This is a genomic window from Variovorax sp. P1_G12, from assembly GCF_056405555.1.
Genome location: NZ_JBFUBW010000001.1, coordinates 163,540 through 219,520 on the forward strand (window position 1 = coordinate 163,540; position 55,981 = coordinate 219,520).

General features: G+C 67.1%; 57 protein-coding genes (2 of these 57 running past the window's edge). 19 read left to right on the forward strand and 38 right to left on the reverse strand.

Annotation, left to right across the window (positions count from 1 at the left end):
* The 6 genes from AC1D2O_RS00830 to icd all read right to left on the reverse strand — a co-directional run.
* A protein-coding gene (locus AC1D2O_RS00830; RefSeq protein WP_478089067.1) for an N-acetyltransferase family protein crosses the window boundary here: on the reverse strand, window positions 1-128 show its start. 391 nt of this gene lie to the left of the window's left edge; the window shows 128 of its 519 coding nt (coding positions 1-128); the start codon lies at window positions 126-128; its stop codon lies off the left edge, out of view.
* An 11-nt stretch (window positions 129-139) separates the two neighbouring features.
* The gene (gene sbcB / locus AC1D2O_RS00835) at window positions 140-1,582 is read right to left on the reverse strand and encodes an exodeoxyribonuclease I (RefSeq protein ID WP_478089066.1); all 1,443 of its coding nucleotides are present in this window, start codon (window positions 1,580-1,582) and stop codon (window positions 140-142) included.
* 3 nt (window positions 1,583-1,585) lie between these two features.
* Complete coding sequence (gene cls, locus AC1D2O_RS00840; RefSeq protein WP_478155969.1) at window positions 1,586-3,043, reverse strand: cardiolipin synthase; 1,458 nt, start codon at window positions 3,041-3,043, stop codon at window positions 1,586-1,588.
* Window positions 3,044-3,132: 89 nt separating this feature from the next.
* Window positions 3,133-5,454, reverse strand: coding sequence for an ATP-dependent Clp protease ATP-binding subunit ClpA (gene clpA, locus AC1D2O_RS00845; protein ID WP_478089064.1), 2,322 nt, complete (start codon window positions 5,452-5,454; stop codon window positions 3,133-3,135).
* A 67-nt stretch (window positions 5,455-5,521) separates the two neighbouring features.
* A complete protein-coding gene (clpS, locus tag AC1D2O_RS00850; protein WP_158724591.1) occupies window positions 5,522-5,881 on the reverse strand; it encodes an ATP-dependent Clp protease adapter ClpS in 360 nt (119 codons plus the stop codon).
* Between the two features lie 241 nt (window positions 5,882-6,122).
* The gene (icd, locus tag AC1D2O_RS00855) at window positions 6,123-7,382 is read right to left on the reverse strand and encodes an NADP-dependent isocitrate dehydrogenase (RefSeq protein ID WP_478089063.1); all 1,260 of its coding nucleotides are present in this window, start codon (window positions 7,380-7,382) and stop codon (window positions 6,123-6,125) included.
* A 163-nt stretch (window positions 7,383-7,545) separates the two neighbouring features.
* On the opposite strand from icd, the gene AC1D2O_RS00860 reads away from it, so the two are divergent.
* Together AC1D2O_RS00860 and AC1D2O_RS00865 are read left to right on the forward strand one after the other, a co-directional pair.
* The gene (locus tag AC1D2O_RS00860; protein ID WP_478089062.1) at window positions 7,546-7,893 is read left to right on the forward strand and encodes a cell envelope biogenesis protein TolA; all 348 of its coding nucleotides are present in this window, start codon (window positions 7,546-7,548) and stop codon (window positions 7,891-7,893) included.
* A gap of 177 nt (window positions 7,894-8,070) precedes the next feature.
* Entirely contained in the window at window positions 8,071-8,526 is a 456-nt protein-coding gene (locus AC1D2O_RS00865; protein WP_478089061.1) for a DUF192 domain-containing protein, read from the forward strand.
* 70 nt (window positions 8,527-8,596) lie between these two features.
* Here the strand turns inward: AC1D2O_RS00865 and AC1D2O_RS00870 are convergent, their stop codons facing one another.
* Both AC1D2O_RS00870 and xseA read right to left on the reverse strand, forming a co-directional pair.
* Window positions 8,597-9,178, reverse strand: a complete 582-nt coding sequence (locus tag AC1D2O_RS00870) for a superoxide dismutase (protein ID WP_478089060.1) — start codon at window positions 9,176-9,178, stop codon at window positions 8,597-8,599.
* Window positions 9,179-9,275: 97 nt separating this feature from the next.
* Complete coding sequence (xseA, locus tag AC1D2O_RS00875; RefSeq protein ID WP_478155970.1) at window positions 9,276-10,553, reverse strand: exodeoxyribonuclease VII large subunit; 1,278 nt, start codon at window positions 10,551-10,553, stop codon at window positions 9,276-9,278.
* Between the two features lie 312 nt (window positions 10,554-10,865).
* On the opposite strand from xseA, the gene AC1D2O_RS00880 reads away from it, so the two are divergent.
* The 6 genes from AC1D2O_RS00880 (at window position 10,866) to adk (ending at window position 14,609) form a co-directional block, all read left to right on the forward strand.
* A complete protein-coding gene (locus AC1D2O_RS00880; protein WP_478093544.1) occupies window positions 10,866-11,498 on the forward strand; it encodes a MotA/TolQ/ExbB proton channel family protein in 633 nt (210 codons plus the stop codon).
* A gap of 2 nt (window positions 11,499-11,500) precedes the next feature.
* Window positions 11,501-11,926 (forward strand): ExbD/TolR family protein, encoded by a 426-nt coding sequence (locus AC1D2O_RS00885; RefSeq protein WP_478156080.1) that lies wholly within the window; start codon window positions 11,501-11,503, stop codon window positions 11,924-11,926.
* Window positions 11,927-12,901 (forward strand): tetraacyldisaccharide 4'-kinase, encoded by a 975-nt coding sequence (lpxK, locus tag AC1D2O_RS00890; protein WP_478093543.1) that lies wholly within the window; start codon window positions 11,927-11,929, stop codon window positions 12,899-12,901. It abuts the gene before it with no gap.
* A complete protein-coding gene (locus tag AC1D2O_RS00895) occupies window positions 12,882-13,064 on the forward strand; it encodes a Trm112 family protein (protein ID WP_093107755.1) in 183 nt (60 codons plus the stop codon). The genes lpxK and AC1D2O_RS00895 overlap by 20 nt, the downstream gene beginning before the upstream one ends.
* Window positions 13,061-13,831 carry a 3-deoxy-manno-octulosonate cytidylyltransferase gene (gene kdsB / locus AC1D2O_RS00900; RefSeq protein WP_478093541.1) on the forward strand — a complete coding sequence of 257 codons (771 nt, stop codon included), beginning with the start codon at window positions 13,061-13,063 and terminating at the stop codon, window positions 13,829-13,831. Before AC1D2O_RS00895 ends, kdsB begins: the two co-directional genes overlap by 4 nt.
* A 121-nt stretch (window positions 13,832-13,952) precedes the next feature.
* Entirely contained in the window at window positions 13,953-14,609 is a 657-nt protein-coding gene (adk, locus tag AC1D2O_RS00905; RefSeq protein WP_478155971.1) for an adenylate kinase, read from the forward strand.
* Here the strand turns inward: adk and AC1D2O_RS00910 are convergent, their stop codons facing one another.
* The 3 genes from AC1D2O_RS00910 to AC1D2O_RS00920 are packed head-to-tail and all read right to left on the reverse strand — an operon-like array spanning window position 14,610 to window position 16,512.
* The gene (locus AC1D2O_RS00910; protein ID WP_478094582.1) at window positions 14,610-15,083 is read right to left on the reverse strand and encodes a DUF6152 family protein; all 474 of its coding nucleotides are present in this window, start codon (window positions 15,081-15,083) and stop codon (window positions 14,610-14,612) included.
* A gap of 18 nt (window positions 15,084-15,101) precedes the next feature.
* Window positions 15,102-15,518 carry a hypothetical protein gene (locus AC1D2O_RS00915; RefSeq protein WP_478094584.1) on the reverse strand — a complete coding sequence of 139 codons (417 nt, stop codon included), beginning with the start codon at window positions 15,516-15,518 and terminating at the stop codon, window positions 15,102-15,104.
* A gap of 4 nt (window positions 15,519-15,522) precedes the next feature.
* Entirely contained in the window at window positions 15,523-16,512 is a 990-nt protein-coding gene (locus tag AC1D2O_RS00920) for an asparaginase (protein WP_478155973.1), read from the reverse strand.
* A 74-nt stretch (window positions 16,513-16,586) separates the two neighbouring features.
* Between AC1D2O_RS00920 and lexA the strand changes: the two genes are divergently transcribed.
* The 4 genes from lexA (at window position 16,587) to AC1D2O_RS00940 (ending at window position 20,043) form a co-directional block, all read left to right on the forward strand.
* On the forward strand, window positions 16,587-17,261 hold the full coding sequence (gene lexA, locus AC1D2O_RS00925; RefSeq protein ID WP_478093332.1) for a transcriptional repressor LexA: 675 nt from the start codon (window positions 16,587-16,589) through the stop codon (window positions 17,259-17,261).
* Between the two features lie 148 nt (window positions 17,262-17,409).
* Window positions 17,410-17,748 carry a hypothetical protein gene (locus tag AC1D2O_RS00930; RefSeq protein ID WP_478093334.1) on the forward strand — a complete coding sequence of 113 codons (339 nt, stop codon included), beginning with the start codon at window positions 17,410-17,412 and terminating at the stop codon, window positions 17,746-17,748.
* Between the two features lie 118 nt (window positions 17,749-17,866).
* Window positions 17,867-18,874: a D-2-hydroxyacid dehydrogenase family protein gene (locus tag AC1D2O_RS00935; protein WP_478093336.1), complete on the forward strand. Its 1,008-nt coding sequence runs from the start codon at window positions 17,867-17,869 to the stop codon at window positions 18,872-18,874.
* Window positions 18,871-20,043, forward strand: coding sequence for an MFS transporter (locus AC1D2O_RS00940; protein ID WP_478155975.1), 1,173 nt, complete (start codon window positions 18,871-18,873; stop codon window positions 20,041-20,043). The genes AC1D2O_RS00935 and AC1D2O_RS00940 overlap by 4 nt, the downstream gene beginning before the upstream one ends.
* Here AC1D2O_RS00940 and AC1D2O_RS00945 read toward each other — a convergent pair.
* Window positions 20,033-22,186, reverse strand: a complete 2,154-nt coding sequence (locus tag AC1D2O_RS00945; protein WP_478155976.1) for a hypothetical protein — start codon at window positions 22,184-22,186, stop codon at window positions 20,033-20,035. The genes AC1D2O_RS00940 and AC1D2O_RS00945 overlap by 11 nt on opposite strands.
* Before the next feature lie 89 nt (window positions 22,187-22,275).
* On the opposite strand from AC1D2O_RS00945, the gene AC1D2O_RS00950 reads away from it, so the two are divergent.
* The 5 genes from AC1D2O_RS00950 to AC1D2O_RS00970 are packed head-to-tail and all read left to right on the forward strand — an operon-like array spanning window position 22,276 to window position 27,845.
* On the forward strand, window positions 22,276-23,856 hold the full coding sequence (locus AC1D2O_RS00950; RefSeq protein ID WP_478155978.1) for a 3-hydroxyacyl-CoA dehydrogenase: 1,581 nt from the start codon (window positions 22,276-22,278) through the stop codon (window positions 23,854-23,856).
* Between the two features lie 7 nt (window positions 23,857-23,863).
* Window positions 23,864-24,643 (forward strand): oxepin-CoA hydrolase, alternative type, encoded by a 780-nt coding sequence (locus AC1D2O_RS00955; RefSeq protein WP_478155980.1) that lies wholly within the window; start codon window positions 23,864-23,866, stop codon window positions 24,641-24,643.
* 56 nt (window positions 24,644-24,699) lie between these two features.
* Window positions 24,700-25,425, forward strand: a complete 726-nt coding sequence (locus AC1D2O_RS00960; protein ID WP_478155982.1) for a Crp/Fnr family transcriptional regulator — start codon at window positions 24,700-24,702, stop codon at window positions 25,423-25,425.
* A gap of 10 nt (window positions 25,426-25,435) precedes the next feature.
* The gene (locus AC1D2O_RS00965; protein WP_478093314.1) at window positions 25,436-26,524 is read left to right on the forward strand and encodes a phosphotransferase; all 1,089 of its coding nucleotides are present in this window, start codon (window positions 25,436-25,438) and stop codon (window positions 26,522-26,524) included.
* Between the two features lie 46 nt (window positions 26,525-26,570).
* Entirely contained in the window at window positions 26,571-27,845 is a 1,275-nt protein-coding gene (locus AC1D2O_RS00970; RefSeq protein WP_478093312.1) for an acyl-CoA dehydrogenase family protein, read from the forward strand.
* A 234-nt stretch (window positions 27,846-28,079) separates the two neighbouring features.
* Here AC1D2O_RS00970 and AC1D2O_RS00975 read toward each other — a convergent pair whose 3' ends face one another.
* The 5 genes from AC1D2O_RS00975 to AC1D2O_RS00995 form a co-directional block, all read right to left on the reverse strand.
* Complete coding sequence (locus tag AC1D2O_RS00975; protein ID WP_478093310.1) at window positions 28,080-28,586, reverse strand: GNAT family N-acetyltransferase; 507 nt, start codon at window positions 28,584-28,586, stop codon at window positions 28,080-28,082.
* A gap of 12 nt (window positions 28,587-28,598) precedes the next feature.
* Entirely contained in the window at window positions 28,599-29,933 is a 1,335-nt protein-coding gene (gene glmM / locus AC1D2O_RS00980) for a phosphoglucosamine mutase (protein WP_478155984.1), read from the reverse strand.
* Window positions 29,930-30,793: a dihydropteroate synthase gene (gene folP / locus AC1D2O_RS00985; RefSeq protein WP_478094711.1), complete on the reverse strand. Its 864-nt coding sequence runs from the start codon at window positions 30,791-30,793 to the stop codon at window positions 29,930-29,932. Before folP ends, glmM begins: the two co-directional genes overlap by 4 nt.
* A 127-nt stretch (window positions 30,794-30,920) precedes the next feature.
* Window positions 30,921-32,837: an ATP-dependent zinc metalloprotease FtsH gene (gene ftsH, locus AC1D2O_RS00990; protein WP_478155986.1), complete on the reverse strand. Its 1,917-nt coding sequence runs from the start codon at window positions 32,835-32,837 to the stop codon at window positions 30,921-30,923.
* A gap of 149 nt (window positions 32,838-32,986) precedes the next feature.
* Window positions 32,987-33,655 (reverse strand): RlmE family RNA methyltransferase, encoded by a 669-nt coding sequence (locus AC1D2O_RS00995; RefSeq protein WP_478091089.1) that lies wholly within the window; start codon window positions 33,653-33,655, stop codon window positions 32,987-32,989.
* 20 nt (window positions 33,656-33,675) lie between these two features.
* Here AC1D2O_RS00995 and AC1D2O_RS01000 point away from each other — a divergent pair, with 20 nt between their 5' ends.
* Together AC1D2O_RS01000 and AC1D2O_RS01005 are read left to right on the forward strand one after the other, a co-directional pair.
* The gene (locus AC1D2O_RS01000) at window positions 33,676-34,155 is read left to right on the forward strand and encodes a YhbY family RNA-binding protein (protein ID WP_478091088.1); all 480 of its coding nucleotides are present in this window, start codon (window positions 33,676-33,678) and stop codon (window positions 34,153-34,155) included.
* A gap of 2 nt (window positions 34,156-34,157) precedes the next feature.
* Window positions 34,158-34,922 carry a glycosyltransferase gene (locus AC1D2O_RS01005; protein ID WP_478091087.1) on the forward strand — a complete coding sequence of 255 codons (765 nt, stop codon included), beginning with the start codon at window positions 34,158-34,160 and terminating at the stop codon, window positions 34,920-34,922.
* Here the strand turns inward: AC1D2O_RS01005 and AC1D2O_RS01010 are convergent, their stop codons facing one another.
* From AC1D2O_RS01010 to rpsB, 21 genes are all read right to left on the reverse strand, one after another.
* A complete protein-coding gene (locus AC1D2O_RS01010) occupies window positions 34,923-35,336 on the reverse strand; it encodes a DUF4149 domain-containing protein (protein ID WP_478091086.1) in 414 nt (137 codons plus the stop codon).
* A 17-nt stretch (window positions 35,337-35,353) separates the two neighbouring features.
* Window positions 35,354-35,830, reverse strand: coding sequence for a transcription elongation factor GreA (greA, locus tag AC1D2O_RS01015; protein WP_478091084.1), 477 nt, complete (start codon window positions 35,828-35,830; stop codon window positions 35,354-35,356).
* Window positions 35,831-35,895: 65 nt separating this feature from the next.
* The gene (locus AC1D2O_RS01020; protein ID WP_478091082.1) at window positions 35,896-36,765 is read right to left on the reverse strand and encodes a Kdo hydroxylase family protein; all 870 of its coding nucleotides are present in this window, start codon (window positions 36,763-36,765) and stop codon (window positions 35,896-35,898) included.
* 9 nt (window positions 36,766-36,774) lie between these two features.
* On the reverse strand, window positions 36,775-40,002 hold the full coding sequence (carB, locus tag AC1D2O_RS01025; protein WP_478155988.1) for a carbamoyl-phosphate synthase large subunit: 3,228 nt from the start codon (window positions 40,000-40,002) through the stop codon (window positions 36,775-36,777).
* Window positions 39,995-41,179, reverse strand: a complete 1,185-nt coding sequence (gene carA / locus AC1D2O_RS01030; RefSeq protein WP_478091079.1) for a glutamine-hydrolyzing carbamoyl-phosphate synthase small subunit — start codon at window positions 41,177-41,179, stop codon at window positions 39,995-39,997. Before carA ends, carB begins: the two co-directional genes overlap by 8 nt.
* Window positions 41,180-41,324: 145 nt before the next feature.
* Complete coding sequence (locus AC1D2O_RS01035; RefSeq protein ID WP_478155990.1) at window positions 41,325-42,104, reverse strand: TrmH family RNA methyltransferase; 780 nt, start codon at window positions 42,102-42,104, stop codon at window positions 41,325-41,327.
* Between the two features lie 61 nt (window positions 42,105-42,165).
* Window positions 42,166-42,825: a ribonuclease HII gene (rnhB, locus tag AC1D2O_RS01040; protein WP_478155992.1), complete on the reverse strand. Its 660-nt coding sequence runs from the start codon at window positions 42,823-42,825 to the stop codon at window positions 42,166-42,168.
* A complete protein-coding gene (lpxB, locus tag AC1D2O_RS01045; RefSeq protein WP_478089668.1) occupies window positions 42,797-43,918 on the reverse strand; it encodes a lipid-A-disaccharide synthase in 1,122 nt (373 codons plus the stop codon). Before lpxB ends, rnhB begins: the two co-directional genes overlap by 29 nt.
* Window positions 43,919-44,107: 189 nt before the next feature.
* Window positions 44,108-44,896: an acyl-ACP--UDP-N-acetylglucosamine O-acyltransferase gene (gene lpxA, locus AC1D2O_RS01050; protein ID WP_478089669.1), complete on the reverse strand. Its 789-nt coding sequence runs from the start codon at window positions 44,894-44,896 to the stop codon at window positions 44,108-44,110.
* Between the two features lie 13 nt (window positions 44,897-44,909).
* A complete protein-coding gene (gene fabZ, locus AC1D2O_RS01055; RefSeq protein WP_478089670.1) occupies window positions 44,910-45,359 on the reverse strand; it encodes a 3-hydroxyacyl-ACP dehydratase FabZ in 450 nt (149 codons plus the stop codon).
* The gene (gene lpxD / locus AC1D2O_RS01060) at window positions 45,356-46,342 is read right to left on the reverse strand and encodes a UDP-3-O-(3-hydroxymyristoyl)glucosamine N-acyltransferase (RefSeq protein WP_478089671.1); all 987 of its coding nucleotides are present in this window, start codon (window positions 46,340-46,342) and stop codon (window positions 45,356-45,358) included. The genes fabZ and lpxD overlap by 4 nt, the downstream gene beginning before the upstream one ends.
* A 14-nt stretch (window positions 46,343-46,356) precedes the next feature.
* Window positions 46,357-46,887, reverse strand: a complete 531-nt coding sequence (locus AC1D2O_RS01065; protein ID WP_478089672.1) for an OmpH/Skp family outer membrane protein — start codon at window positions 46,885-46,887, stop codon at window positions 46,357-46,359.
* Window positions 46,887-49,295, reverse strand: coding sequence for an outer membrane protein assembly factor BamA (gene bamA, locus AC1D2O_RS01070; RefSeq protein ID WP_478155993.1), 2,409 nt, complete (start codon window positions 49,293-49,295; stop codon window positions 46,887-46,889). Before bamA ends, AC1D2O_RS01065 begins: the two co-directional genes overlap by 1 nt.
* Before the next feature lie 40 nt (window positions 49,296-49,335).
* Entirely contained in the window at window positions 49,336-50,706 is a 1,371-nt protein-coding gene (rseP, locus tag AC1D2O_RS01075; RefSeq protein WP_478155995.1) for an RIP metalloprotease RseP, read from the reverse strand.
* A gap of 24 nt (window positions 50,707-50,730) precedes the next feature.
* Window positions 50,731-51,918: a 1-deoxy-D-xylulose-5-phosphate reductoisomerase gene (gene ispC, locus AC1D2O_RS01080; RefSeq protein WP_478089675.1), complete on the reverse strand. Its 1,188-nt coding sequence runs from the start codon at window positions 51,916-51,918 to the stop codon at window positions 50,731-50,733.
* Window positions 51,915-52,760, reverse strand: coding sequence for a phosphatidate cytidylyltransferase (locus tag AC1D2O_RS01085; RefSeq protein WP_478155997.1), 846 nt, complete (start codon window positions 52,758-52,760; stop codon window positions 51,915-51,917). Before AC1D2O_RS01085 ends, ispC begins: the two co-directional genes overlap by 4 nt.
* A gap of 4 nt (window positions 52,761-52,764) precedes the next feature.
* A complete protein-coding gene (gene uppS / locus AC1D2O_RS01090) occupies window positions 52,765-53,496 on the reverse strand; it encodes a polyprenyl diphosphate synthase (protein ID WP_478089677.1) in 732 nt (243 codons plus the stop codon).
* 1 nt (window position 53,497) lies between these two features.
* Window positions 53,498-54,064, reverse strand: coding sequence for a ribosome recycling factor (gene frr / locus AC1D2O_RS01095; protein WP_442282574.1), 567 nt, complete (start codon window positions 54,062-54,064; stop codon window positions 53,498-53,500).
* Window positions 54,065-54,077: 13 nt separating this feature from the next.
* Complete coding sequence (pyrH, locus tag AC1D2O_RS01100) at window positions 54,078-54,800, reverse strand: UMP kinase (RefSeq protein WP_478089678.1); 723 nt, start codon at window positions 54,798-54,800, stop codon at window positions 54,078-54,080.
* Window positions 54,801-54,892: 92 nt separating this feature from the next.
* A complete protein-coding gene (gene tsf / locus AC1D2O_RS01105) occupies window positions 54,893-55,816 on the reverse strand; it encodes a translation elongation factor Ts (RefSeq protein WP_478089679.1) in 924 nt (307 codons plus the stop codon).
* Between the two features lie 112 nt (window positions 55,817-55,928).
* Window positions 55,929-55,981, reverse strand: the 3' end of a protein-coding gene (gene rpsB / locus AC1D2O_RS01110; RefSeq protein ID WP_478093968.1) for a 30S ribosomal protein S2. 703 nt of this gene lie beyond the right edge of the window; 53 of the gene's 756 nt are visible here — the last part of the coding sequence; its start codon lies beyond the right edge, outside the window; it ends in the stop codon at window positions 55,929-55,931.

A 55,981-nucleotide genomic window follows, 5' to 3' on the forward strand; every position in this document is an offset into this window, starting at 1 on the left:
CACGACAAGGGCAGCGCGGCGCGCTCGGTCGCGCTCGAGGTGAAGGCGTCCGGGTGCTGCGCATAGGCGGCCAGCATCAGCGCCCGGTACGGCACGGCATCGGCGGGCTCGAGTCGGCGGACGGTCACCGTTGAATGCCTCACACCGTCGGCGCGATGGCCTCGGCGTACTCGTACAGCGCGCCGAGAATCTCTTCTGCGCGTTCGTCGGCCGTCTCGGCCAGCGTGTCGATCTCGGCGAACAGTTCGTCGACGTTGCGCGCACCGCCCTCGCCCTCGAGCAGCCGCGCGACGCGGTGCGCCTCCCAGCGCCCGGCCTCCTCCTCGCTCAGCGTGTCGGCGAAGTTGCGCGCGCGGTAGCGGAACAGCAGCTCCTCGAGCCGAGGATCGTCGAAGCCGGTGCGCGCCCGCGCGAGCTCGGCCGGCGACAGGCCGCGCAGCTGATTCAGGCGCCGACGGTCGCCGTTGCCGACGAAGCCGCCGTACAGGTCCTCGTCGACGTCCGGCGTGCCTTCCCGAGGCCGCTCGTACACCTGCGGCCAGATCGCGCTCATGTCGGGCAATGCCGCGGCGATCGCGGCATGGCGCAGCGCCGCCTCGACGTCGATGCCCCAGCGCGCCGCCATCGCCGGCGCCAGCGTCTTCAGGTTGCCGACCACCATCGGTGACTTGTTCAGATGGATGCCCTTGAGCGGCAGCCTCAGCACGCCCTCGGGCAGGTCGGCGCTGCGCGTGAACAGCCGCAGCCGCAGCGTCTCGACATCGAGGTCGCGCAGCTCGCTGGGGTCATGGGCCAGATCCCAGGCCAGCAGCTCGTTCTTGTTGGTCGGATGGCTCGCCAGCGGCCACATGACGGCCAGGCAGCCGCGTTCGGCCGGGAACATGCCCGACACATGCAGGAAGGGCCGCGCGGTCTCGCGCGTCGTCGGCAAGCCGAGTTCGCTGGCCACGCGGTCCTTGCGGTGCAGGCCGAAGGCGAAGTCGAACAGCTTGGGCTGCTTCTCGCGGATCAGCCGGGCCAGCGCGATCGTGGCGCGCACGTCCGACAGCGCATCGTGCGCCGCCTCGTGCAGCAGTCCGTTGGCTCGCGCCAGATCCTCGAGCTTGAAGCTCTGGCTGCCGTCGGCCTTCTTCGGCCATTCGATGCCGTCAGGGCGCAGCGCGTAGGTGAGGCGCACGACGTCGAGCAGGTCCCAGCGGCCGCAGTCGTTCTGCCACTCGCGCGCATAGGGATCGATCAGGTTGCGCCAGAACATGAAGCGCGTCACCTCGTCGTCGAAGCGGATCGTGTTGTAGCCCACGCCGATGGTGCCGGGCTGCGAGAACGCCTGTTCGATCTGCGCCGCGAACGCATGCTCGGGCATGCCGCGCTCGAGGCACTGCTGCGGCGTGATGCCGGTGATCAGGCAGGCCTCCGGGCTTGGCAGGTAGTCCGGGGCCGGCTGGCAATAGATCATCAGCGGCTCGCCGATCTCGTTGAGTTCGGCGTCGGTGCGGACGGCGGCGAACTGCGACGGCCGGTCGCGGCGCGGCACGACGCCGAAGGTTTCGTAGTCGTGCCAGAGGAAGGTATGAGGGGCCATGGGTCAAAGCAAGGGGGAAAAGAGGCGAGCGATCGAGTCGCCCAGGCGGCGCGGGAAAGGCTGGCGCCGGTTGGCCCGCACCGGCGAGGCACTGCGCAGATCGGTTTCGAACTGGGCGATCAGGGGCTTCGCGAGCGTTGTGCCATAGATCACGGCGCAGACCTCGAAGTTGAGCCGGAAGCTGCGGTTGTCGAAATTCGCGGTGCCGATCATCGCGCAGTTGTCGTCGACCACCAGCGTCTTGGAGTGCAGCATTCGCGCCTTGTATTCCCAGACCTTGACGCCGGCCGCGATCAGTTCGTCGTAGTACGAGCGCGCCGCCGCGCTCACGATCAGCGAATCGCTGCGCCGCGGCACCAGCAGCCGCACGTCGACGCCGCGCAGGGCCGCGCTGGTGAGCGCCATCATGGCCGGCTCGCCCGGCACGAAATACGGCGTCGTGAGCCAGGCGCGGTACGACGACGACTGGATCGCCGCGAGGTGCATCCGATGGATGGCCTCGAGCGCGCTGTCGGGCCCGCTGGTGATGATCTGCACCGGGATCTCGCCGGCGGCCTCGTGCGGCGGCAGGCGCGGCAGCAGATGGAGCAGGTCCGAATTCGTCAGGCGGGGGTCCTCGCCGGTCGCGTAGGTCCAGTCCTCGAGGAAGGTGGTCTGCAGCCAGCGCACCGCGCTGCCTTCGAGGCGCAGGTGCACGTCATGGTAGGCATCGGCACGGGTGCGCGAATCTTCCGCGTCGGTGATGTTCACGCCGCCCGTGAAGCCCACGCGGCCATCGCAGACGACGATCTTGCGGTGGGTGCGGTAGTTGGTCACCGGGCGCAGGCGCCGGCCGATGCGGGTCTCATGGAACAGCGCGACATGGATGCCGGCCGCATGCATCGGCGCCATGAACGTGCGGCCGATCCGCTTGGAACCGAGCGCGTCGAGCAGCAGCCGCACCGTGACGCCCTGCTGCGCACGCTCGATCAGCAGGTCGCGCAGTGCGGTGCCGATCTGGTCGGGCTCGAAGATGTAGTACTCGAGGTGGACGTGGTCGCGCGCCTGGCGGATCGCTTCGAAGATCGCGTCGAAGGTGCGCGCGCCCCCCGAGAGCAGCTCGGCCGAGGTCGCGCTCGACACCGGCAGGCCGCAGGCCGCCAGCCCCAGCGCGGCCATCTGCCGCAGGGCGGGCGGCGCCTCTTTTCTCGCGTCGCGCAGCATCGCCACGTCGGCGGGAGCGAGCGCACCGGCCCGGCCGCGCAACCGCTTCAGGCGCTGCTTCTTGAGCCGCTGCGGACCGAGGAAGTAATAGATGAGGAAGCCCGCGAACGGCAGCAGCGCGAGCGACAGGATCCAGCTCATCGTCGACACCGGAGCGCGCTTCTGCATCACGATCCAGACGGAAAGCACTGCGATATAGCCGCTCCATGCAAGGGAGAGGCCGGTCTTCCATTCCTGGCTGAGCTCGGGGAGGATCAAGGCGAAAGGTGATGAGTAAAACGACAAAGGCCGGTAGCAATGCTACCGGCCTTCTGATCGGACGATTCCGCCAAGACGGCGGAAGATGCTCAACCTGTCGCCGCCTCTTCGGCTTCGGGCTTGGCCCGGCCTTCCTTCTTGGCCAGCGGCTGGATGTCGAGCTGCACTTCTTCCTTGTCGTCGAGGTCGACGGTCAGGCGGCCACCCTCCTGCAGGCGTCCGAACAGCAGCTCGTCGGCCAAGGCACGACGGATGGTGTCCTGGATCAGGCGCTGCATCGGGCGGGCCCCCATCAGCGGATCGAAGCCCTTCTTCGCCAGATGCTTGCGCAAGGTGTCGGTGAAGGTGACGTCGACCTTCTTCTCGGCCAGCTGGGTCTCGAGCTGCAGCAGGAACTTGTCCACCACGCGCAGGATGATCTGCTCGTCGAGCGCCTTGAAGCTCACGGTCGCGTCCAGGCGGTTGCGGAACTCCGGCGTGAACAGGCGCTTGATGTCGGCCATCTCGTCGCCCGCCTGGCGCGCGTTGGTGAAGCCGATGGTCGCCTTGTTCATGGTCTCGGCGCCCGCATTGGTGGTCATCACGATGATCACGTTGCGGAAGTCGGCCTTGCGTCCGTTGTTGTCCGTCAGGGTGCCGTGGTCCATGACCTGCAGCAGCACGTTGAAGATGTCCGGGTGCGCCTTCTCGATCTCGTCGAGCAGGAGCACCGCGTGCGGCTTCTTCGTGATGGCCTCGGTCAGGAGACCGCCCTGGTCGAAACCGACGTAGCCCGGAGGCGCGCCGATCAGCCGGCTCACCGCATGGCGCTCCATGTACTCCGACATGTCGAAGCGGATCAGCTCGATGCCCATGATGTAGGCGAGCTGCTTGGCCGCTTCGGTCTTGCCGACGCCCGTGGGGCCGCTGAACAGGAACGAGCCGATCGGCTTGTCTTCCCGGCCCAGGCCCGAACGCGCCATCTTGACGGCCGAAGCCAGCACCTCGAGCGCCTTGTCCTGGCCGAACACCACGCTCTTGAGGTCGCGCTCGATGGTCTGCAGCTTGCCGCGGTCGTCGTTCGAGACGTTGGCCGGGGGAATGCGCGCGATCTTGGCGACGATTTCCTCGACCTCGGTCTTGCTGATGGTCTTCTTGCGCTTGTTCGCGGGCAGGATGCGCTGGGCGGCACCGGCTTCATCGATCACGTCGATCGCCTTGTCGGGCAGATGACGGTCGTTGATGTACTTGGCGCTGAGCTCGGCGGCGGCCTGCAGCGCGGCCACGCCGTACTTCACGCCATGGTGTTCCTCGAAGCGCGACTTCAGGCCCTTGAGAATGTCGACCGTTTCCTGCACGGTCGGCTCGACCACGTCGACCTTCTGGAAGCGACGCGACAGGGCCGCATCCTTCTCGAAGATGCCGCGGTACTCGGTGAAGGTGGTCGCGCCGATGCACTTGAGCTGGCCGCTCGAGAGCGCCGGCTTGAGCAGGTTGGACGCGTCCAGCGTGCCGCCCGAGGCGGCGCCGGCACCGATCAGCGTGTGGATCTCGTCGATGAACAGGATCGCGTTCGGCTTGTCCTTGAGCGACTTCAGGACGCCCTTGAGCCGCTGTTCGAAGTCACCGCGGTACTTGGTGCCGGCCAGCAGCGCGCCCATGTCGAGCGAGTACACGTTCGATTCGGCCAGGATCTCCGGCACGTCGTTCTGCGTGATGCGCCAGGCCAGGCCCTCGGCGATCGCGGTCTTGCCGACGCCGGCCTCGCCCACTAGCAGCGGGTTGTTCTTGCGCCGGCGGCACAGGATCTGGATCACGCGCTCGACCTCGTACTCGCGGCCGATCAGCGGATCGATCTTGCCTTCCTTGGCGAGCTGGTTCAGGTTCTGCGTGAACTGCTCGAGCGGGGACGACTTCTCGTTCTTCTCGCCGCCACCGTCCTCACCTTCACCCGAGGAGGCGTCGCTGCTGCCCTTGGCGGCTTCCGGCGGATCGCTCTTCTTGATGCCGTGGGCGATGAAGTTCACGACGTCGAGGCGCGTCACGCCCTGCTGGTGCAGGTAGTAGACCGCGTGCGAGTCCTTCTCGCCGAAGATCGCCACCAGCACGTTGGCGCCGGTGACTTCCTTCTTGCCGTTGCCGGTGGACTGCACGTGCATGATGGCGCGCTGGATCACGCGCTGGAAACCCAGCGTCGGCTGGGTGTCGACATCGTCGGTACCCGCCACCTGGGGCGTGTTGTCCTTGATGAAGTTGGTGAGCGACGCCCGCAGGTCGTCGACGTTGGCCGAGCAGGCGCGCAGAACCTCTGCTGCGCTCGGGTTGTCCAGCAAAGCGAGCAGCAGGTGCTCCACCGTGATGAACTCGTGGCGCTGCTGCCTGGCTTCTACAAAAGCCATGTGCAGGCTGACTTCCAGTTCCTGGGCAATCATGTGATTTCCTTTTGCCTTGCTGTAAATAATTTGTCAGATGGGTTGGAGCGCGCCTAAATCAACAGGTTCACTCGACCGGTTCGCTGACGCATTGCAGTGGATGCCCGGCCTGGTGGGCCGCTTCCATCACCTGATTGACCTTGGTGGCCGCCATGTCGCGGGAATACACCCCGCAGACACCCCGGCCATCGAGGTGGATCTTGAGCATGATCTGGGTCGCGGTTTCCCGGTCCTTGTTGAAGAACTCCTGGATCACGACGATCACGAACTCCATCGGCGTGTAGTCGTCGTTGAGCATGACGACCTGGAACATCTGGGGCGGCGCGGTCTTCTGCGGTCGCCGCTCGAGCACGACCGCATCGCCATCGTCCCGCCTCGGCTTCACGGCCGGCGGCGTCTTGGGGGTCGAAGGGATTCTGGTAGCCATGAAATTCATTTTATAGAGCCGCCGCGGGTTGCACTCGCCGTTGTGGCACAACTGGTGGCGGGTTTGTGACATTCAAGTCGAATGCGGTCGGATCTGCGCCTCGGCCTCATGCAAGCAGCATGCCCCGGCGGCAAAACAACCGCTGGCCCAGGGCTTTTCCTGCCCAAGAAAAAGCCCCGGCACCTGTCGGCCCGGGGCTTGGGGGGTCGGGGCGTCCGTCACGGACGCGCCAGCGCCCTTTTTACATGTTGTCGATCATGACCTGGCCAAAGCCCGAGCAGCTGACCTGGGTGGCGCCCTCCATCAGCCGCGCGAAGTCGTAGGTGACCTTCTTGCTGGCGATCGACTTTTCCATCGAGCTGATGATCAGGTCGGCCGCTTCGGTCCAGCCCATATGGCGCAGCATCATTTCGGCCGAGAGGATCTCGGAACCCGGGTTCACGTAGTCCTTGCCGGCGTACTTGGGCGCGGTGCCGTGGGTGGCCTCGAACATCGCGACCGTGTCGCTGAGGTTGGCGCCGGGGGCGATGCCGATGCCGCCGACCTGGGCCGCCAGCGCGTCCGAAACGTAGTCGCCGTTCAGGTTGAGGGTCGCGATCACGCTGTATTCGGCCGGGCGCAGAAGAATCTGTTGCAGGAATGCATCAGCAATCGAATCCTTGACGGTGATTTCCTTGCCCGATTTCGGGCTCTTGAACTTCATCCAGGGCCCGCCGTCGACCAGTTCGGCGCCGAATTCCTTGGCCGCCAGGCCATAGGCCCAGTCGCGGAAACCGCCTTCGGTGAACTTCATGATGTTGCCCTTGTGCACGATCGTGACACTGGGCTTGTCGTTGTCGATCGCGTACTGGATCGCCTTGCGCACCAGGCGCTCGGTGCCTTCGCGCGACACCGGCTTGATGCCGATGCCGGAGGTGTTCGGGAAGCGGATCTTCTTGACGCCGAATTCGTCCTGCAGGATCTTGATGAGCTTCTTCGCCTTGTCGCTCTCGGCCTCGAATTCGATGCCGGCGTAGATGTCTTCCGAGTTCTCGCGGAAGATCACCATGTTGGTCTTGTGCGGCTCCTTGACCGGGCTGGGCACGCCGTCGAAATACTGGATCGGGCGCAGGCAGACGTAGAGGTCGAGTTCCTGACGCAGCGCGACGTTGAGCGAACGGATGCCGCCGCCCACCGGGGTGGTCAGCGGGCCCTTGATCGACACCACGTAGTCACGCACCGCGTGCAGCGTTTCCTCGGGCAGCCAGACATCCGGGCCATAGACCTTGGTCGACTTCTCGCCCGCGTAGACCTCCATCCAGTGGATCTTCTTCTTGCCGGCGTAGGCCTTGGCCACGGCCGCATCGACCACCTTGAGCATCACGGGCGTGATGTCCAGTCCGGTGCCGTCGCCCTCGATGAACGGGATGATCGGCTGATCCGGCACATTGAGCGAATTGTCGGCATTGACCGTGATCTTCTGGCCTGCGGCCGGGACTTTGATGTGCTGATAGCTGGACATGAGGACGAGGACTCCGGATGGGATGAAGACTGGAAGACTTGGAGATTCCAGCCGCCTGATTAGCTTTAGAATTTTAGACGCAACCGGAGGAGCCCGAGGGAACTGTCAACCATGGCCGTGTTGGTTTCGTTGTTGACAGACCTTCTGCTGGCCGGGAGGCGTTTTGAAATCCATTTCCATTGAGGAATCCGTAATGAGCAAAGTTCTCGCAGTCATGATGGCCGGCCTGTTCGCAGCTGGTGCATACGCCCAAGGCACCTCGCAAGAAGCCGCCCCCCAGACTGACACCAAGTCTCAGCAGCGCGCCCAAGAGCGTCGCGCCGACAAGCCGCAAGGTCAAGTGCGTCCCCAAGGTGGCGACACCGCGAACACCGCGGAAGGCAGCGGCGGCCTGACTCAGAACAAGTCGACTGCAGCCGCGCAAAACCGCACCGCCACCCGCGACGATCGCCGCCGCAACAAGGACGGCAGCGTCCGCAAGATGAACCCGCAAGGCGGCACGCCCCAGTAATCGGAATAATCCGAATTCAAATAAGGCGCTCTTCGGAGCGCCTTTTTTTGTCCGGGCGAATAGTCTGCCCAACCTCATTGGGGAAAATCCCACCAAATTCGAGGTAAGCTTTGCTTTCAACGAATCTGCCCGCCTCTGCGGGCATTCTTGTTTGCGCTGCCGTCCCGAAAGTCGACCATGTTCCTGCGTTTTTTCAGTCTTCTCGCGCTATCAGTTTCTTTCACCGCATCTGCGGCGCATGCCCAGGAAGCGCAAAGCCAGCTGCAAAGGGTCCGGATCACCGCCGGGATGTACCAGATCGACGCCCAGGTTGCCCAGACGCCGCGGCAGCGCGAGATCGGGCTCATGTTCCGCAAGGAAATGCCACAGGCCGAAGGCATGGTTTTCGTGTTCGAGCAGCCGGCCACCCAGTGTTTCTGGATGAAGAACACGCTGCTGCCGCTGACCGCGGCCTTCGTCGCCGACGATGGCCGCATCGTGAACCTGGTCGACATGCAGCCGATGAGCGAGGAATCGCACTGCTCGAAGGAACCGGTGCGCTACGTGCTCGAGATGAACCAGGGTTGGTTCGCGAAGAAGAACATCAAGGCTGGCGCCAAGCTCGGCGGCGAGCTGTTCACCCGCCCGCGCTGAGCGATCGTCCGACCCATGAAAAAGCCGACCCTCGGGCCGGCTTTTCGTTGTCGGGGAACCGGGAGTCGGATCAGCCGAAGTTCTTGGCCACGAAGTCCCAGTTCACCAGCTTCGCGAGGAAGGTCTCGACGAACTTGGGGCGCAGGTTGCGGTAGTCGATGTAATAGGCGTGTTCCCAGACGTCCACGGTCAGCAGTGCCTTGTCGGCGGTCGTGAGCGGGGTGCCGGCGGCGCCGGTGTTGACGATGTCGACCGAACCGTCGGCCTTCTTCACCAGCCAGGTCCAGCCCGATCCGAAGTTGCCCACGGCCGACTTCACGAAGGCTTCCTTGAACGCCGCGTAGCTGCCCCACTTGGCGTCGATCGCCTTGGCCAGCGCGCCCGTGGGCTCGCCGCCGCCCGCGGGCTTCATGCAGTTCCAGAAGAAGGTGTGGTTCCAGATCTGGGCTGCGTTGTTGTAGATGCCGCCGCTGGACTTCTTGACGATGTCCTCGAGCGTCATGCTCTCGAACTCGGTGCCCTTCTGCAGGTTGTTCAGGTTCACGACGTAAGCGTTGTGGTGCTTGCCGTAGTGGTACTCCATCGTTTCCTTCGAATACTCGGGCGCCAGCGCGTCCAGTGCGTACGGCAGGGGAGGAAGAACGTGTTCCATGATTTTTTTCTCGCGGGTTGGTTGAGGGAATCGGAGATTCTAGGAAGGATTCGCGGGCAAGGCGTCGGACGTCGCCGCGATGTCCTTGTTGCAGCCGCTATTGCATCACTTTCAGGTCGACCGTGCCGTCGGCGAGCCGGGCCTTGACCTCGTCGCCGGGCGCCAGGCTGGCGGCACTCGTCACCGCATGGCCCTCGGCATCGGTGAGCCAGGCGTAGCCGCGCTGCAGCACCAGCGCGGGATCGAGCAACTGCAGGCGCAGCGCCGCGCGCTCCAGCCGCTCGCGGTGACAGGCGATGGTGGTGCGCAGCCCCAGCGGCGCCCTCGCCTGCAAGGCCTGCCGTGCCTGCGCGAGACGGTCCATCCTGGCGAGCACGGCGTAATGCAGGCGCTGGGCCTGGTGGGCGAGGCCCAGGCGCTGGCGTGCCACCAGCGTCGATGGGCGTCCAAGCCGACCGGTCGCCAGGTCGAGGCGCTGACTCAAGGCATCGACGCGCGTCGCAACGGCCTCCCGCAGCCGCTCTTCGATCAGATCGAGCGCGCCGAGCCACAGCTCGCGCGGCGCGGACACGAGCTCGGCGGCGGCGGTCGGGGTCGGGGCCCGGACGTCGGCGCAGAAGTCGGCGATCGTGAAGTCGGTCTCGTGGCCGACACCGCAGACGACGGGCACCGGACTCTGGACGATCGTGCGCGCCAACGCCTCGTCGTTGAAGGCCCACAGATCCTCGATCGAGCCGCCGCCGCGCACCAGCAAGATGACATCGACCTTCGGTTCCAGTGCGTAGAGCGACTGCAGCGAACGCACGAGCTCTGACGGCGCGCCGTTCCCCTGCACGGCCGCCGGCGCCAGCACGACGGGGATGTGCGGCACCCGGCGCCGCAATGCGGTGACGACGTCGTGGAGCGCCGCCGCACCGAGGGAGGTGACGAGCCCGATCGCGCGCGGCAGGGCCGGCAGCGCCCGCTTGCGTGCCGGGTCGAACAGCCCTTCGGCCTCGAGCCGGGCCTTGCGCTGCATGAACTGTTCGAACAACGCGCCCTGCCCGGCACGCCGCAGGCTTTCAACCACCAGCTGCAAATCGCCGCGCGGCTCGTACACGGCGAGCCGCCCGCGCACCTCGACCTGGTCGCCGTCGCGCGGCGAGAAATCGAGCAGGCTGGCCGCGCGCCGGAACATCGCGCAGCGCAACTGGCCGGCCTCGTCCTTCAGCGAGAAGTAGCAGTGGCCGCTGGCCGCGCGCGAGAAACCCGAGATCTCCCCCCGCACGCTGACCGGGTTGAAGCGCGCATCCAGCGCATCCGCGACCGCCCGGCACAAGGCGCCGACGGCCCAGACTCTCGCGCCGGACGAGGGCGGTTGCCCACGTTCATTCATGCTTTTTCCGGTGTCACGGGCCTGAGTCGTCCACAAGGCAGCCCGATGGGGGCTGTGGTGTTGCGGCGTCTGCACAACAGGCACGGGTTGCCGTGCAAGTCATTGATTTCAAAGAAAAAAGTACTGCTCAAAATTCAATCGATCTGTGGAAAGGCCCGACCCGTGCGGCTTTGGACAGGTTGCTCCGCGTGTTAATCACAAAGTTATCCACATATCCTGTGCGTCGGCGCCTGCCTCGAGAACTCCTCGTGAAGGCACGCCGCCTCGGGAGATAATCGCCGCGCATTTGCAGTCCATGGGCCGGAGGAATACTTGTTTTCCATCATAGTTGCTGCGGGTTGGCCGATCTGGCCGCTGCTCGCCTGTTCGGTGATCGGGATGGCGCTGGTCATCGAACGATTCACCAGTCTCAAGACGTCCAGGGTCCTGCCGCCCAAGCTTCTCGACGAAGCGATCACCGTCTCACGCACCTCGATCCCCGGTCCCGACCTCGTGACCAAGCTGGAACAGAATTCCGGGCTCGGCGAAGTGCTGGCCGCCGGCTTTCGCGCCCTCAACGTCAATCCGCTGGCGAGCGAAGACGATCTGCGGGTCTCGATGGAGTCCGCCGGCCGCGTGGTGGCGCACCGCCTCGAGCGCTATCTGCCCGCGCTCGCGACCATTGCCTCGGCAGCGCCGCTGCTCGGGCTGCTCGGCACCGTGATCGGCATGATCGAGATCTTCGGCTCGCAGTCCCCGGCCAACGGTGCCGTGGGCTCCGGCAATCCGGCGCAACTGGCGCACGGGATCTCGATCGCGCTCTACAACACGGCCTTCGGCCTCATCATCGCCATTCCGGCCTTGATCTTCTGGCGCTACTTCCGCAGCCGGGTCGACGAATACCTGCTGAACCTCGAACTGGCCGGCGAGCGCTTCGCCCGCCACCTGGACACGCTGCGCCGATGAGGATGCATTTCCGTCACGGCTCGCGCGACGAGCCCGAGATCAACCTGATCCCGTTCATCGACGTGCTGCTGGTCGTGCTGATCTTCCTGATGCTCTCGACCACCTACAGCAAGTTCACCGAGATGCAACTGCGCCTGCCGGTGGCCGACGTCGAAGCCCAGCGCGACTATCCGAAGGAGGTGATCGTCGCGGTGTCCGCCGATGGACGCTTCTCGATCAACAAGACCGTGCTGGCGGACCGCAGCGTCGAGACCGTGACGGCCGCGCTGGCCGCCGCCGCCGGCGGTGCCAGGGACAATGTCGTGATCATCAGCGCCGACGCCAGCGCCGCCCACCAATCGGTCATCACCGTGATGGAAGCAGCGCGCCGGGCCGGGCTGATGCAGATCACCTTCGCCACCCAATCGGCCGCGCAGGCGGGGCGCTAGTTGCAGGAGGCCTGGCTGCGGCGCGGCGCTCTGGCGCGCGGGTTGTGGCCGCTGTCGCTGCTCTACGGCGCGCTGGTCGCCCTCCGAAGAACCCTCTACCGGCTGGGCCTGCGGCGCGTCGAGCGCGCCGGCGTGCCGGTGATCGTCGTCGGCAACGTGATCGCCGGCGGCTCCGGCAAGACGCCGGTGGTGATGGCGATCGTCCGGCACCTGGAGGCGCGCGGCATCCGGGCCGGCGTGGTGTCGCGCGGCTACGGCCGGACCACGCAGGACTGCCGCGAGGTGCTGGACGACAGCGATCCGGCGGCGGTCGGCGACGAGCCTGCGCTGATCCGCCGTTCGACCGGGGTGCCGGTCTTCGTCGCCCGGCGCCGCATCGAAGCCGCCCGCGCCCTGCTCGAGCGCCACCCGGCGACCCAGGTGATCGTGAGCGACGACGGCCTGCAACACCTGGCGCTGGCGCGGGACATCGAGATCTGCGTCTTCGACGACCGCGGCGTCGGCAACGGCTGGCTGCTGCCGGCCGGCCCGCTGCGGGAGCCGTGGCCGCGCCGCTGCGACTTCGTCTTGCATACCGGCGAACGGCCGGCATTCGCCGGTTTCACGGCCCGGCGCACTTTGGCGGATCACGCGCTGCGGCGCGATGGCACGCGGGTGCCGCTGGCCTCCCTGGCCGGGCGCAGCCTGGTCGCGGTGGCGGCGATCGCCAAGCCCGAGGCCTTCTTCCAGATGCTGCGCGCGCGCGGCCTGGTGCCGGCGTCCTGCATTGCGCTGCCCGACCATGACGACTTCCGCCATTGGAGCCCGCCCGGCGACGCCGGCCAGGTCCTGCTGTGCACCGAGAAGGACGCCGTGAAGCTGTGGCGCAAGGCACCCGCCGCGCTGGCCGTGCCGCTGGTCTTCGAACCCGAGCCCGGCTTCTTCGCGGCGCTCGACGCAAAGCTATCATCGCGTGATGGACACCAAGCTGCTTGAACTGCTCGTCTGCCCCGTGACCAAGGGGCCGCTGACCTGGAACGCCGAGAAGCAAGAGCTCGCCTCGCGCAGCGCCCGCCTCGCCTACCCCGTGCGCGACGGCATCCCGGTACTGCTCGAAACCGAGGCGCGCACGCTGTCCGACGAAGAGCTGGGGCTTTGAGCGCCGACTTCACCGTCCTGATCCCAGCCCGGCTGGCATCGACGCGGCTGCCCGACAAGCCGCTGGCCGACATCGCCGGCCTGCCGATGGTGGTGCGCGTCGCCCAGCGGGCCGCGCGTTCGGGCGCCGACAGCGTGGTGGTCGCAGCCGACGATGCCCGTATCGTCGACGCCTGCCGTGCGCACGGCGTGCGGGCGCTCCTCACGCGCACCGATCACGCGAGCGGCACCGATCGCCTGGCCGAGGCCTGCACGCAGCTCGGCCTGGCCGACGACGCCATCATCGTCAATGTGCAGGGTGACGAGCCCCTGATCGAACCGGCCCTCATCGACGCCGTGGCCGAGGCGCTGGCGGCGCATCCCGGCGCCGCGATGAGCACCGCGGCACACGCCATCGACTCGCTCGAGGATTTCGTCAATCCGAACGTGGTCAAGACCGTGCTCGATGCCCAAGGGAACGCGCTCTATTTCAGCCGCGCGCCGATCCCGTGGTGGCGCGACGGCTTCGCCGGCACCGGGCCGACATCGCCACTGCCAAGCGCACCCGCGCCGCTGCGCCACATCGGCATCTATGGCTACCGCGCGGGCTTCGTGCGCGGCTTCCCGAGCCTGCCACCGGCGCCGATCGAGGCGATCGAAGCCCTGGAACAGCTGCGCGCCCTGTGGCATGGCCACCGGATCGCCGTGCATGTCAGCGCGCATGCGCCCGGCCCGGGCATCGACACGCCCGAGGATCTGGCACGAGTGCGCGCCCTGTTCGGCGCCTAGAAGCCTCCAGCCTGTGGTCCAGGGTCGGCCCCGGACCCCATGCTATCCTCGAAGCAACTCCGCCTTGCGCCGCTTCGTGGCCGCCGTGGCGCGACAGAAATCAAGAACCTTCGAGGACACCATGAGACTGATTTTGTTGGGCGCCCCCGGGGCAGGGAAAGGCACCCAGGCGGCCTTCATCTGCCAGAAGTACGGCATCCCCCAGATCTCGACCGGCGACATGCTGCGCGCCGCCGTCAAGGCCGGCACGCCGCTCGGGCTGCAGGCCCAGGCCGTCATGGCATCGGGCGCGCTGGTGAGCGACGACCTGATCATCAACCTGGTCAAGGAGCGCATCGCGCTGCCTGACTGCGCCCAGGGCTTTCTCTTCGACGGCTTCCCGCGCACCATTCCGCAGGCCGAGGCCATGCGCGCGGCCGGCGTCAAGCTCGACTACGTGCTCGAGATCGACGTGCCCTTCTCCGACATCATCGAACGCATGAGCGGGCGCCGYTCRCAYCCGGCGTCGGGACGCACCTACCACCTGAAGTTCAATCCGCCGAAGACCGCGGGCAAGGACGACYTCACGGGCGAGGACCTGATCCAGCGCGAGGACGACAAGGAAGARACCGTGCGCAAGCGGCTCGAGGTCTACAGCCAGCAGACGCGTCCGCTGGTCGACTACTACTCGAACTGGGCCAAGGCCGACCCGGCCGCGGCGCCCAAATACCGCGCGATCAGCGGTGTCGGCAGCGTCGACGACATCACTCAGCGCGCGCTCGCCGCCCTGATCAGCTGATCAGGCCGGGCTGGAACGCAGCCCGTAGGCCTTGCCGTCGACGAACAGGTACTCGACCCGCATCACGGCGTCGCCCTTCTCGTCCTTGGTGCCGAAACCGACAGCCGAGACAGGGGTCCCCGGCTGGATCTCGCGCACCTTCCAGGCCTCCATCCGCGTCAGCGGCGCCAGCTCGAGTTCCCACTGACGGTCCTTGCGTCGCGGCACCGTGGCCTTCGCCAGCAGGCCGGGGCCGTCGACCGGGGCGCTCTGCGCCGGCAATTCGCGTTTCGACAGGTCGCCGGGCGTCTTGAGGTCGGGCGGTACTTCGATCACCAGCTCGGCGTGCGGGTTCTGCCAGCGCGCGCTCACCACCTTGCCTTCCAGGTAGAGCGGCCGGTCCTGGTCGAAACTGCTCCATCCGTGGTGGGCCCAGGCGAACGGCATCGCTGCGGGCAGCGCTGCAACGGCGAACATCAGGCTGCGACGTTTCATGCAGGGGGCTCCTTTCGCTCAGTAGGCGATCCAGCGGCCGCAGAACACGACGGCCAGCCAGATCGCAGTGGACGACAACATCTGTACCCGCGCCAGCCAGTCAAGTTTCGCCAGCGAGCGGCGGCCGTGGAACCACAGCGCGTTGCAGCCGGCCACGAGCAACAGCCCCATCTTCACCAGAAACACGCGGTTGGCGAGCAGCTCTGCGGGCTGAGTGGCGAACATCAGAGATCCGCTGGCTGCCGCGAGCGCGAAGCCCGTCAGCGCGATGGTCAGCGACAGCCTGGCCAGCCCCATGATCGGCAAGGCGGCCGCACGGCCGAACACCCGAACCTCGAGCGCCACCAGATTGCCCAGGAGCAGCGCGATGCCGACGATGTGCGCGACCTCGAGCGCCGGATAGGCCCAAGGGATCGTGCGCAGCGCGTCGAGCATGGGGTCAGGCGGCCGGGCCGGCCGCCTGCAGTTCGAGCATCAGCGCGATCCGCGCCTTGACCGGACTCAGCGCCCCGGCGTCGCGCAGCCGCTGGTCGGGTCTCGGCAGGATCCGCCCTTCGGCGCAGCGCGTCGCGCGCACCACCGCCACGCCCTCGGCCTGCGCCCGAAGCGCCGCGGCTTCCAGCGCGTGGTGCAGCGTGCCATTGCCGGTCGCGGCCAGCACGATCCCCTGCACCGGCTCGACGGCGCCGCGCCGGCGCTCCTCGAGCAGCGCATCGACGAGGGTGCCGCGCGCTTCGGCATGGCTCGCGAGGATCTCCACGCGGGGCCAGGTCGCCGCGCCCGCCATGCGATCGAAGACGGCTCGGGCGGCCGGGTCGCCTGCCGGCCAGCACCTGAGCAGGCGCACCGTGCCTTCCTCGACATAGGCCAGCGGGCCGGCATCGCCCGAATCGAAGGCATCGAGCCTGTAGGTATGGACCTTCCGGACCTCGAGGGCGCCGTGAACGGTCCCCGCGCAGACGGCGACCACGCCGCACGCCTGCGGCGTCGCGGCAACGACGATGGCATCGCGCAGGTTCTGTGGTCCGTCGGGTGCAAGGGCGCTGGCCGGCCGCATCGCGCAGGTCAGGACCACCGGCTTCGAAGGCGCCAGCACCGACTGGAGGAAGAACGCGGTTTCCTCCAGCGTGTCGGTCCCGTGCGTGATGACGATGCCCGCCACATCCGGCTCTGCGAGCCAGTGGGCGCAGCGCTGCGCCAGCGTCCGCCAGATGGCGACGCCCATGTCCTTGCTGTCGACCTGCGACACCTGCTCGGCCTCGAGCCCGATGCCAGCAGGAGCGTCGATGCCGTGCAGCAGATCGGCGACGCCGACCTCGCCGGCGGTGTAGCCGATGTTGTCGCTCGCAGTGCCGGCACGCCCGGCGATGGTGCCGCCGGTGCCCAGGACGATCACGCGGCGCTCACGGTTCAGGGAGATGGGGTCCATGGCTTGCCAACTTTTCAAAACTGGTTAAAAATACAGGTACTGGACGTTTAGCCAGTACCCCGTCAGGAGTCACCATGCAGTTCGCAGTCAAGCTTACAGCCCGCCAGCAGCAGATTCTGGATCTGATCCAGAGCGCCATCGCACGCACCGGTGCGCCCCCCACGCGGGCCGAGATCGCCGCCGAACTCGGGTTCAAGTCGGCCAACGCAGCCGAAGAGCATCTCCAGGCGCTGGCGCGCAAGGGTGTCATCGAGCTCGTGAGCGGCACCTCGCGTGGCATCCGGCTCAAGGGCGACGCACTGCGCTCCCTCAACGAATCCCGCAACAACCAGTTCTCGCTCTCCCTGCCGGGCATGGCACAGCTGGCATTGCCGCTGATCGGCCGCGTCGCCGCCGGATCGCCGATCCTCGCCCAGGAACACGTCGACAAGACCTACTACGTCGAGAACACCCTCTTCCAGCGCCAACCCGACTACCTGCTCAAGGTGCGTGGCATGTCCATGCGCGACGCCGGCATCATGGACGGCGACCTGCTGGCGGTCCAGGCCACCAAGGAAGCCCGCAACGGCCAGATCGTCGTGGCGCGGCTGGGAGACGAAGTCACGGTCAAGCGCCTGAAGCGCAACAAGCAGGTCATCGAGCTGCACGCCGAGAACCCCGACTACCCCACGATCGTGGTCCAGCCCGGCGAGCCCTTCGAAATCGAGGGCCTGGCGGTCGGCCTGATCCGCAACACGATGCTGATGTAAGCCGGCCAGTTCCGCGCCTGCGGTCACGCATGCGCATCCGATCCGGCCGCAACAGGTGGCGGGCGTATGGCGCGAAGAGCCATCACCCTGTCGAGGCCGATGAAAGCAATCCTGCCTGTGTTCAACCTCTGATTTTTCTGGAGTTCACATGGGAATCGCTCTCCTCAGCATTGCTGATCTTCTGACGCCGCTGCAGTCGCTGGCCAACCGCTGGATGCCACGGCGCCGTCCGGGCCGCACGATGTCATCGGGCCTGCGCTACGTCGGCGTTCGTCCCAGCTGCGGGCTTCGCCAGGGCGCTCCGGCGGCCGCAGGTGCGCCGGCACGCCCCCTGCGCGTCGTCCGGACGGTCGACGCGCAACAGCCGGGCCGGGCCGCCGGTCGTGTGGTGATCTCGGGCCGCATGGCGGATGTGTGTGCGGAGCTCGACCGCCTGGTGGCGCTGGAGGCCGCCGAGGCCACGCCCCGGCCGGCCCACATGCACTGAGCCCGCCCGCGAGGCGGATGCCGGCGTCGAGCAGGCGCCGGCAATCCGGGCCGATGCAGCAGACAAGTCGAGATACGCCGACACAGCATCCCGGTCGTGCGAGGCACAATGGCACGCCATGAACATTGTGATCCTCGACGACTATCAGGATGCGGTGCGCAAGCTGAGCTGCGCCTCCAAGCTCGACGCCTATGCGGCCAAGGTCTACACCAACACGGTCAAGGGCATTGGCCAACTCTCGGTGCGCCTGAAGGACGCCGATGTGATCGTGTTGATCCGCGAGCGCACCCAGATCTCCAGGCAACTGATCGAGAAGCTGCCCAAGCTCAAGCTGATCTCGCAGACCGGCCGGGTCGGCAGCCATGTCGACGTCAACGCCTGCACCGAGCAGGGCATCGCCGTGGCCGAGGGCTCGGGCTCGCCGCTGGCACCGGCCGAACTGACCTGGGCCCTGATCATGGCCGCGATGCGCCGGCTGCCGCAGTACATCAGCAACCTGAAACATGGCGCCTGGCAGCAGGCGGGCCTCAAATCGGCCTCGATGCCACCGAATTTCGGTCTCGGCTCGGTGCTCAAGGGCAAGACGCTGTGCATCTGGGGCTACGGGCGCATCGGCCAGTTGGTGGCGCGCTACGGCCAGGCATTCGGCATGCAGGTCGTGATCTGGGGCCGCGAACAGAGTTGTGCCAAGGCACGCTCCGACGGCTTCCAGGTCGCGTCCGACCGCGAGACCTTCTTTGCCGCGGCCGACGTGCTGTCGGTGCATCTGCGGCTGACCGACGAGACGCGGGGCCTGGTCACGCTCGAGGATCTCTCGCGCATGAAGCCGACCGCATTGTTCGTCAACACCTCGCGCGCCGAACTGGTCGAGCAGGATGCGCTGCTGGCGGCACTCAACCGCGGCCGGCCCGGGCTGGCGGCGATCGACGTCTTCGAGAGCGAGCCGCCGCTGCAGGGCCATGCGCTGCTGCGGCTCGAGAACTGCATCTGCACGCCGCACATCGGCTACGTCGAGCAGGACAGCTACGAGATGTACTTCGGCCAGGCTTTCGACAACGTCGTCAGCTTCATCAAGGGCAACCCCACCAACATCGTCAACCCCGGCGCGCTGCAGGTCCGCCGTTGAAGCGGCCAGCCCTGCCGGCTGCCCTGTGGGCCCTGCTGGCGGGCAATTTCGTGATCGGCACCGGCGTGATGGTGGTGCCCGGCACGCTCAACGAATTGAGCCAGTCCCTGCAGGTCAGCGCGGCCACGGCGGGCCAGTTGATCACCGCGGGTGCGATCGTGATGTGCCTGGGCGCCCCGCTGCTGGCGGCCGTGGTTGCGGGCTGGGACCGCCGCCTGCTGCTGGCCTGCACCATGCTGTGGTATGCCGCCGGCCACCTGCTGGCGACGCTGATGCCGAGCTTCGGCGGGCTGCTGCTGGTGCGCATGCTGACCGTCGTCGCACCCGCGGTGTTCACCGCGCAGGCGGCCGCCTGCGCCGGCTTGCTGGTGCCACCCGAACAACGTGGCCGCGCCGTCACTTTCGTCTTTCTCGGCTGGTCGATGGCCTCGGTGCTGGGGCTTCCGATCGGTGCGCTGGTGGGTGGCCATTTCGGCTGGCGAGCCGCGTTCGGCCTGATCGCGGTGCTTTCGATCGCCAGTGCGGCCTGGGTCTGGCTCAAGTTGCCTTCGGGCATCCGCCCTGCCGCCCTGTCACGCGAAGCCTGGGGGCGCGTCTTCAGGAGCCCGCTGCTGATGGGCGTGGTCTCGGTGACCGCGCTGCAGGGAGCGGGCCAGTTCGTGCTGTTCAGCTACTTTGCGCCGATCGTTCGGCAGAGCCTGGGCGCCAACGCGACCCAGATGGGACTCATTTGGGCCTGGTTCGGCGTCTGCGGGCTGGTGGGCAACATGGTCGTGAGCCGCTACATCGACCGGATCGGTGCGCCGCGCATGGTTCTGGTCACGACCGTGCTGATCGCGTTGAGCCTGCTGCTGTGGCCGCTGGCGATCACCTTCGCGACGCTGGCGCTGGTCCTGATGCCTTGGGGCCTGGGTTGCTTCGCCACCAATTCGGCCCAGCAGGCGCGGCTGGTCTCGCTGTCGCCGGCGCTCGCGCCAGGCTCGGTGGCGCTGAACAGCTCCGGAATCTACATCGGCCAGGCGGTCGGCGCGGCTGCCGGCGGCTGGCTGCTGGCCCGCGACGCCGTCGCCTGGATGAACTGGGTCGGCCTCTCGACCGTGCTGCTCGCCCTCGCCCTGAGCGTGGCGGTGGACCGTGCGCAGCGCCGCACGCCGGCTTTCAGCGCTTGATGATCGGCCGCGGAGCGATCTCCGCCTCGGTGCTCGGATCGAACAGGTCGAAATCGATCACGTGAGGATCGCTGGAGGGCACCGGCGGCTTCGGCGGCTCGATCGGCGCCGGCATGGTCTCGTAGGCGGTCTTGTCGAAGGCGTCGAGGTCCATCTCGAGATCGGGCCGGAGGTACGGCGGAGCCGTCTCGGCAGGGGCCGCGGACGGCACCTGCACACCCGGATCCAGCACGGTGTCGTCGTGCATGACGTGGTCGATCGAACCATAGATCGAGGGCGGCGGCACCGCCCCTCTCACGGCCGCCGGGGGGGCCTCGACTTCGATCGGGGCGGTCACGGTCGGCGCTCCATCGCGCGCGATGGCGTCGGCGGAGGCATGGGGTTCGAATGCGGCAGGCGAGGCGCTGTCGGGGTCGATCACCTCCTTGGCCACCGAATACAGAAGCAGCAATTCCTGGTAAGCCGTCAGATCAAAGGCGCCGTCATCATGGCTGCCGGGCTTGCGGAACACCAGTTCCTCGATCAAGGCCAGCGTGCCCGGCGCAGGCCACAGGGCCTCGATGCGCGCCAGCGTGCCGCGGTAGTGCTCCAGCCCCTTGCCGGCTTCGGTGAAATGCTCGAACGACGGGACATCGGCATTGAAGGCGTGCTCGAATTCGTCGGCCAGCCGTGCGTAGTCCTCCTTGCGATCGAGCGAATGGAAGATCCGCAGCAGATCGAGATAGGCGAGCGCGCTGGTGCCGGGATTGGCGGCAATGTGCTCGCGCAGCACGGCGACGGCCTGGTCGTGCTGGCCCAGCGAGAGAAAGAAGTCCGACTGCTGCTGGACGTCGAACAGTTCTTCGGTGTTCACCGGTCGCACCGGCGCACCCTCCGCCAGTTGTGCCGGATGGGGCAGCGGCGCGTGCGGGCCGCTGTCGAGGTCGTCGTTCTCGAGCGGCGCGAAAGGCGTCGGGCCGAAGGTCCTGGGAGGGGCCCCGCGTCGGGCCCGCGGCGGGTCCGAATCCAGGTCCATGTCTTCGTCGAGCAGCCCGCCGTGCGGTTGCGGTCGCCGCGCGGCATCGGCGGCTCCCGCCGCGGCCTCGCCCCACCAGGCCGGCGCCGTGGCCCGGCGCGCCAGGCGCCACAGCATGAACATGCCGATCAGCGCCAGCAGCAGCAGAGCAACCAGGGCATAGACCAGCGGATTGGCGTAGCGGGTCTCGCGCGCCTGGGCGAGTTCGCCGCGCAGTTCGAGCAGGGCCCGCTGGTTTTGTGCGGCCTGCTCGCGCAGCGCGGCCAGCGTGGCATCCATGTCCTTCGTGCGCTTGGCCTCGCGTTGCGCTTCCTCGGCGGCAGCGGGATCGAGCGCGCTCCAGAGCGCAGCCGCGGCCGCGCGGCGCACCGGATCGGGGGCATCGGGCAGGTTCAGTTCGGGCGTCGCCTTGAGGCTGCCGCTCAGCGCGGGCGCAGGCTCCCGGGCGTCCACCTGCAGCCGGGACCCGCCTGTAGCGGCCTGCCGCTTGGGCTCGGGAACGGCCACCGGGGGTGCGGCGCGCGGGGTCGCGGGAGCCGCGGCTACCGGCACCACCGCGGTTCGCCTCGGCGCGGGAACGGCATCCGTGGCAGGCGCACGACGCGGCGCCGGCGCCGCATCGGCGGCGGCGGACTGCGCGCGCGGCGCCGATGGGCTGCTGCGCCGCACGGCAGGCGCTCCGACGCCGTCGGATCCCGGCAACCCGCCTTCCCCCGCGGCACGGCGCGCGGGGGCCCGTGGCGCCGGCTGTGTGGGCGCGGGAGCGGCGTCGGAAAAGCTCTGCGGACTGCGCGACATCACCGCTGGCGTCACGGCCCCGACCGGCACATCGGCCAGCAGCACGTAATTGCGCGTGGATTTCACATCGCAGCCGGCCCGCACGTTCACCGTGACCACGGGTTCCTCGATCGGACCGGTGGAGCGAACACGCATTCGGGAGCCGCCAGCAGCCGAGCCCGGCTCGAGCGATACAGTCACACGCCGGTCCGGGATCGCGGCGTCGCCCTGCAGCATCTCGGCCTCGAGACACAGGGAGCCGCCGGCTTCCGCGGCGTCGAGCGAAAGCGGAATCACCACGTCCATCGGCTTGCCGATCCAGACAGCCCCTTGAGGGCGACCGATCGTCAAGGCGGAGGATTCAAGAGCGAGGCTCAAAATGAGCAGGCTCGCCGCACGGCGTGGGAATTGCAAAATGAGCTGGGAATAGCAATCGAAAGTTGACACATTCTGACACGAGGGTCAGGGCGGATCATTCATCAAGAGACAATTATCAAATGACTACTGTGAACTATTCCAACATCGGCGTCATCGGCGCCGGCGCCATGGGCCGAGGCATCGCCCAGATTGCGGCGCAGGCCGGAAGCCGGGTCCTGCTGCTCGACAGCTTCGAAGGTGCCGCGGCCCGCGGACGCGACGCCATCCTCGCCCAGTGGCAGAAGCAGCACGAGAAAGGCAAGCTCGATGCCGACGGCCGGGACGCCCTCGCCGCCCGCGTGCAGGCGGTCGAATCGGTGCAGGCGCTCGCCGGCTGCGACCTGGTCATCGAAGCCGTGGTCGAGGACCTGGAAGTCAAGCGCCAGCTGTTCCGCGAACTCGAAGCCGTGGTCTCGCCCGCGGCGACGCTGGCCACCAACACCTCCTCGCTGTCGGTCACCGCGATCGCGACAGCCCTGAAACTGCCGGGGCGGATGGCCGGTTTTCACTTCTTCAATCCGGTGCCGCTGATGAAGGTAGTCGAGGTGGTGGCCGGCTTCAAGACCGAGCCCGAGGTCTGCCGGCAGTTGGCCGGCTATGCCACGCAGATGGGTCACAGCGCGGTGCAGGCCAAGGACACGCCCGGATTCATCGTCAACCACGCGGGGCGCGGCTATGGCACCGAGGCGCTGCGCATCGCCGGCGAAGGCGTGGCCGACTTCGCGACCATCGACCGCATCCTGCGCGACCAGGCCGGCTTTAGGCTCGGCCCCTTCGAACTGCTGGACCTGACCGCGCTCGACGTCTCGCATCCGGTGATGGAATCGATCTACCGCCAGTACTACGAGGAGCCGCGCTTCCGGCCCAGCGTCATCACGGCGCAGCGGCTGGCCGCGGGTGCGCTGGGCCGCAAGTCGGGCGAGGGCTTTTATCGCTATCCCGATGGCGAAATACAGAAGCCGCCCGAGCCGCCGGTTCCGGTGGTCGGGGCGATGCCGCCGGTCTGGGTCTCGCCGCGCGCGGCCCGGCGCCCCGAACTGCTGCGGCTGGTGCACGCGCTGGGCGCGCAGCTCGAGAGCGGCGCCACGCCATCGGACGCCGCGCTGATCCTGGTCGCGCCGCTCGGCTTCGACGTCACCACGGTGGCCGCGGTGGAACGGCTCGACGCCACCCGCACGGTCGGCATCGACCTGATGGTGGACGACGCAGCCACCAGGCGCCGCGTGCTGGCCACCAATCCGGCCACCCGGCGCGACATGCGCGACGCGGCGCATGCCCTCTTCGCCAGCGACGGCAAGGCCGTCAGCGTGATCCGCGACAGCGGCGGCTTCGTCACCCAGCGCGTGGTGGCGACCATCGTGAACATCGCCTCCGACATGTGCCAGCAGGGCGTCTGCTCGCCGGCCGACCTCGAGCTCGCGGTCCGGCTCGGCCTCGGCTACCCGCAAGGTCCGCTGGCCATGGGGGACCTGTATGGTCCGACCAACATGCTCGAGGTCCTGTTCAACCTGCAGACCGTCTACGGCGATCCGCGCTATCGCCCGAGCCCGTGGCTGCGCCGCCGTGGCGCCCTCGGCCTGAGCCTCACCCACCAGGAAGAGTAAGCACACCATGAGCGCAGAACTGAAAAGCACCAGCGAAGGGGGCACCATGGTGCTCACGATCTCCAATCCCGCGCAGCGCAATGCGCTGGGCCCCGAGATCTACGCCGCCGGCGTCGAGGCGCTCAACGGCGCCGAGAGCAGCCAGGAGATCAAGAGCGTCGTCATCGTCGGCGAAGGCAAGTGGTTCTGTGCCGGCGGCTCGCTGCAGCGGCTGTCGGCGAACCGCGATCGCGAACCCTCGGTGCAGACCGAGAGCATCGAGGCGCTCCACGCCTGGATCGACTCGATCCGCGCCTTTCCGAAGCCGGTCATCGCGGCGGTCGAGGGCGCTGCCGCCGGCGCCGGCTTCTCGGTGGCGCTGGCCTGCGACTTCGTGGTGTCCGCGCGCGATGCGGTGTTTGCCGCCTCCTACAGCAACGTGGGGCTCTCGCCGGACGGCGGAATGAGCTGGCACCTGGCGCGGGCGCTGCCGCGCCAGCTCGCGAGCGAATGGCTGATGCTGGGCGAGCGGCTGGAGCCGGCGCGCCTGCATGCGCTGGGCGTGGTCAACCAGCTCACCGAGAACGGCCAGGCGCTGGCCGCGGCGCTGGCACTGGCCGAAAAGCTCAACGCGCGGGCACCGAACGCGCTGGCCAGCATCAAGGAATTGCTGAGCGACGCGCGCGGCGCGACGCTGGTTGCCCAACTGTCCCAGGAGCGCGACCACTTCGTGCGCAACCTCCATCACGCCAACGCGGGCATCGGCATCGCGGCCTTCCTTGCCAAGGAGACGCCGCGCTACGAATGACCCCGCGTCGCTCTCGTGACACCCCCCTCGCCTTTCAGTCACCGACAGGACAGCCCATGGACGACCCCATTCTTACCATCGAAGAACGTGAAGCGATCAACAGTGGTCGCTGGTTTTCTTCCCTCTCACCCTCACTGCGCCACGACATCCTCCGATGTGCATTCGTCAAACGCTTCAAGGACGGCGAGCTGATCGCCGCTCGCGGAGATCCGCCCGAACAGTGGATCGCCTGCGCGAAGGGCGCGGTGCGCGTGAGCTCGACCGCGGTCTCGGGCAAGCAGGTGACGCTGACCTACGTGGAGCCGGGCATCTGGTTCGGCGACGTGGCGATGTTCGACGGCGATCGGCGCACGCACGATGCGTACGCGCATGGCGATTCCACGATCCTGTGCGTGGCGCGCGCCGATTTCCAGAAGATCCTGTCGAACCACGTCGAGCTCTACGAGGCGCTGATGCGGCTGCAGGCGCGGCGCATCCGGCAGTTGTTCGGCCTGGTCGAGGATCTCAACACCCTGCCCCTGCGCGCGCGGCTGGCCAAGCAACTGATCCATCTGGTTCGCAGCTACGGCGTGCCGAACCTGGCGGACGGCAGCCAGATGCGCATCGGGCTGCACCTGGCGCAGGAGGAACTGGCCCAGTTGCTGGGCGCCTCGCGCCAGCGCGTGAACCAGGAACTCAAGGCCATGGAGCGCGAGGAAGCGATCCGCATCGAACCGGCCGGACTGGTGGTGCTGGACCGTGTCGCCCTGATGCGCATTTCCGAAGCCGACGAACAACAATAGATCTCGAGCCATGACCCAGGACTTCGACAATTTCGTCGGCACGCGTGCCGTCTCGCAACAACACCTCGTCGACATCGAGGCCCTCACCGCCTGGCTCGAGAAGAACCTGGACGGGTTCAAGGGCCCGCTCACGGTCGAGATGTTCAAGGGCGGCCAGTCCAATCCGACCTACAAGCTCGTCACGCCTTCGCAAAGCTACGTGATGCGCGCCAAGCCGGGCCCGGTCGCCAAGCTGCTGCCTTCGGCGCATGCGGTCGAGCGCGAGTTCAAGGTCATGCGCGGCCTGGCAGGCACCGATGTGCCGGTGCCGCGGATGTACTGCCTGTGCGAGGACGAGAGCATCATCGGCCGCGCCTTCTATGTGATGGAATTCATGGCCGGCCGCGTGCTCTGGGATCAGTCCCTGCCCGGCATGGACAATTCCACCCGCGCGGCCATCTACGACGAGATGAACCGCGTCATCGCGGCGCTGCACAGCGTGAAGTTCGCCGAGCGCGGCCTGGCCGACTACGGCAAGCCCGGCAACTATTTCGAGCGCCAGATCGGCCGCTGGAGCAAGCAGTTCGTCGCCTCGGTGACGCAGCCGATCCCCGAGATGGACCGACTGATGGAATGGCTGCCGGCGAATATTCCGGCCAGCGCCCGCGACGAGACGATGAGCTCGATCGTGCACGGCGACTTCCGCCTCGACAACCTGATGTTCCACGCCACCGAGCCGCGCGCCATCGCGGTGCTGGACTGGGAACTGTCGACGCTGGGCCATCCGCTGGCCGACTTCAGCTACCACTGCATGTCGTGGCACATCCCGCAGGGCACCTTCCGTGGCATCGGCGGCGTCGACCTGAAGAGCCTCGGCATCCCGACCGAGAGCGAGTACATCCGGCGCTACTGCGACCGCACGGGCCTGACGACGCCCGAGGCGCTGGCGCCCGACTGGAATTTCTACCTGGCCTACAACCTGTTTCGCATCGCCGCGATCCTGCAGGGCATCGCCAAGCGGGTCGAGGCCGGTACCGCATCGAGCGAGCAAGCCGTGGCCTCGGGCCGCGGGGCCCGGCCGATGGCCGAGATGGCCTGGCAGTTCGCCCAGAAAGCGTGACCCGCGCGGCGGCGCCCCCCAACCCAATTACCCACCTGGAGACGACATGGACTTCGACTACTCGGCCAAAACCAAAGAGCTGCAAAAGCGCGTCAGCGCTTTCATGGACGACCACATCTACCCCGCGGAGGCCGCGTACGCGGCCGAGTTGGCGGCCAACACCGCGGCCGGCAAGCGCTGGACCGCGCTCGACACGGTCGAGAAGGTCAAGGCCAAGGCCAAGGCGCAGGGTCTGTGGAACCTGTTCCTGCCGGTCGACAGCGCCGCCGCCTCGGGCTACGAGGGCGCCGGCCTGACCAACCAGGAATACGCGCCGCTGGCCGAGATCATGGGCCGCGTGCCATGGGCCAGCGAGGCCTTCAACTGCTCGGCGCCTGACACCGGCAACATGGAGACCATCGCGCGCTACGGCTCGGAGGAAATCAAGGCCCGCTGGCTCAAGCCGCTGCTCGAAGGCCAGATCCGCTCGGCCTTCGCGATGACGGAGCCCGATGTGGCCTCCAGCGATGCCACCAACATCTCGACCCGGATCGAACGCCAGGGCGACGAGTACGTCATCAATGGCCGCAAGTGGTGGATCTCGGGCGCGGCCGATCCGCGCTGCAAGGTCTTCATCACCATGGGCAAGTCGGAGCCCGACGCGCCGCGCCATTCGCAGCAGAGCATGGTGATCGTGCCGGCCGACGCCAAGGGCATCAAGATCATCCGCCCTCTCAACGTGATGGGCTATGACGACGCACCGCACGGCCACGTCGAGATGCTGTTCGAGGACGTGCGGGTGCCGGTGGGCAACATCCTGCTCGGCGAGGGCCGCGGCTTCGAGATCGCCCAGGGCCGCCTCGGCCCGGGACGCATCCACCACTGCATGCGCCTGATCGGCCTGGCCGAGCGCGCGCTCGAACTGATGTGCAAGCGCGCCTCCTCGCGCGTGGCCTTCGGCAAGACCGTCGCCTCGCAGACCGTGACGCAGGAACGCATCGCCGAAGCGCGCTGCAAGATCGACATGGCGCGCCTGCTCACGCTCAAGGCCGCCTGGCTGATGGACGTAGCGGGCAACAAGGTCGCCAAGACCGAAATCGCGATGATCAAGGTGGTGGCACCGAACATGGCCTGCCAGGTGATCGACTGGGCGATGCAGGTGCATGGCGGCGGCGGCATGTGCGACGACTTCCCGCTCGCCTACGCCTACGCGGGCGCCCGCACGCTGCGCTTCGCCGACGGCCCGGACGAGGTGCACCGCAACGCGATCGCCAAGTGGGAGTTGGGCAAGTACGCGCCGGCGAAAGCAGGCGACGACGCCATGCCAGTGACAAGGTTCTAGGCTCGCCCCCAGGTTGCCCGCACTTCGTGTCGGGCGCCCACCCCCTACCGGGGGCAACACCAGCGGCCCGGCAAAGCCGGTTCCGCGGTGGCACTGTTGCTCGCCCCCAGGTTGCCCGCACTTCGTGTCGGGCGCCCACCCCCTACCGGGGGCAACACCAGCGGCCCGGCAAAGCCGGTTCCGCGGTGTTTCACCAACAGGCCTGGCGTTCGCCGGCCGACCCGTCGGTCGGGATCAGATCTTCTTTTGCAGGAAGAGCGCCGAGCCGAAGGCCGGATCCAGCTGGTAGCTGGCGAAGCCCTCGCGCTCGTAGGCCCGCAACGCGCTGCGATTGCCCGACAGCACCTCGAGCGTGAGCTTGCAGGCGCCGCGGGCGCGGGCCTCGGCCTCGACGCGCGCCAGCATGCGTTGCGCGACCCTTTGACCGCGGTGGCTGGCCAGCACGACCACGTCGTGCACATTGACCAGCGGCCGGCAGGCGAAGGTCGAGAAGCCCTCGATGCAGTTGACCAGCCCGACCGGCTGCGCGCCGTCGTAGGCCAGCACGCTGAAAGCCTGGGGTCGGGCCGCCAGGGCCTCGGGCAGGCCAGCCAGTACTTCCGGCGCCAGCGCCGCGCCGCCGCCGGCCGGGTCGCGCGCATAGGCGTCCAGCAGGGACACCACCGCGTGCGCATGCACGGGGTCCCGGTAGTCGGCCAGCACCAGGTCGATGGCAGGGGCGAGATTCGGGCTCGAGCTCATGCCACTCGCGCCTCAGGCCGGCTTCAAGGTGGCGGCGATACGGCTCGCCCAGGCCTCGGCCTGCACCGCATCGCGCGCCTCGACCATCACGCGCAACAGCGGCTCGGTGCCGCTGGCGCGGATCAGCACACGGCCGGTGTCGCCGAGCGCGGCCTCCGCGCGTTCGCTTTCGGCCGCCAGCGCGGCGTTGGCCTTCCAGTCCTGCCCCTCGGCCAGACGGACATTGATGAGGGTCTGCGGAAACAGGGTGACGCCGGCCAGCAGCTCATCCACGCGCCGGCCGCTGCGCACGCAGGCCTGCAGCACCTGGAGCGCGCTCACGATGCCGTCGCCGGTCGTGTGGCGGTCGAGCGCGAGCAGGTGGCCCGAGCCCTCGCCACCGAGCAGCCAGCGACGCTTCTCGAGCTCTTCGAGCACATAGCGGTCGCCCACCTTGGCCCGCACGAACTCGATGCCCTGCTCCTTCAGTGCCACCTCGATCGCCTTGTTGGTCATCAGCGTACCGACCACGCCCGCAGGTTTCTCGCCGCGCGCGATGCGCTCCCTCACCATCAGGTAGAGCAGCTCGTCGCCGTTGAAGAGGCGCCCGCTGGCATCCACCAGCTGCAGCCGATCGGCATCGCCATCGAGCGCGATGCCGTAGTGCGCGCCCTGCGCCCGCACCGCATCGATCAGTGCCTGCGGGTGGGTGGCGCCGAAGCCCTTGTTGATGTTGAGCCCGTCGGGCGCGCAGCCGATGCTCACCACGTCAGCGCCCAGTTCATGGAACACCTGTGGCGCCACCTGGTAGGCAGCGCCATGGGCGCCGTCGACCACCAGCTTCAGGCCGCGCAGCGTGAGGTCGTAGGCGAAGGTGCTCTTGCAGAATTCGGTGTAGCGCCCGGGCGCGTCATTGAGCCTGCGCGCCTTGCCGAGCTGGGCCGAGTCGGCCCAGGCGGGCGCTTCCTCGAGCGCCGCCTCGACCGCCAGTTCCCACTCGTCGCTGAGCTTGGTGCCCTGGGCGCTGAAGAACTTGATGCCGTTGTCGGGAAAGGCGTTGTGGCTGGCGCTGATCACCACGCCCAGGCTGGCGCGCTGCGCGCGCGTCAGGTAGGCGACACCGGGCGTGGGCAGTGGCCCGAGCAACACCACGTCGACGCCGGCCGAATTGAATCCGGACTCGAGCGCCGACTCGAGCATGTAGCCCGAGATGCGCGTGTCCTTGCCAATCAGCACCGTGGGACGCGCCTCGGTCTTCTTGAGCACGCGGCCGACCGCATGAGCGAGTCGCAGCACGAAATCCGGCGTGATCGGCGGTTGGCCCACCGTGCCGCGGATGCCATCGGTGCCGAAATATCTTCTCGTCATTGCTGTTGATCCTCTGTTTGTTGTTCCTGCCTCATCGCCCGCCATACGGCCAGCGCGGCGACGGTCTCGCGCACATCGTGCACGCGCACGATCGCGGCGCCCCGTTCGACCGCCATCAGGGCTGCGGCCACGCTGGGCACCATGCGTTCGCTCGCCCGCTCGATGCCGGTCACCGCGCCGAGCGAGGACTTGCGCGACCAGCCGGCCAGCAGGGGCCAGCCCGCGACAAGCAACTCCCGCTGACGCTCCAGCAGTGCGAAATTCTGTTCGACGGTCTTGCCGAAGCCGATGCCCGGGTCGAGCACGATGCGCGATGCGTCGACCTTCAGCGCCAGCAAGGCCTCGGCCTGCTGCTCGAGAAAGGCGCGTACCACGGGGACCACGTCGCCTTCCATCGGCGTCGCTTGCATCGTCTGCGGATCGCGGTGCATGTGCATCAGGCAGATTCCGCAGGCGGGATGCGCCGCCACCGCCTGCATCGCGCCAGGCTGCCGCAGCGCCCAGACGTCGTTGACGATGTCGGCGCCCAGCGCCAGCACCGCACGCATCACTTCGGGCTTGTAGGTGTCGACCGAGACCGGCACCCGCAGCGTCAGCGCTTCGCGCACCACCGGCAGCACCCGCGCCAACTCGGCGTCGAGCGGCACCGCCGGACTGCCGGGCCGGGTCGACTCGCCGCCGATGTCCAGGATGTCGGCGCCCTCCTCGACCAGCCGAATGCAGTGCGCGACTGCGGCCTGGGTCGATGCGTGCGCACCGCCGTCGGAAAAGGAATCGGGCGTGACGTTGACGATACCCATCACCTGCGGCCGTGCCAGATCGATGGCGAAGCGCGCGGTGCGCCAGACGCCTCGGCTCATTGGGCAGGCTCCGTGCTGCGCACTGCGGTGCGAGCTTGCTTGAGAGCGGCCCGGCGCGGCGCGCACGCCTTGCACCCAGCCAAAAAAAACGGGGCCAGTGGCCCCGTTGCTTGCCAGAGCATCATGCTCAGGCGGCGGTCGGTGCCGGGTCGGGGTTCACCGCCGGCGTGCCGCCGCTGCCGCCGCTGCCCGAAGGCGGAATGCGCGGCGTCCAGTCCTTGGGCGGACGCGGTGCGCGGCCGGCCATGATGTCGTCGAGTTGCTCGGAGTCGATGGTCTCCCACTCGAGCAGGGCCTTGGCCATCGAATGCATCTTGTCGCTATTCTCCTCGATCAGGCGGCGCGCCAGGGCGTACTGCTCGTCGATGATGCGGCGCACTTCGGCGTCGACCTTCTGCATGGTCGACTCGCTCATGTTGGTGGTCTTGGTAACCGAGCGGCCGAGGAACACCTCGCCCTCGTTCTCGGCGTAGACCATCGGGCCCAGCGATTCGGTCATGCCGTAGCGCATCACCATGTCGCGGGCGATCTGGGTCGCACGCTCGAAGTCGTTGCTGGCGCCGGTGGTCATCTGGTGCATGAACACCTCTTCGGCGATACGGCCGCCGAACAGCATGCTGATCTGGTTCAGCATGTACTCGCGGTCGTAGCTGTAGCGGTCTTGCGCCGGCAGGCTCATGGTCACGCCCAGCGCACGGCCGCGCGGGATGATCGTCACCTTGTGCACCGGATCGCACTTGGGCAGCAGCTTGCCGATGAGCGCGTGGCCGGACTCGTGGTAGGCCGTGTTGCGGCGCTCTTCCTCGGGCATCACCATGCTCTTGCGCTCGGGGCCCATGAAGATCTTGTCCTTGGCCTTCTCGAAGTCCTGCATCTCGACCACGCGTGCATTGCGGCGCGCGGCCATCAATGCGGCCTCGTTGCAGAGATTGGCCAGGTCGGCGCCCGACATGCCGGGCGTGCCGCGCGCGATGACGCTGGGGTTCACGTCCTGGCCCAGCGGCACCTTGCGCATGTGGACATTGAGGATCTGCTCGCGGCCGCGGATGTCGGGCAGCGTCACGTAGACCTGGCGGTCGAAGCGACCCGGGCGCAACAGCGCGGCGTCGAGGATGTCGGGACGGTTGGTCGCGGCCACCACGATCACGCCGAGGTTGGTCTCGAAGCCGTCCATCTCGACCAGCATCTGGTTCAGGGTCTGCTCGCGCTCGTCGTTGCCGCCGCCCAGGCCGGCACCGCGCTGGCGGCCGACGGCGTCGATTTCATCGATGAAGATGATGCACGGGGCGTTCTTCTTGGCGTTCTCGAACATGTCGCGCACGCGGGCCGCGCCCACGCCGACGAACATCTCGACGAAATCGGAGCCCGAGATCGAGAAGAACGGCACCTTGGCCTCGCCCGCGATGCTCTTGGCCAGCAGGGTCTTGCCGGTGCCCGGGGGGCCGACCAGCAGCAGGCCGCGCGGAATGCGGCCACCGAGTTTCTGGAACTTGGCCGGGTCCTTGAGGAAGTCGACCACCTCCTTGACTTCTTCCTTGGCCTCGTCGCAGCCCGCGACGTCGGCGAAGGTGACCTGGTTGCTGTTCTCGTCAAGCATCCGGGCCTTGCTCTTGCCGAAGCTGAAGGCGCCGCCCTTGCCGCCGCCCTGCATCTGGCGCATGAAATAGACCCAGACGCCGATCAGCAGCAGCATCGGGCCCCAGCTGACCAGCAGCGTCATGAGGAGCGAGCCCTCTTCACGCGGCTTGACGTCGAACTTGACGTTGTTGGCGATCAGGTCGCCAACCAGGCCGCGGTCGAGGTAGGTGGCGGTGGTGCGAATCTTCCGGTCGTCATTGGTGATCGCGACGATCTCGCTGCCACCCTGACCTTCCTGGATCGTCGCGCTCTTGATGCGGTTGCCGCGAACTTCCTCGAGGAAGTCGCTGTAGCCGATGTTGCCGGCTCCGGCCACGCCGCGGGTGTCGAACTGCTTGAACACAGTGAACAACACCATCGCGATGACGAGCCAAACGGCAACTTTGGAAAACCACTGATTGTTCAAACGAAGCTCCAGTCGGGGGCGCGCAAAAAAATAAGAATCAAAAAGCGCACTGTGGGCGGCAATTGGTGCCTATTTTAGGCTTTTCAACCTGCGAAAACCCGTGAATCCCCCTAGAGCAGCCATGGCGCGGGAGCGGTTTTTGACACGTATCAATTGGTATCCAGACTCTTGAGGCCGATGCCGACCATGAAGGTCTCTGACGATTTGTCGCGCGAAGCCTTGGGTTTGATGGGCTTCACGGTGCGGAAATTGTCCTTGAAGAGCCGAGTGAGCTCCGCGTAGCCGCTGCCATGAAACAGCTTCGCGACCAGTGCCCCCTCGGGTTTCATGTAGTGGCGGGCGAAGTCGATCGCCAGCTCGATCAGGTGGGCAATGCGCGCCGTGTCCGCCGAGGCGATTCCCGACAGGTTGGGCGCCATGTCCGAGACCACGACGTCGGCCAGCCGGCCGCCCAGGACGGCGGCGAGCCGCTCCAGCACCTCGGCCTCGCGGAAGTCGCCCTGCAGGAAGGTGACCCCCTCGATCGGCTCCATCGGCAGGATGTCGAGCGCGATGATGGTGCCGGCCAGCTCGCCCGAAGCCGCCCCGGTGGGCGACATCCGCCGCCGCACGTACTGGCTCCAGGCGCCGGGCGTGGAGCCCAGGTCGACCACCAGGTGGCCCGGACGGATCAGTCCCAGCGTCTCGTCGATCTCCTTGAGTTTGTAGGCGGCCCGGGCGCGGTAACCCTCCCGATTGGCCAGTTTGACGTAGGGATCGTTGAGGTGATCGTGCAGCCACGCCTTGTTGAGCTTCTTGGCTTTTGGTTTTGGATTCATTGACACTCGATAATACGGGGATGCCCGCCATACAACTTACCCCTGCGCAGCGCAAGGTGCACCGCTCCGAAGCGCACCATCTGGACCCGATCGTGATGATCGGCGGCGACGGGCTGACACCGGCCGTCAAGAAGGAGGCCGACGCCGCCCTCAAGGCCCACGGCCTGATCAAGGTGCGCGTCTTCTCCGACGATCGCGCCGCGCGAGAAGCGATGCTCCAGACCCTGGCCGACGAACTCGACGCTGCGCCGATCCAGCACATCGGCAAGCTGCTGGTGCTCTGGCGGCCGATTCCCGAGAAGGAGCGCGCGATCGACGAGGACCGGATGCCCGGCCCGCGCGACGTCAAGGTCATCAAGTACAGCAAGCGCGCCGGCCAGCGGCCCGAGATCAAGACCCTGCGCGTGCTCGGCAACCAGCGGCTCACGCCCGGGGGCACCATCAAGCGCGCCAAGGCCAAGCGGCCGCTCTCGGCCAAGAAGCGGAACCAGGCAGACTGAGGATGCCGAGCGAGACAGCGAGCCAGCCGCGGCGGCACATCCTGTGCATGAAATGGGGCACCAAGTACGGGCCCGACTACGTCAACCGCCTCTACGCGATGGTGCGGCGCCATCTGAAGGGCGACTTCAGCTTCGTCTGCCTGACCGATGACCCCCACGGCATCCGCAGCGAGGTCCAGTGCTTCCCGATCCCGCCGCTGGACCTGGAACTGGCGCCGGGCCAGCCGGACCGGGCCTGGAAGAAGCTGACCACCTTCGAGGCCGACCTGTACGGACTGCGCGGCACCGCGCTGTTCGTCGACCTCGACGTGGTGGTGGTCGGCAGCCTGGACGCCTTCTTCGAGCAGCCGGGCGAATTCCTCATCATCCACGACTACGAGCGCCCCTGGCGGCGCCGGCGCATCACCGGGAATTCCTCGGTGTACCGCTTCGAGATCGGCGCGCATCCCGACGTTCTGGCGCACTTTCGCCAGAACATGGACGCGGTGCAGGCCGAACACCGCAACGAGCAGGCCTACCTGTCGGATTTCATGCATCGCAACGGCAAGCTCGCCTACTGGCCCGAGGCCTGGTGCCCGAGCTTCAAGTACCACGGGATCCCGACCTGGCCGACCAACTACTGGCGTGAACCCTTCGTGCCGGAAGGCGCAAGGATCATGGTCTTTCACGGGGAATGCAATCCGCCCGACGCCCTGGCCGGACGGCGCAACCGGCGCTTCCGGTTCATCCGGCCGGCGCGCTGGATCACCAGCTTCTGGAAGGCCTGATCAGGCCGATCGGCGGCCCAGGCGCCACAGCAGGGCGCCGGCGCAGAGCCACTGGCCCAGGTACATCGCGCTGCCCAGCGAGTGCCAGAGCTTGAGGTTCTCGCGCGCCAGGATGTGGGGCGCGACCGCGTACTGTTGCAGCAGTGCCAGCAGCAGCGCGGTGATGACGAGCCCGATCGCGGTGCGCGCCGGCCCTTCGATGCGCTCGCCGGCCTGCGCGCGGAAATGCACCAGCAGCACCAGCCCGCAGGCCAGCGCGACCCAGGTCTGGGCCGCGAACAGCTGGCCGGCAAAGTTGCCCGCCACGGCCGGATTGCCGAGCCGCGCGAACAGCATCGGCACCACCAGAAAGCCGATGGTCGAGAGGCTGCCCCACCAGAAAGCGGCGACGAGCAGGGCGATGCGGTCCTTCATGCGTCGCGCAGGCCCGCTCAGAGGTAGCTGACGCCGACGATCTCGTAGCGCTTCACGCCGCCGGGCGCCTGCACCTCGGCCGTGTCGCCCTCTTCCTTGCCGATCAGCGCGCGCGCGATGGGGCTGGAGACGTTGACGAGGCCCAGCTTGAGGTCGGCTTCGTCCTCGCCGACGATCTGGTACTTGACGGCCTCGCCGGTCTTCTCGTCCTCGAGCTCGACGGTCGAGCCGAACACCACCCTGCCGCCGGCGTCGAGCCCGGTCGGATCGATGATCTGGGCCGCCGACAGCTTGCCTTCGATGTCCTGGATGCGGCCTTCGATGAAGCCCTGGCGGTCCTTGGCCGCCTCGTACTCGGCGTTCTCGCTGAGGTCGCCCTGGGCGCGCGCCTCGGCGATCGAGTTGATGACCCACGGGCGGTCCACCGTCTTGAGCCGTTGAAGTTCTTCGCGCAACTTCTCAGCGCCGCGCTTGGTGATGGGGATGGTTGGCATTTCGTTGCTCCAGAAAGCGAAACCGCCGAACGCTGCCGTTCGGCGGTCGAAGGGAGAAAAAAAGTTCAGACGAGCGTGCGTCCGGTCAGCCGGCTCAGGATCGCGAGCGGGCTCGAATCGGGATTGTATTGCCTCGCAGCGGGCAGATGAAGGGTCTGCTCGAGCATGTACTGGCCCGACATCACCGCGTGCGGGGTCTGGTCCGAGAAGCAGACCCACACCGATCCGGCCGGAAACGGCACGGTCTGCTGCACGCTGTTTTCCTGGTAGTCCAGGTCGGACTTCATGCTGTCGTGCAACTGCAGCATCAGGTGGTCGTATTCGCTGCGCAGCGACTTGGTCACGCGCAGCGTGCGAAGCATCCTGGCCTGCCAGCGCGAGTAGGGCTTGGCGCGCGGCAGGAAGCGCTTGGCGACCGTTTCGAAGGGCTCGCCGACCCGCCAGACACGCGGAGCGCCCTGCGGATTCACGTTGGTGAACACGCGCAGGATGCGCTCGCCGTAGTTGGGCCGAGATGGAAAGGAGTCGACATGCAGTCGGCGATCGTCGGCGCGCCATGACTGGACCCGCGTCTCGACCTGCGCCGGCCGGTAGCTGGTCGGCGCCAGCCGCAGCGCCGGCACGTAATGAGGCAGCAGCCCGTGGACCAGCTGCTGCGCCTGGGTGCGGAAGCGCCCGACCATCTCCGCCACCGCGCGCTGCCGGGCCTCGTCGCCCGCCACGCCCTTGATGCGCCCATTGGCATCGAGGCTGATGTTGCGAACGTCGGGCGACAGCACCGTGGGCGTCAACAAGGCCTGCTCCTCGGCCAGCAGGTCGAAACCCAGCCGCGGGAAGTACAACACCTTGCCGGCCTCGAGCGCCGCGATCCACGCCTCGTTGGCCGTGGCGGCGCTCCAGTCACCCAGGTCGAGTTCGACGAGCTGCGTTTCCATGGCTGGCACTCAGGCGTTCGCCAGTTGCTCGTGCATTTCCTGGATGGAGATGACACCGAGCTCGTCCATGTGCTGCATGCCTTCGACCGCCGCTTCCGCCCCAAAGATCGTCGTGAAGGTGGTCACGCGGGCCAGCAGCGCCGAGGTCCGGATCTGGCGCGAGTCGGCGATCGCATTGCGGCGCTCCTCGACCGTGTTGATGACCAGCGCGATCTCGTTGTTCTTGATCATGTCGACGATGTGCGGACGACCCTCGGTGACCTTGTTGACCACCGTGCAGGCGATGCCGGCGGCACCGATCGCCGCGGCCGTGCCCTTGGTCGCGATCAGCACGAAGCCCAGCTTCGCGAGCCCGCGCGCGACCTCGACCGCGCGCGCCTTGTCGTTGTTCTTGACCGAGATGAACACCTTGCCCGACTTGGGCAGGATGGTGCCGGCGCCGATCTGCGACTTCACGAAGGCTTCGCCGAAGGTCTTGCCCACGCCCATCACCTCGCCGGTGGACTTCATCTCGGGGCCGAGGATGGTGTCCACGCCCGGGAACTTGACGAACGGGAACACGGCCTCCTTGACGCTGAAGTACGGCGGCGTGACTTCCTTCGTCACACCTTGCGACTTCAGCGACTGGCCGGCCATGCAGCGCGCCGCGACCTTGGCCAGCTGGATGCCGGTCGCCTTGCTCACATAGGGCACGGTGCGCGACGCGCGCGGGTTGACCTCGAGCACGTAGATCACGTCCTTGCCGTCCTTCTCCTGGATCGCGAACTGGACGTTCATGAGACCGACCACGTTCAGCGCCTTGGCCATCGCGGCGCTCTGGCGCTTGAGTTCGGCCACGGTCTCGGCCTTCAGGCTGTAGGGCGGCAGCGAACAGGCCGAGTCGCCCGAATGCACGCCGGCCTGCTCGATGTGCTCCATCACGCCGCCGATCAGGGTCGTGCCCTCGGCATCGCGCAGGCAGTCGACATCGCATTCGACCGCGTCGTTGAGGAAGCGGTCCAGCAGCACCGGCGAATCGTTGCTGACCTTGACCGCCTCGCGCATGTAGCGCTCGAGGTCGCGCTGCTCGTGGACGATCTCCATCGCACGGCCGCCGAGCACGTAGCTCGGGCGCACCACCAGCGGATAGCCCAGCGCGGCCGCCTTCTCGAGGGCCTCCGGCTCGGTGCGCGCGGTGGCGTTCGGCGGTTGGCGCAGGCCGAGCTCGTGCAGCAGCTTCTGGAAGCGCTCGCGGTCCTCGGCGGCGTCGATCATGTCGGGGCTGGTGCCGATGATCGGCACGCCGTTGGCTTCGAGATCGAGCGCGAGCTTGAGCGGCGTCTGGCCGCCGTATTGCACGATCACGCCGGTCGGCTTTTCCTTGTCGACGATCTCGAGCACGTCCTCGAGCGTCAGCGGCTCGAAGTACAGGCGGTCGCTGGTGTCGTAGTCGGTCGACACGGTCTCGGGGTTGCAGTTGACCATGATGGTCTCGTAGCCGTCCTCGCGCATCGCGAGCGCGGCATGCACGCAGCAGTAGTCGAACTCGATGCCCTGGCCGATGCGGTTCGGTCCGCCGCCGAGCACCATGATCTTCTTGTTGGTGGTCGGCGCGGCCTCGCACTCGTCCTCGTAGGTCGAGTACATGTAGGCGGTGTTGGTGGCGAATTCGGCCGCGCAGGTATCGACCCGCTTGTAGACCGGGCGCACGCCCAGGGCGCGGCGCTTCTCGCGGATCGCGGTGTCGGTGGTCTTGAGCTGGCGCGCCAGGCGGCGGTCGGAGAAGCCCTTCTTCTTCAGCGCCAGCAGCGTGGCCTTGTCGATCTCGTCGAGCGACTTGGTTTCCAGTTCGAGCTCGATCTTCACGATCTCCTCGATCTGCACCAGGAACCACGGATCGATCTTGGTCAGCGCGAAGACTTCGTCGACGCTCAGGCCCATCGCGAAGGCATCGCCGACGTACCAGATGCGGTCGGGACCGGGCTCGCCGAGTTCCTTCTCGAGCACTTCGCGGTCCTGCGTCTTCTCGTTGAGGCCGTCGACGCCGACTTCGAGCCCGCGCAGGGCCTTCTGGAACGACTCCTGGAAGGTACGGCCCATGGCCATCACCTCGCCGACCGACTTCATCTGCGTCGTCAGGCGCGAGTCGGCCTGCGGGAATTTCTCGAACGCGAAGCGCGGGATCTTGGTGACCACGTAGTCGATGCTGGGCTCGAAGCTCGCGGGCGTGGCGCCGCCCGTGATCTCGTTGCGCAGTTCGTCGAGCGTGTAGCCGACCGCCAGCTTGGCCGCGACCTTGGCGATCGGGAAGCCGGTGGCCTTGGAGGCCAGCGCCGAGGAGCGCGAGACGCGCGGGTTCATCTCGATCACGACCATCCGGCCGTCCTTCGGATTGATCGAGAACTGGACGTTCGAGCCGCCCGTGTCGACGCCGATCTCGCGCAGCACGGCCAGCGAGGCGTTGCGCAGGATCTGGTATTCCTTGTCGGACAGGGTCTGCGCGGGCGCCACCGTGATCGAGTCGCCGGTGTGCACGCCCATCGGGTCGAGGTTCTCGATCGAGCAGACGATGATGCAGTTGTCGGCCTTGTCGCGCACGACCTCCATCTCGTACTCTTTCCAGCCGAGCAGCGACTCTTCGATCAGCAGTTCGTTGGTCGGCGAGGCTTCCAGGCCGCGCTTGCAGATGGTCTCGAACTCTTCCGGGTTGTAGGCGATGCCGCCGCCGGTGCCGCCGAGCGTGAAGCTCGGGCGGATCACGACGGGGAAGCCGACCGTCTTCTGCACGGCCCAGGCCTCGTCGAGCGAATGGGCGATGCCCGAGCGCGCCGAGCCGAGGCCGATCTTGGTCATCGCGTCCTTGAACTTCAGGCGGTCCTCGGCCTTGTCGATAGCCTCGGGCGTGGCGCCGATCAGCTCGACCTTGTACTTGTCGAGCACGCCGTTGCGCCAGAGGTCCAGGGCGCAATTCAGCGCGGTCTGGCCGCCCATGGTCGGCAGGATCGCGTCGGGACGCTCCTTGACGATGATCTTCTCGACCGTCTGCCAGGTGATCGGCTCGATGTAGATGACGTCGGCCGTGGCCGGGTCGGTCATGATCGTCGCCGGGTTGCTGTTGATCAGGATGACCTTGTAGCCCTCCTCGCGCAGCGCCTTGCAGGCCTGCACGCCGGAGTAGTCGAACTCGCAGGCCTGGCCGATGATGATCGGGCCGGCGCCAATGATGAGGATGCTCTTCAGATCTGTGCGCTTAGGCATTCTTCTGTCCTTCTTTGTGACTTTGCATGAGTGCCGTGAAGCGGTCGAACAGGTAGCCGATGTCATGCGGGCCGGGCGAGGCCTCGGGGTGGCCCTGGAAGCAGAACGCGGGCTTATCGGTGCGGGCCAGGCCCTGCAGCGTGTTGTCGAACAGGCTGATGTGGGTCGGGCGCAGGTTGGCCGGCAGGCTCTTCTCGTCGACCGCGAAGCCGTGGTTCTGGCTCGTGATGCTGACGCGGCCGTTGTCCAGGTCCTTCACGGGATGGTTGGCGCCGTGGTGGCCGAACTTCATCTTGAAGGTCTTGGCGCCGGACGCCAGCGCCATGATCTGGTGGCCCAGGCAGATGCCGAAGGTCGGGATGCCGGTCTCGATCAGTTCCTTCACCGCCGAGATCGCGTAGTCGCAGGGCTCCGGGTCCCCCGGGCCGTTGGCCAGGAAGATGCCGTCCGGGCGCAGCTTGAGCACGTCGGCCGCCGGCGTCTGCGCCGGCACCACCGTGATGCGCGCGCCGCGCTGGGCGATCATGCGCAAAATGTTCTTCTTGACGCCGTAGTCGAAGGCGACAACGTGGAACTTGGGCGTGATCTGGACGCCGTAGCCCGAACCCAGCTTCCACTCGGTCTGGGTCCACTCGTAGGTTTCCTTGACCGACACCACGCGGGCGAGGTCGAGGCCGGCCATGCTGGGCGCGGCCTTGGCGGCGGCCACGGCCTTGTCGATCAGCGCCTGGCTGACGGCTTCACCTTCGGCGAGGCCGAGGATGCAGCCGTTCTGGGCGCCATTCGTGCGCAGATGGCGGGTGAGCTTGCGGGTGTCGATGTCGGCAATGGCGACCGTGTTGCCGCGCACGAGGTATTCCGTCAGCGTGGCAGTCTGGCGGAAGTTGGACGCGACCAGCGGCAGGTCCTTGATGATCAGGCCGGCGGCATGGATCTTGTCGGCCTCGATGTCTTCCTCGTTGACGCCATAGTTGCCGATATGCGGGTACGTGAGGGTCACGATCTGCTGGCAATAGCTCGGGTCGGTCAGGATTTCCTGGTAACCGGTCATGGCGGTGTTGAACACCACTTCGCCGGTCGTGACGCCGGTGGCGCCGATCGAGTTGCCGAGAAAGACCGTGCCGTCTGCAAGCGCCAGGATGGCGGGCGGGAATTTTCCCTTGAGAGACAAAAGCACTGGGATCTCCGGATGGATGACGCCCAAAGCGAACCCAAGTCGTCCAAATCGTGACTGTGGGCTGCGACTTTCGTCGAGGAGTTGGCTTGCGTGCGCTGAGGGCGGGGTGTGAGCGGGAAAGCCCTTGATTATACCTGGGACCGGCTTAGGAATCGGCTCCGGCAGCACTTGCATACAAGCAGATCGCCGCCGCAGCGGCTACGTTGAGGGATTCCTCGCCGCCCGGCTGCGCAATGCGCACATGGCGCGACGCCTTGGCCTCCAGTTCGGCGCAGACGCCCTGCCCTTCGTGCCCCATCAGCCAGGCGCAGGGAAACGGCAGCCGGGTGCGATGCAGCCAGTCGCCGCGGTGCGAGCTGGTGGCGATCCAGGGCACCGCGAGCGCGTCCAGGGCGTCGATTTCGACGCCTTCGATCAGCCGCAGGCCGAAGTGGGCCCCCATGCCGGCGCGCAGCACCTTGGGCGCCCACAGCGCCGCCGTGCCCTTGAGCGCGACCACCTGGACAAAGCCGAAGGCCGCGGCGCTGCGCAGGATCGAGCCGACATTGCCGGCGTCCTGCAGGCGGTCGAGCACCACGGTCGGAGCCATCGCTTCGACCGCGGGCCGGGCCGGCAGGTCGAGCACGAAGCCCATCGGTGCCGGCGATTCGAGGCCGCTGACCCCGGCCAGCAGCGCGTCGGCCAGCACCACGGTCTTGGCGGCCGCGCCAGCCCATTCGTGGCGCACCGCCGGCCAGAACGATTCGGCGAACACCGCGACCGCCGGCCGCACGCCGCGCTCGCGCGCGGCGCGGCACAGGTGGTCGCCTTCGAGCCAGACGCGGCCGTTCTTGCGGTAGGCGCCCGGGTCGTGGGCGAGCTTGCGCAGTTCCTTGAGGAGCGGGTTGTCCCTCGAAGTGACGTGGCTGACGTCGTCAACGCTCATTTGGAAACCTTCGTGCTTCGCACTGCGGTGCGAGCTTGCCTGGGGCGGCGCGGCGCGGCGCTCACGCGGGGCTCCCGCTCAGGCCGGACGCTGGATCGGCCGCCCGCGCCAGCGCCGCGGCGACCGGGCTGAAGGACCGGCGGTGGTGCACGCAGGCGCCATGGCGCAGCAGCGCCTCGAGATGCTCGGGCGTGCCATAGCCCTTGTGGCCGGCAAACCCGTACTGCGGAAACTCGGCGTGCAGGCCTTCGCAGAGCCGGTCGCGGTGCACCTTGGCCAGGATCGAGGCGGCCGAGATCGCCTTGACCCGGGCGTCGCCCTTGACGATCGCTTCGGCCAGCACGCTGAGTGTGGGCAGCCGGTTGCCGTCGACCAGCACCTTGACCGGCTTCAGCCGCAGGCCCTCGACCGCGCGCCGCATCGCCAGCATGGTCGCCTGCAGGATGTTGTGGGTGTCGATCTCCTCGACGCTGGCCTGCGCGACCGAGCAGCACAGGGCCTTGGCCAGGATCTGGTCATGGAGGCGCTCGCGCTGCAGCGCGGTCAGCGTCTTCGAATCGGCCAGGCCGCGGATCGGCCGCTGGTCGTCGAGGATCACGGCCGCGGCCACCACCGGGCCGGCCAGCGGACCGCGGCCCGCTTCGTCGACGCCCGCCAGCAGCCCGGGACCGTCCCAGACCAGCCGGGCCTGCTCAGCCTTCAAGAACTTTCTGGATTGCATCGGCGCACAGTGTCGGCGTATCGCGCAGCAATTCTGCGTGCATCGCGCAAAAACGTTGTTGCAAGGCGTGAACCTTGTCCGGCGAAGCGAGCCAGGCCAGCGTTGCGTCGGCCAGCGCCTGCGGCGTCGCGGCATCCTGAAGCACCTCGGGCACCGCGAACTCGCCGCTCAGGATGTTGGGCAGGCCGACCCAGGGCTGCAATTGCTTGCGTTTCATGACCAGGCGCCAGGTCAGCGGGTTCACGCGGTAGGAGATCACCATCGGGCGCTTGAAGAGCGCCGCCTCCAGCGTGGCGGTTCCGCTGGCGATCAGCGTGACGTCGCAAGCCGCCAGCGCCGTGTGGGAGCGGCCGTCGAGCAACGTCACCCGGCCCGCCAGGCCGCTCGCCTGCAGCACTTGTTCCATCTCGGCCCGGAGGTTCGGCAGCACCGGGCAGATGAAGCTCAGCCCGGGCCGGGATTTCAGCATCAGCGACGCGGCCGCGAAGAACAAGGCCGCCAGATGGCGCAGCTCCGAGCGCCGGCTGCCGGGCAGGATCGCGACCACCTGGGCCTGAGGGTCCAGCCCGAGCGCCGTGCGCGCGGCGTCGCGGTCGGGCGTCATCGGGATCACCTTGGCCAGCGGATGGCCGACATACGTCGCGGCAATGCCGTGTTTCTCGAGCAAGGCAGGCTCGAACGGAAAGATGCACAGCACGTGATCGGCGGCGGCGCGCAGCTTCACGACCCGCTCCGGCCGCCAGGCCCAGATCGAGGGGCAGACGAAATGCGCTGTCTTGATGCCGCGCGCGCGCAGGCCGGCTTCCAGGTCGAGATTGAAATCCGGCGCATCGACGCCGATGAAGATTTCTGGCGACTCGCGCAGCAGCCGGGCGCGCAACTGGCGTCGGATGCCGGCGATCTCGGCATAGTGCCGCAGCACTTCGACATAGCCGCTCACCGCCAGCTTTTCCTGGGGCCACCAGGTCTCGAAGCCGCGCGCCAGCATCTGCGGGCCGCCGATGCCGGCCGCCTGCATCGCCGGCCAGCGGTCCTGCAGTCCATCGAGCATCAGGCCCGCCAGCAGGTCTCCCGAGGCCTCGCCCGCGACCATCGCGAAACGGCGCGCTGAAATGGAACTCCCCCGATGCGCCTGAGGCGCCTCCCCCTCAAGGGGGCGATACCAGCGGCCCGGCGAAGCCGGTTCCGCGGTATCCCTGGCATCTGGCGGCGCCGGTTCCATGCGCCGCGGGTCAGGCGGCAGCATGGGGAAAAACTGAATTGTGTGCCGTCATCGATGCGGTCAGCGGGCGATGCCGCTGGCCGAGCTTCCGAGGAAGGCGTCCATCAGCGCCGCATCCGCCGCGGCTTCGGGTGTGTCCGCGGCCAGCGCGGTGATCGCGGTCCGCGCCTCGTCGAGCGTCTTGCCCTGGCGATAGATCAGCTTGTGCATCTCGCGGACGGCCGCGATGCGCGCATTCGAGAATTCGCGCCGGCGCAGCCCGACCAGGTTGACGCCGCGCACCGCCAGCGGATTGCCGTCCACCACCATGAAAGGCGGGATGTCCTTGCCGACGTGGCTGGCGAAGCCGACCATCGCATGGGAGCCGATGCGCATGCGCTGCAGCACGCCGGTCAGGCCGCCGATGGTGGCCCAGTCGCCCACCTGCACGTGTCCGGCGAGCGTCGCGTTGTTGGCCATCGTGATCTGGTTGCCGAGCTGGCAATCGTGCGCGATGTGCACGTAGGCCATGATCCAGTTGTCGTCACCGATGCGGGTGGTGCCGATGTCCTGCACAGTGCCGAGGTTGAAGGTGCAGAATTCGCGGATCGTGTTGCGGTCGCCGATCTCCAGCTGGGTCGGCTCGCCCGCGTACTTCTTGTCCTGCGGCTCCGCGCCGAGCGAGGCGAACTGGAACACACGGTTGTCGCGCCCGAGCGTGGTCCGGCCTTCGATCACGCAGTGGGCGCCGACCGTGGTGCCGGCACCGATCCGCACCTGCGCACCGATGACGGCATAGGGGCCGACGCTGACCGTGGGGTCGAGCTCGGCCTTGGGGTCGACGATGGCCGTCGAATGAATCAGGGTCATGCCGAGCGCAGGTTCAGTTGATCTGGCGCATCGCGCACATCAGGGTGGCTTCGCAAGCCAGTTCGGTGCCGACCATGGCGCGGCCCTTGAACTTGGAAATACCGGCCTTCATGCGTTCGATCTCGACTTCGAGGATGAGCTGGTCGCCGGGTTCGACCGGCCGCTTGAAGCGCGCACCGTCGATCGCCGCGAAGTAGTAGATGGTGTTGTCGTCGGGAACGATGTCGAGCGAGCGGAACGACAGCAGGGCCGCGGCCTGCGCCATCGCCTCCAGCATCAGCACGCCGGGCATCACCGGGCGATGCGGAAAGTGGCCATTGAAGAACGGCTCGTTCATGGTCACGTTCTTGAGTGCCGTGATGCGCTTGCCCTTCTCCATGTCGAGCACGCGGTCCACCAGCAGGAACGGGTATCGGTGCGGAAGCAGCTTGAGGATTTCGTGAATATCGATCGTCGTCGTCATGGTTTGGGGTCCTGCTTCGTCATTTTTTCCAGGGCCTTCAGCCGGTCCCGCAGACTGTGCAATTGCTTGAGTGTGGCGGCGTTCTTTTCCCAGGCGGCATTGTCGTCGATGGGAAACACGCCGGTGTAGTGGCCGGGCTTGAGAATCGATCGCGTCACCAGCGAGGTCGACGAGATGTGCACGTGGTCGGCGATCGTCAGGTGGCCGAGCACTCCGGCCCGGCCGCCGATCGTGCAGTGGGCGCCGATGGTGGCGCTGCCGGCGACCGCGGCGCAGCCCGCCATCGCCGTGTGGCGGCCGATGCGCACGTTGTGGCCGATCTGGATCAGGTTGTCGAGCTTGACGCCGTCTTCGATCACCGTGTCTTCGAGCGCCCCGCGATCGATGCAGGTGTTGGCGCCGATCTCGACGTCGTCGCCGATGCGCACCGCGCCGAGCTGCTCGATCTTCACCCAGGCGCCCTCGTGCGGCGCCAGTCCGAAGCCGTCGGCGCCGATGACGACACCCGGATGCAGCAGGCAGCGCGCACCGATCACGCAGTCTTCGCTGACGGTCACGTTCGACTTGAGCACCGTGTCGGCACCGATGCGGGCGCCGCGCTCGACCACGCACAACGCGCCGATGCGCGCGCTGGGGTCGATCGACGCTTGCGGATCGATCACCGCGCTGGGGTGGATGCGCTGCGCCTCGGGCCTGGCATGGGACTTCTTCCAGAGCTGGGTGAGTCGCGCGAAGTACAGGTAGGGATCGGGCGTCTCGATGAAGGCGCCGCGCGCGGCCGCCGCTTCGCGCATGGACGGTGCAACGATCACGCAGCCGGCGCGGGACGCCGCCAGTTCCTTCTGGTACCTGGGATTGCTCAGGAACGCGATCGCGTCGGCCTGCCCTGTCGCCAGCGGCGCCAGCCGCTCGATCGAAAGCCCGGCATCGCCCTGGAGTTCGCCTCCGAGAGCTTCAACGATTGCGCCTAGTCGCAGTGCCACGCCGATTGACGGCGCTACTTGCCGCCGGCCGAGGTCGACGCATTGAGCGCCTTGATCACCTTTTCGGTGATGTCGTGCTTGGGGTTGATGTAGATCGCTTCCTGGAGGATCGCGTCGTACTTTTCAGCCTCGGCCACCTGCTTGACCACGCGGTTGGCGCGCTCGTAAACCTGCTGCAGTTCCTCGTTCTTCCGTGCGTTCAGATCTTCCTGAAATTCGCGACGGCGACGCTGGAAGTCGCGATCCTGGTCGACCAAGGCCCGCTGGCGCATCACGCGCTGGCTTTCGGACAGCGTCGGTGCCTCCCGCTCGAACTGCTCGGACGCCGCCTTCAGCGCTGCGCCCTGTGCCGTCAGATCCTTCTCCCGCTTGAGGAACTCGGCCTCCAGCTTGGCCTGGGCAGCTTTCGCCGGCAGCGCTTCGCGCAGCACCCGGTCAGGATTGACGAAACCGATGCGGAACGTTTCCTGCGCATGGGCGGGCATTGCCACGGCCATGAAAGCGGGAACGAGCAGCGCACAGGCGGCACGGAACAATGGAGTCATTAGAAGGTGGTTCCGATCTGGAATTGCAGGCGTTGGATTCTATCCTCCGGGATTTGCTGGGCGATATCTTCCTTCTGGTACACGACCGGGAAGGCGTAGGCCAGGCGCAGCGGACCCAGCGGCGAGATCCAGCTGATGCCCAGGCCGACGGATGYGCGCAGCTTCTTGATCGAATCCCACTGCGCATCGGTCGACCATGGGGTGCGGTCGCCGAACACGTTGCCGACGTCGAGGAAGGTGTAGAGGCGCAGCGTGCGGTCATTGCCGGCACCCGGGAACGGGGTGCTCAGTTCGGCATTGAAGATCGCCTTCTTGATACCGCCGAGTGCGGCGCCTTCGGTCTGGCCGATCAACGGAACGTCGCGCGGGCCGAGCGAGTTCTGCTCGAAGCCGCGAACCGAGCCCAGGCCACCGGCATAGAAATTCTTGAAGATCGGGTATACCTGGCCACCGTAGGCCCCGGCATAGCCCACATCGCCGTTGATCGCGAAGGTGTACTGCTTGTTGAGCGGGAAGTACTGCTGGTACTGGTAGCTGGTCTTGTAGTACTTCATGTCGCCACCGACGCCGACCTCGAGGTTGGCGCGCTGCAGGACGCCGCTGGTCGGGACCAATGCACTGTCGCGGTTGTCACGGGCCCAGCCGATGGTCAGCGGAATGCCCCAGACCGAGGCGTTGCCGCAGTACAGGAGGGCCCCGCCACTGCTCGTCACGCAGCCGAAGTAGCGCTGATAGGAGCTGGGCGTATAGCCCGCGAGCGAAGAACCCGGGTCGAAGCCGTAGCGTTCGAGGCCAGCCCCGAAGAAGACCGTGTCGCGTTCGCTGAAGGGCACGCCGAACCGGAGGGTCGCGCCTTCGTTGGTCAGCTTGTAGTTGCCGTCGATGTTGCTGTAGTACGGCTGGGTGGTGGTCGTATACAGGCTGAAGCTGCGCGAGATCCCTTCCTTGGTGAAGTAGGGGTCGGTGGTGATCAGAGACAGCGTACGGTTGTACTTGCTGGTGTTGACCTGCACGCCCAGGTAGTTGCCCGAGCCGAACACGTTTTCCTGCGAAATACCGAAGGTCAGGCTGACCTTGTCCGCGCTGGAGAAGCCGGCGCCCAACTGCAGCGAGCCGGTCGGCTTCTCGGTCACCGCGATCGTCAGGTCGACCTGGTCGGGCACGCCCGGCACTTCCTGCGTGTCGACCGTGACTTCGGTGAAGAAGCCGAGGCGGTCGACGCGGTCGCGCGACAGCTTGATCTTGTCGCCGTCGTACCAGGAAGCCTCGTACTGGCGGAACTCGCGCCGGATCACTTCGTCGCGCGTGCGGTTGTTGCCGCCGATGGCGACACGTCGCACATAGACCCGGCGGTCGGGTTCGGCCTCCAGCGTCAACGCCACCCGGTTGGTGGTGCGGTCGATCTCGGGCGTGGCTTTCACGCGCGCGAAGGCATAGCCGAAGGAGCCGAAATAGTCGGAGAAGGCCTTGGTCGTCTGGGCAAGCTGCTCGGCGTTGTAGGGCTCGCCGGGCTTGATCGCGACGAGCGTCTTGAACTCTTCCTCGCGGCCCAGGTAGTTGCCTTCGAGCTTGACGCCGGAGACCACGAACTTTTCGCCTTCGCTGATGTTGACCGTGACCGACAGATCCTGCCGGTCCGGCGAGATCGCGACCTGCGTCGAGTCGATGCGGAATTCGAGATAGCCGCGCGTGAGGTAGTACGAGCGCAGGGTCTCGAGGTCGGCGTTGAGCTTGGCGCGCGAGTATTGGTTGGACTTGGTGTACCAGCTGAGCCAGCCGCCGCTGTCCTGGTCGAACAGACTCAACAGGGTCGATTCGCTGAAGTCCTTGTTGCCGGCGATGTGCACTTCGCGAATGCGGGCCGATTCGCCTTCGGTCACGGTGAAGGTCAGGTTGACGCGATTGCGCTCGATCGGCGTGACCGTGGTCACCACTTGCGCGTTGTAGAGGCTGCGGCTCACGTACTGGCGCTTGAGTTCCTGCTCCGCGCGGTCGGCCAGCGCCTTGTCGTAGGGGCGTCCGTCGGCCAGGCCGACTTCGCGCAGCGCCTTCTGGAGGGCCGCCTTGTCGAATTCCTTGGTGCCGACGAAGTCGACGTCGGCAATGGTCGGCCGCTCCTCGACGATCACCACCAGCACGTTGCCGTTGACGTCGATGCGCACGTCCTTGAACAGGCCCAGATCGAACAGCGCCCGGATCGCTGCCGATCCGCGCTCGTCGCTGTAGGTGTCGCCCACGCGCAGCGGCATCGAGGCGAAGATGGTCCCCGGCTCGACGCGCTGCAGGCCCTCGACACGGATGTCGCGAACGGTGAAAGGCTCGACCGCCCAGGCTGCCGTGGCCGCCAGCGCGCTGGCCACTACCGCGGCAACGCTGCGCAAGCGAAAGCGACTGAATGTTGTGTTCATCTGTGAATTGAGCCAGAGCCGGAAAGGGCTGGCAGAAAAGTTAACCAAAGAGCCGCGTGACGTCGTTGAAGAGTGCGATCGACATCATGACCAGCAGCAGCGCGACACCGCCGCGCTGAAACCTTTCCATCCAGGCGTCGGAAACGCTCTTGCCGGTCAGGCCCTCCCAAAGATAATACATCAGGTGTCCCCCATCGAGGACCGGCAGCGGCATGAGGTTCAGCACGCCGAGGCTCACGCTGATCAGCGCCAGGAACACCAGGTACTGGGTCAGCCCGAGACTGGCGGATTTGCCGGCGTAGTCGGCGATCGTGAGCGGTCCGCTGAGGTTCTTGAGCGAGGCCTCGCCGATCAGCATCTTGCCCATCATGCGCACCGTGAGCGCCGACACCTCCCAGGTGCGGACCACACCGCGCCAGAAGCCGTCGACCACGCCCTGCCGCACCAGCACCATCTCAGGCGGCGCGCCGACATAGGCGCCGATGCGGCCCACCTTGCCGGTCGCTTCCTCGCGAACCTCGGGCGTGACCTCGATCCGCAGCGCCTGTCCGTCCCGTTCGACCTGCCAGGCCTGCATGCGCGGTTGGCCGCCATCGATCGAGGCGCGGATCGTCTCGCGCAACTGCTGGCCATCGACGATCGGGGTCGTGCCCACCGCACGCACCAAGTCGCCATGGCGCAGGCCGGCGCGTTCAGCGGCGCCGCCCGGAACCACCTCGCCGATTTCGGGACGGGTCATCGGCGTGATGACACCGATCTTGCGGAACATCTGCGCATCCGCGTCCTTGGCTTCGATGCGGCTCAGCGGCAGCACCAGTTCGCGCGCCGGCCGGCCGCCCTCGCCCGCGATCTCCAGCGTGAGATCGCGGCCATCGAGCGCGCCGCGCGTCATGCGCCAGCGCAGGTCCTCGAAGGACTGCACGGCTTCGAGTTCACCGTCGAAGCCGGCCCGCGTGATGTGTTCGCCGCCCTGCAGCCCCGCGTGCTCGGCGAGCGATGCGGCCACCGGCCGGGCCAGCGTCGCCACCGGCTCCTGGACGCCGATCCAGTTGACCAGGGTGTAGAGCACGACCGCCAGCAGCAGGTTGGCGATCGGCCCGGCCGCAACGATCGCGGCGCGCGAGCGCAACGGCTGGGTATTGAAGGCGCGGTGGCGATCTTCGGGCGGCACCGGACCTTCGCGCTCGTCGAGCATCTTCACGTAGCCGCCCAGCGGGAAGGCACCGATCACGAATTCCGTGTTCTGGCCCGGATGCTGGCGCTTGGGGCTCCAGCGATAGAGCGTCTTGCCGAAGCCGACCGAGAAGCGCAGCACCTTGACCCCGCAGGCGACCGCGACCCGGTAGTGGCCGTACTCGTGCACCGCGATCAACAAGCCGAGTGCAACGATGAAGGCAACGACTGTGAGCATCGATTTCCTCGGGGGTTGTGAAGGTCAGACCGCGAAACGAAGCGCTGCGGCACGGGCCGCGGCACGGGCGCCGGCGTCCAGGGCCAGCAGATCCGCAAGCGACGAAGGGTTGGAGGGCCGTACCTGCTCCAAAGTTGCCAGATTGACCGCATGAATGCGATCGAAGCGCAGCCGCCGCGCGAGAAAAGCCTCGACCGCCACTTCATTGGCTGCGTTCAGAACCGCGGTGGTGCCGGGCGCCGCGCGAAGCGCCTGCCATGCGAGATGCAGCCCCGGGAATCGCACTTCGTCGGCGGCTTCGAAGGTGAGCGCCGCCAGCGAGGCGAAATCCAGCCTGCCGGCACCGCTCTCGATGCGCTCCGGCCAGGCCAGCCCGGAAGCGATCGGGACCCGCATGTCCGGCGTGCCGAGCTGCGCGATCACCGACGAATCCCGGAACTGCACCATCGAATGGATGATCTGCTGCGGGTGGATGACCACCTTGACCTGATCGGGCGTCAGGTCGAACAGCCATCGGGCCTCGATGACCTCGAGCGCCTTGTTCATCATGGTGGCCGAATCGACCGAGATCTTGCGCCCCATGGAAAAATTCGGATGCGCGCAGGCCTGATCGGGCGTGATTTCGGCCAACGTCCGCGGATCGCGCAGACGGAACGGCCCGCCCGACGCCGTCAGCAGCACGTGGTCGACCCGCGCGGGCCAGGTGCTCCGGTCCTCCGGCAGGCACTGGAAGATCGCCGAATGCTCGCTGTCGATCGGCAGCAGCGTCGCCCCACCCTCGTGCACCGTGCGCATGAAGAGCTCGGCGCCGACCACCAGCGCCTCCTTGTTGGCGAGCATCAGGCGCTTGCCGGCACGGGCTGCCGCGAGGCAGGGGCCGAGCCCGGCGGCGCCGACGATGGCCGCCATCACGGCATCGGTTTCCTCGTGCGAGGCGATGTCCTCGAGTGCGCCGTCGCCGCTCAGGACGCGCGTGGGCAAGCCGTTCTGCGCCAGCTTCTCGGCCAGCAGCGCGGCGTGCGGCGCGCTCGCCATCACGGCGAACTTCGGCGAGAAGCGCGCGCACTGGGCAAGCATGTCGTCGACCTTGGTCGCCGCCGACAGGGCGAAGACCTCGAAGCGTTCGGGATGGCGCGCGATCACATCGAGCGTGCTGACGCCGACGGAGCCGGTCGAGCCGAGCACCGTGACGCGTTGTTTGACTGTATTCATAGGAAGGCCAGCATCATGGCGATCGGCAGCGTCGGCAGCAGCGCGTCGATCCGGTCGAGCACACCGCCGTGGCCGGGCAACAGGGCGCTGCTGTCCTTGACGCCCGCGCTGCGCTTGATCAATGACTCGATCAGGTCGCCGACCACGCTCATCGCCGCCAGGAACACCACGCCGAGAAGCAGCAGCCACCAGCCGCGCTCGACCAGCAGGCTGTACAGGCTGGCGACCCTGGACTGAGCCGCCGCATCACCCCAGACCCAGGCCAGGGCCAGCACCAGCACGCCGGCCATGCCGCCCCAGACACCTTCCCAGCTCTTGCCGGGGCTGATGGTCGGCGCGAGCTTCCTGCGCGTGAACTTGAGACCGAAGGCGCGGCCGGTGAAATACGCGAACACGTCGGCGACCCAGACCAGCACCAGGATCGAGAGCAGGAAGTTGATGCCGACCATGCGCGCCTGCACCGCCGCCAGCCAGGCGACCCACAGCGCCAGGAGGCCGCCCACCAGGCGCAGCCCCTTGGGCACACGCGGCCAGCCCGGCACCGCGACGCGCAGCAGCGCAGCGCCGCCGAGCACCCAGGCCGCGCTGGCAGCGATCCAGACCCCCAGCAGCGAGCCTTGCAGCAGGCCCAGCCACCAGGACAACGCGCACAGCAGCACCATCTCGGCACCGAGGAACAGCGACATGCGCGGACCGTAGTCGTTGAGGCGGCCCCATTCCCAGGCAGCGGCGCCGATCAGCGCCAGCATCACGCAGGCAAAGGGCACATGCGAGGGATAGAAGAGCGCGGGCAGCAGGATCGCCAGCAGGACGATCGCAGTGACGATGCGTTGTTTGAGCATGCGCTCAAGCGACTCGCTGATCGCTGGTCTCGACGACCTGCGCGGAAGTCTGGCCGTAACGGCGCTCGCGGCGCTGGAACGCGGCAATCGCATCGTCCAGGGCAGCCTCGTCGAACTCGGGCCACAGGCGATCGCTGAAGTACAGCTCGGCATAGGCGCTTTGCCAGAGCAGGAAGTTGGACAACCGCTGCTCGCCGCCGGTGCGGATGAACAGGTCCGGGTCGGGCACATGCGCGAGCGCCATGGCGGCGTCGAGATTCGCCTCGGTCAGGGCCTCGCCGCGCGCGGCCAGTTGGGCGGCGGCACGGGCGATGTCCCAGCGGCCGCCATAGTTGAAACAGACATTGAGCACGAGCCGGCTGTTGTGCGCCGTCGCCGCCTCGGCCTGGACCAGGCCCGCAACCATCTTCTCGGACAGTCCGCCGCGTTCGCCCACGAAGTGCAGCCGCACGCCGTCCTTGCTCAGCTTGGGCACCTCGCGGCCCAGCGCGCCGACCATCAGGTCCATCAGGCCGGAGACTTCCTCGACCGGACGATTCCAGTTCTCCGACGAGAAAGCGAACACGGTCAGCACCGCGACGTTGCGGGCCACGCAGGCCTTGACGCAGCGCCGCAGCGACTCGACACCCTGCTTGTGTCCGGCGACGCGAGGCAGGAAGCGGCGCGTCGCCCAGCGGCCGTTGCCGTCCATGACGATGGCGATGTGATGGGGAACCGCTGGCGCGACCTGTTTCATCTCAAACAGCCATGATCTCGGCTTCCTTGGCGGTCACCAAGCGATCGATCTCGCCGATGTGGCGGTCGGTGACCTTCTGGATCTCGGCCTCGGCGCGCTTCTGGTCGTCTTCCGAGGCCAGTTTGTCCTTGACCAGCTTCTTGATGGCGTCGTTGGCGTCGCGGCGCAGGTTGCGGGTCGCGATCTTGGCGCTCTCGCCTTCGTTGCGCACCAGCTTGGTCATCTCCTTGCGGCGCTCTTCGCTCATCGCGGGCAGCGGCACGCGGATCAGGTCGCCCATCGAGGCCGGGTTCAGGCCCAGGTCGCTCTCGCGGATGGCCTTCTCGATCTTGGCGCCCATGCCCTTTTCCCAGGGCTGGACGCTGATGGTGCGCGAGTCGAGCAGCGACACGTTGGCCACCTGCGACAGCGGCACGGTCGAGCCGTAGTAGTCGACATGGATCGAATCCAGCAGCGCGGGATTGGCGCGGCCGGTGCGGATCTTGGTCAGGTTGTTCTGGAAGGCGGCGAGCGACTGGTTCATCTTGACGTCGGTCGCGCTGCGGATTTCTGCGATGGTGGTGGTCATGGGTTCATTTTCCTCAAGCGTGCACGAGGGTACCTTCGTCCTCGCCCATCACGACGCGCTTGAGCGCGCCGTTCTTGAAGATCGAGAACACCTTGATCGGCAGGTTCTGGTCGCGGCACAGCGCGAAAGCCGTGGCGTCCATGATGCCGAGGTTCTGTGCAATGGCTTCGTCGAAGCTCAGGTTGGTGTAGCGCGTGGCGCTCGGGTCCTTCTTGGGATCGGCGGTGTAGACCCCGTCGACCTTGGTGGCCTTGAGCACCAGTTCGGCGCCGATCTCGGCACCGCGCAGCGCGGCGGCGGTGTCGGTCGTGAAAAAGGGGTTGCCGGTGCCGGCCGCGAAGATCACGACCTTGCCCTCTTCGAGGTACTGCAAGGCCTTCGGCCGCACATAGGGCTCGACCACCTGCTCGATCGCGATGGCCGACATCACGCGGGCGATCAGTCCCTGCTTGTTCATGGCGTCGGCCAGCGCCAGCGCGTTCATGACCGTGGCCAGCATGCCCATGTAGTCGGCGGTGGCACGATCCATGCCCACCGACCCTCCGGCGACGCCGCGGAAGATGTTGCCGCCGCCGATGACGACCGCCACCTCGACCCCCATGTTCACGACCTCGGCCACCTCGCCGACCATGCGGACGATGGTGGCGCGATTGATGCCGAAGGCATCGTCGCCCATCAACGCCTCGCCCGACAGCTTCAACAAGATTCGCTTGTGGGCTGGGCGGGCTTCTGACATGGATGGATCCTTTGGAGTTGGCGGGGGCGAGTGTAAGACGTGACTGTGAAAAAGCGGCAGCGCGTCACGTGCGCTGCCGCCTGCGGCGCGACTCAGGCCGCAGCTTTGGCGGCTGCGACCTGCGCTGCCACTTCGGCCGCGAAGTCGTCGACCTTCTTCTCGATGCCTTCGCCGACCACGTAGAGCGCGAAGCCCTTGATGGACGTGTTGGCGGCCTTGAGCATCTGCTCGACGGTCTGCTTGTCGTTCTTCACGAAAGCCTGGTTGTGCAGCGAGACTTCCTTGAGGTACTTCTGCACGCCGCCTTCGATGCGCTTGGCGACGATGTCGGCCGGCTGCGGCTGCTTGCCCGCGGCTTCGGCGACCTTGCGGTCTTCCTCGGCCTTGCCGGCAGCGACCGCGCGTTCCTTCTCGATCAGGTCGGCCGGCACGTCGGCGCTGGAGATCGCCACCGGCTTCATGGCGGCGATGTGCATCGCGACGTCCTTGGCCGAAGCGTCGTCACCCTCGAACTCGACCATCACGCCGATACGGGTGCCGTGCAGGTAGGAGGCCAGCTTGCCGTTGCCGGCGAAGCGCTTGAAGCGACGGAAGCTCATGTTCTCGCCGATCTTGCCGATCAGGCCCTTGCGCACGTCTTCCAGCGTCGGGCCGAATCCGTCCTGCTCATAAGCCAGTGCACCCAGCGCAGCGAGGTCGGCCGGATTGTTCTTGGCGACCAGCATCGCGGCGGCGTTGGCCATTGCGAGGAAGCTGTCGTTCTTGGTGACGAAGTCGGTTTCGCAGTTGATCTCGATCATCGCGCCGGCATCGCCGTCCACGAAAGCCGTGACCACGCCTTCGGCCGTGACGCGGCCGGAAGCCTTGCCAGCCTTGTTGCCGAGCTTGATGCGCAGCAGCTCTTCGGCCTTGTCCATGTTGCCTTCGGCTTCGGTCAGGGCCTTCTTGCACTCCATCATCGGGGCGTCGGTCTTTGCGCGCAGTTCGCCAACCATGCTTGCGGTGATCGTTGCCATGTATGTACTCCGTTCGGTTTGTCAGTGGCGGCCGCCACGCCGGGCGACCGCGAAAATCAGATTAAAAAAAAGGGGCAACAAAGCCCCTTCTTCAGGCTCGAGCGAGCTCGAATCAGGCGGAAGCGCCCTCTTCGACTTCGACGAATTCGTCGGAACCACCCTCGG

Coding starts and splice junctions, on each gene's coding strand:
- sbcB (WP_478089066.1), bottom strand. CDS start 1,582: ATGGCCCCTCATACCTTCCTCTGGCACGACTACGAAACCTTCGGCGTC.
- clpA (WP_478089064.1), bottom strand. CDS start 5,454: ATGATTGCCCAGGAACTGGAAGTCAGCCTGCACATGGCTTTTGTAGAA.
- clpS (WP_158724591.1), bottom strand. CDS start 5,881: ATGGCTACCAGAATCCCTTCGACCCCCAAGACGCCGCCGGCCGTGAAG.
- icd (WP_478089063.1), bottom strand. CDS start 7,382: ATGTCCAGCTATCAGCACATCAAAGTCCCGGCCGCAGGCCAGAAGATC.
- AC1D2O_RS00865 (WP_478089061.1), top strand. CDS start 8,071: ATGTTCCTGCGTTTTTTCAGTCTTCTCGCGCTATCAGTTTCTTTCACC.
- AC1D2O_RS00870 (WP_478089060.1), bottom strand. CDS start 9,178: ATGGAACACGTTCTTCCTCCCCTGCCGTACGCACTGGACGCGCTGGCG.
- xseA (WP_478155970.1), bottom strand. CDS start 10,553: ATGAATGAACGTGGGCAACCGCCCTCGTCCGGCGCGAGAGTCTGGGCC.
- AC1D2O_RS00885 (WP_478156080.1), top strand. CDS start 11,501: ATGCATTTCCGTCACGGCTCGCGCGACGAGCCCGAGATCAACCTGATC.
- AC1D2O_RS00895 (WP_093107755.1), top strand. CDS start 12,882: ATGGACACCAAGCTGCTTGAACTGCTCGTCTGCCCCGTGACCAAGGGG.
- AC1D2O_RS00910 (WP_478094582.1), bottom strand. CDS start 15,083: ATGAAACGTCGCAGCCTGATGTTCGCCGTTGCAGCGCTGCCCGCAGCG.
- AC1D2O_RS00915 (WP_478094584.1), bottom strand. CDS start 15,518: ATGCTCGACGCGCTGCGCACGATCCCTTGGGCCTATCCGGCGCTCGAG.
- AC1D2O_RS00920 (WP_478155973.1), bottom strand. CDS start 16,512: ATGGACCCCATCTCCCTGAACCGTGAGCGCCGCGTGATCGTCCTGGGC.
- lexA (WP_478093332.1), top strand. CDS start 16,587: ATGCAGTTCGCAGTCAAGCTTACAGCCCGCCAGCAGCAGATTCTGGAT.
- AC1D2O_RS00930 (WP_478093334.1), top strand. CDS start 17,410: ATGGGAATCGCTCTCCTCAGCATTGCTGATCTTCTGACGCCGCTGCAG.
- AC1D2O_RS00935 (WP_478093336.1), top strand. CDS start 17,867: ATGAACATTGTGATCCTCGACGACTATCAGGATGCGGTGCGCAAGCTG.
- AC1D2O_RS00955 (WP_478155980.1), top strand. CDS start 23,864: ATGAGCGCAGAACTGAAAAGCACCAGCGAAGGGGGCACCATGGTGCTC.
- AC1D2O_RS00960 (WP_478155982.1), top strand. CDS start 24,700: ATGGACGACCCCATTCTTACCATCGAAGAACGTGAAGCGATCAACAGT.
- AC1D2O_RS00965 (WP_478093314.1), top strand. CDS start 25,436: ATGACCCAGGACTTCGACAATTTCGTCGGCACGCGTGCCGTCTCGCAA.
- AC1D2O_RS00970 (WP_478093312.1), top strand. CDS start 26,571: ATGGACTTCGACTACTCGGCCAAAACCAAAGAGCTGCAAAAGCGCGTC.
- AC1D2O_RS00975 (WP_478093310.1), bottom strand. CDS start 28,586: ATGAGCTCGAGCCCGAATCTCGCCCCTGCCATCGACCTGGTGCTGGCC.
- glmM (WP_478155984.1), bottom strand. CDS start 29,933: ATGACGAGAAGATATTTCGGCACCGATGGCATCCGCGGCACGGTGGGC.
- folP (WP_478094711.1), bottom strand. CDS start 30,793: ATGAGCCGAGGCGTCTGGCGCACCGCGCGCTTCGCCATCGATCTGGCA.
- AC1D2O_RS00995 (WP_478091089.1), bottom strand. CDS start 33,655: ATGAATCCAAAACCAAAAGCCAAGAAGCTCAACAAGGCGTGGCTGCAC.
- AC1D2O_RS01000 (WP_478091088.1), top strand. CDS start 33,676: ATGCCCGCCATACAACTTACCCCTGCGCAGCGCAAGGTGCACCGCTCC.
- AC1D2O_RS01005 (WP_478091087.1), top strand. CDS start 34,158: ATGCCGAGCGAGACAGCGAGCCAGCCGCGGCGGCACATCCTGTGCATG.
- AC1D2O_RS01010 (WP_478091086.1), bottom strand. CDS start 35,336: ATGAAGGACCGCATCGCCCTGCTCGTCGCCGCTTTCTGGTGGGGCAGC.
- greA (WP_478091084.1), bottom strand. CDS start 35,830: ATGCCAACCATCCCCATCACCAAGCGCGGCGCTGAGAAGTTGCGCGAA.
- AC1D2O_RS01020 (WP_478091082.1), bottom strand. CDS start 36,765: ATGGAAACGCAGCTCGTCGAACTCGACCTGGGTGACTGGAGCGCCGCC.
- carB (WP_478155988.1), bottom strand. CDS start 40,002: ATGCCTAAGCGCACAGATCTGAAGAGCATCCTCATCATTGGCGCCGGC.
- AC1D2O_RS01035 (WP_478155990.1), bottom strand. CDS start 42,104: ATGAGCGTTGACGACGTCAGCCACGTCACTTCGAGGGACAACCCGCTC.
- rnhB (WP_478155992.1), bottom strand. CDS start 42,825: ATGCAATCCAGAAAGTTCTTGAAGGCTGAGCAGGCCCGGCTGGTCTGG.
- lpxB (WP_478089668.1), bottom strand. CDS start 43,918: ATGGTCGCGGGCGAGGCCTCGGGAGACCTGCTGGCGGGCCTGATGCTC.
- lpxA (WP_478089669.1), bottom strand. CDS start 44,896: ATGACCCTGATTCATTCGACGGCCATCGTCGACCCCAAGGCCGAGCTC.
- fabZ (WP_478089670.1), bottom strand. CDS start 45,359: ATGACGACGACGATCGATATTCACGAAATCCTCAAGCTGCTTCCGCAC.
- AC1D2O_RS01065 (WP_478089672.1), bottom strand. CDS start 46,887: ATGACTCCATTGTTCCGTGCCGCCTGTGCGCTGCTCGTTCCCGCTTTC.
- rseP (WP_478155995.1), bottom strand. CDS start 50,706: ATGCTCACAGTCGTTGCCTTCATCGTTGCACTCGGCTTGTTGATCGCG.
- ispC (WP_478089675.1), bottom strand. CDS start 51,918: ATGAATACAGTCAAACAACGCGTCACGGTGCTCGGCTCGACCGGCTCC.
- AC1D2O_RS01085 (WP_478155997.1), bottom strand. CDS start 52,760: ATGCTCAAACAACGCATCGTCACTGCGATCGTCCTGCTGGCGATCCTG.
- uppS (WP_478089677.1), bottom strand. CDS start 53,496: ATGAAACAGGTCGCGCCAGCGGTTCCCCATCACATCGCCATCGTCATG.
- frr (WP_442282574.1), bottom strand. CDS start 54,064: ATGACCACCACCATCGCAGAAATCCGCAGCGCGACCGACGTCAAGATG.
- pyrH (WP_478089678.1), bottom strand. CDS start 54,800: ATGTCAGAAGCCCGCCCAGCCCACAAGCGAATCTTGTTGAAGCTGTCG.
- tsf (WP_478089679.1), bottom strand. CDS start 55,816: ATGGCAACGATCACCGCAAGCATGGTTGGCGAACTGCGCGCAAAGACC.